The following is a 57,671-nucleotide window of genomic DNA, read 5'->3' on the forward strand; positions in this document are numbered from 1 at the left end:
CATATGTCCTATTTTATGACACTTTGTGTACTCTGCTTACTTTTTTCTTCTGCTACCCCTACTTATTGAGCCGATACGTAAAGAGGTTATTTATGTTTTTTCTGAATCGTCAAATATTGGGATTTCCCAAACTTTATATGTATGGTTAGTGTTCACAACTCAATTAGGAACGCTATATGATATCGTTGAGATTCAGTCGTTGAAAGATGAGTTTGCCTTGGGGAGAGTGGGAGGCGGAAGACCCAGAAATTTTGGCGGTGGCAGAAAAATTTATCTTCGCTAATTGTTACAACCCACAAGTTGCTGGTAGCATTTTAGCCCAGTCCGGTCAGTGCCAGGTATCGGAAACGTAGAACTGGCGTGGTTTCGTGGTTTTTGCCTTTGTAATAAATCTTTATGAAAACCTGAAACGCTTAGATGTTAAACTCTACAAGTCTCGACGCGAGAGAAGAGACACCCCCCCCCTCCCTATCCCCCCCCCCATCCCCATCCACCTGTTGATCGTTGTTGGGAGGTGTCCTTGAGCTCCAAACCAACTGTTGATCGTTGTTGGGAGGTGTCCTTGAGCTGCTTTGTTGGTGTTGAATTTTAGCTCATTATAGTACAACCACACGCCACCTAATCTGTTCACACGCCAACCTACCAGATCGCCAAAAGCTTCCCAAATTTTCCGATCATATTCTCTGCTTCCTCCCAGACTTTCATAGATGCGTTTCTGCACCGAAAAGCCGAAACGTCCGTTACTGTATTTTACCCAAAGTTGGTCAATAGTTCGTAAGTCTTCACAGGGGAATCGATCGAGATCTTCACCCCTCAGCCAGCCATCCTTTGTTCTCTCCGCTACTTCCAGCATTTTTATTGCCGTTTCCCGATCCGCCTCTTGCCATTTTCGAGTTGCCAGTAAATCGCGCAACTTAGTGTAGTCTACTCCCCTCTCAGATTTGAGGGGAACATCCGGCTCAATAGGAGCAGAATTAGCAGGTGCAGGTTGAGGAGATTTTTCGGTTTGAGGACGAGCTTGAGAACTTGGTCGATCTGATAAAGCTTCCGATCGTACCTGTGCGACAGCAATTCGCTTAAATGCTTTAACAGCATCAATATCGCCGGGAGATGCTGCTGACACTCGAATCCACAACTGTTCTGCAAAATCAAAATCTTGGTTGAGTTCCGCTTGTGAAGCATCATATTTCAGCGCTTTAACATCAGCTAAAGTTGCATATTTCGGGCAAAGAATGAGATGAGACTTTTCGATCGGTTCGGCAACAGTCAGAGGTGTTTGCTTGGGTTTTCCAAATTCGCGATTGAGTTCTGGTACTCGATGGATTAAATATTGATTCAATCGTTCAACAGTCGCACATTTACCTTGAGTACCCAATCCTTCTAGTAACGCACAAGTAAAAACACCTTGCTGTAAATCTTCAATTTCATAAGATATCTGATTTGGACTACAGGAAGCAATGCTGATGACTCCCATTTGCCGCGCTTGTTCGGCGGTTTGACGGCCAATCCCCTCAACAGACTTTCCCTCATCGCGGCAAGCATCCAAAATCATAATAATATTATCAGCCCCGCAGCGCCGCAACCTTTGGATAATGTAATTAACAGAAATATTGCTGTTTGCAATATCTTCAGTAAAACCGTCAGCAGGCATCAAATAATCGCACCCATTTTGACGAACTCCGTGACCGCTGAAGAAAAACCAAAAGTTATCTCCCGCACTCATAAAAGGCTGTTCAAACATAAGGTGTAACAACCGCATCACGTTAGATCTAGTAGGCCGCAACTGTTTGTCCGATGAGTCTTCCGAGAAATGGTAAACTTTCTCAAATCCCGCCTCCTTGCAGAGAAAATCCCGCATTAATTCTGCATCCCGCTTAGCATATTTCAGCGGACGTGGCAGGTGTTCGTATTCATTAATACCTATGACAACAGCCCAATTTTTAGCCATTTCACTTTGATTGTTCCCGTTTAAACTTGAGCTTTATCGCTCCTTTTCCTCCCGCTGCGACCCCGTTACCGAGGATGCTAATTTGTCCCTGACCGTTAATTTCCACCGAGAGCTCAATTTCCTCTAACTCCATCTTAGACTTGCGATCGCGCTTCTCTTCACTGCGGATTAGGAGTCGATCGACAACTGCCAGCAAATGAGCCATTTCTTGCTCTAATGTCTCTACACTGACATTATGAATTCTAAATTCACCCGCGGCATCGGTAACTTTTGGCGGTTTAGAAGACTTTGGCGGTGGTTCCATATCCAAGAAAGGTGCTCCCCCCATTCCCAGACTTTTGGCACCATCAGCAGTAACAACTTGAGGCGACTCGTCCGGAATATCGCTGGTCACAATCCTAATCGTTTCATCTGGCATAACTGCTGAAAACTCCAAAGTATTTATATAATTTTGTCAAATTCTAACTTAGATTCTAACCAGAAATTGCAGCCAAAATCTTCATTAACCTATCTTCGCGTTCCCGGTGATGCCTGCGTAACACGACGAACCCAACCGACATCATGTGAGTGGGAGGTAGGCGAGCATTTTTATCCCAAATCCTAAATCGCAAAACCTCATTGTCCAAACAGACCCTTTCTATGGCAACCTGAAAAATAGGAAACAGAATTTTATAGAGCTTGGTAACAGAACACTAGCAATCACTTATGCAAACTCTACCAAATCCAACTACAAGCGCATCTAGCCAACCAATCTTCGACACCACCATCAAACGCCGCAAAACCCGTCCCGTCAAAGTCGGTAGCGTCACCATCGGCGGCGGCAACCCCGTCGTCGTACAGTCGATGATTAACGAAGACACCCTCGACATCGACGGTTCAGTCGCAGGAATTCGGCGCTTGCACGAGATAGGCTGCGAAATCGTCCGCGTCACCGTGCCCAGCATGGCCCACGCCAAAGCTTTAGCCGAAATCAAGCAAAAACTGCACGCCGCCTACCAACCAGTTCCTCTCGTGGCCGATGTCCACCACAACGGCATGAAAATTGCCCTGGAAGTCGCCAAACACGTAGACAAAGTGAGAATCAATCCCGGACTTTACGTGTTCGAGAAGCCGAAAGCCGACAGAAGCGAATACACCGACAGCGAATTCGCGGAAATTGGCGCAAAAATCCGCGAAACCCTAGAACCTCTGGTGATTTCCTTGCGCGACCAAGGCAAAGCTTTGCGAATCGGCGTTAATCACGGTTCCCTCGCCGAACGGATGCTTTTTACCTACGGCGACACGCCCGAAGGCATGGTAGAATCCGCCCTGGAATTCATCAAAATTTGCGAATCCCTCGACTTCCGCAACATCGTGATTTCCCTCAAAGCCTCCCGCGCGCCGGTGATGGTTGCTGCTTACCGCTTGATGGTGCACCGGATGGACGAACTCGGCATGGATTACCCGCTGCATCTCGGCGTCACGGAAGCAGGAGATGGCGAATACGGCCGCATCAAATCCACCGCAGGCCTCGCACCTTTGTTAGCTGACGGTATCGGTGACACCATCCGCGTCTCGCTGACAGAGGCCCCAGAAAAGGAGATTCCCGTTTGCTACAGCATTCTGCAAGCCTTGGGACTGCGGAAAACGATGGTTGAGTATGTCGCTTGTCCTTCCTGCGGTCGCACTTTGTTTAATTTAGAGGAAGTGTTACACAAAGTGAGAGAGGCTACGAAGCATCTCACGGGTTTGGATATAGCAGTAATGGGCTGTATTGTCAATGGCCCGGGAGAAATGGCTGATGCTGATTACGGCTACGTCGGGAAGCAACCGGGTTATATTTCGCTGTACCGGGGCCGGGAAGAAATTAAGAAAGTGCCGGAAGACCGAGGTGTACAAGAATTGATTGATTTGATTAAATCGGACGATCGCTGGGTCGATCCTTAGCCCCGTCAGGAACAGGCAAGATGCCTGTTCCACAAAACATCAAGTTTCTTGTGGGCCGTTGCTCGTAGCCCGTCAGGAACAGGCAAGATGCCTGTTCCACAAAACATCAAGTTTCTTGTGGGCCGTTGCTCCTAGCCCGCCCTGAATAGAAGTCGGCAAAGTGGAATAATATATGTACGCCAAACGCGAGCCGGCCTTGCCTGTGTTAGATTGAGCGTAATTATTCTGAACTCTTTTCCTCCCGCGCGTCAGACAAATGGTTATAACAAAACGAGGGCTTGTTCTAAGTGCAGCAGCGGTGGTACTCACTGCTGTAACTCTTGCGAACACTGGTTGCAGTTCTAAATCTCTGGCTTCTTTTCGGGGAAGCCCTAAAGAGTTGGTTGATGAAGTTTGGCAAATTATTGACAAAAGTTATGTAGATGGCACTTTTAACCAGGTTGACTGGAAAGCGGTGCGGAATGAATATTTGAACCGGACTTATACCAGCGACGAGGAAGCTTACAAAGCAATTCGGGAAATGCTGAAGAAGCTGGACGATCCTTATACGCGGTTTATGGACCCTCAAGAGTTCAGAAATATGCAGGTTGACACTTCTGGGGAACTGACAGGAGTTGGGATTCAGTTGACTCAAGATGAGGAAACCAAAAAGTTGGTGGTGATTTCCCCGATCGAAGATACCCCTGCTTTTACTGCTGGTATTCTGGCAAAAGATATCATTACTAAGATTGACGGCAAGAGCACAGAAGGCATGGATACGAATCAAGCGGTAAGTTTGATTCGCGGCCAGGTGGATACTGAGGTGACGCTGACTATTTTGCGGGGAAGCAAGGAATTAGAATTTAAGCTGAAACGCGCTAAAATTGAAATTCATCCAGTGCGGAAGTCGGTGCAGAAAACTCCGATCGGAGAAGTCGGCTATATTCGCTTAAATCAGTTCAGTGCCAATGCTGCATCGGAAATGCGATCGGCAATTAAGGATTTGGAACAGAAAAAGGTAACGGGCTATATTTTAGACTTGCGTTCCAATCCCGGCGGGTTGCTGTACGGAAGTATTGAAATTGCTCGGATGTGGCTCAAAGAAGGTACGATCGTCTCGACGGTCGATCGAGTGGGTGAGGCCGATAAACAAACTGCAAATAAGGCAGAGCTCACAGACAAACCGTTAGTTGTACTGGTAGACGGCGGTTCAGCAAGTGCTAGCGAGATTCTATCCGGTGCTTTGCAAGACAACAAGCGCGCGGTTTTGGTGGGAACAAAGACGTTTGGTAAAGGTTTAGTTCAGTCAGTACGCGGCGTGGGAAATGGTGCCGGTTTGGCGGTGACAATTGCCAAGTATTTTACTCCCAAGGGCACTGATATCAACAAGGCCGGGATTGAACCGGATTTTAAGGTAGAACTCACCGAGGCTCAAAAACAGGAATTGAGGCGCGATCGCGATAAAATCGCTACGACGGCAGATCCGCAGTACGCAAAAGCTATGGAAGTTTTGACACAGCAAGTTACTGGTAAACCAGGGAACAATAAGGCGGAGTCGAAACCGAATGCAGCGCCACCTAAACCGAATGCGGCGCAAGCAAAACCGAGTGCGGCACCTTCTAAATCTAAGTAGAAAACCTGTGTAGGGTTTCAGTTAAAAAAAAGCATTCGGGGGAAGATTTACGGCTAAAAGCCAAGATTTTAAACTCGAATGCTTCGCTATTTTTTGCAATGCGTCCGGTGCAACCAAAATTTATATAATTCATCGGCGTTAATCTGTGTTTATCTGCCTGTATCTGCGGTAAAAAAAAGAGAATTTATTCACCGCAGATGACAAGGAATTGATGCTGATTCACGCAGATGTCGAGAAGAAATATCGGAAGAATTCCGCTGCTAACAGATTTGAGATCGCGTTAGCTTTCGCGATGCGGAGGAAAGTAATAGTAATTCGTCATTGCGGCTGGCATTTGCCGGCGCGAATTAATCCGATGCGGCGGGCGATGGCATCTTCGGGCGAATCGTAAGGACCCCACTTTTCAATAATACTGGGGTTTTGTTCTTCAAGTTGCGCGATCCTCTGCGAGGGCTCCGCCAACGGCAAAATCTCGCAATTCCCCGCAGGACGTTTGACAATATAAAATTTTGGTGTTTCTGTCATAGCTAAATTCGTCACAAAAAAGCTGGATACTAACTAGGCAATTGGCTCATTATATCAAATAGGGAAACGGCAATGCCCTGTCCCAAATGTGTCTTAGCATTAAACTCGCAGTCCTACAGTAGTTGAAACCCCTCCCGGGCTGCGGATTTAACCGCCTGCAACTAATAAGAATTAAAAAAAACTAACACTTTTGGAAGATGCCACAATATTTATCTATGATCAAAATATAGACATTTGTCTAAACAGTGCATTCAACCATTTCAGAAGTGGCGAAATATTCTAATCAATACCAAAAAAAAACATGCAATTTCTACCCAAAACAATCCCCGAAATTCAACCAGAAATTATATCAGTTAAAGAATTACCGCCAGAACTTGTTACTTTCGATGTCGGCGGGATGAAATGTGCCGGCTGCGCGAAAGCTGTGGAACGCCAACTCATGCAATATTCCGGCGTAATTTCAGCTTGCGTTAACTTAGCCGTAGAAGTCGCAACGGTTGAGTGTCAACCGGGGACTGTCGATGCAGAAGCTTTAGCGAAAAAGTTGACTGATAATGGATTTCCCTCTCAGTCTCGTTCAGGTGAAAATCAGTGGGAAGCAGAAGCGACAACAATTGAACGGCGGCGACAAGAAATTCGACAGCAAATCAAGCAATTGACGATCGCCCTTATCCTAATTATTTTATCGGGTTTAGGTCACGTACTCGGCACAAAAGCCCCAATTCTCAGCAATATTTGGTTTCACTGGGGACTCGCCACCCTAGCTTTGCTGCTACCGGGCCGCCCGATTATCGTTGACGGGTGCCGCAGTTTGTGGCGAAATGCACCCAACATGAATACTTTGGTAGCTTTAGGCGCTGTCACAGCTTACACGGCTAGCAATGCGGCGCTGCTGTTTCCACGGATGGGATGGGAGTGCTTTTTTGACGAACCGGTGATGCTGCTGGGCTTTATTTTGTTGGGCAAAACTCTCGAACAGCAAGCCAGACGGCGCGCTGCATCAGCTTTGCAAGCTTTAATCGCATTGCAACCAGCCAAAGCCCGGTTAGTAGATTTTAAACTCCCGAGTTTAGATTTGCGATCGGAAGAATTGCCTTTAAACTCGACATCAGAGGTCTACGATCCACAATACATTGAAATTCCTGCCGATCGCGTCCGAGTCGGAGAATGGCTGCAAGTTTTGCCAGGGGATAAAATACCCGTAGACGGTGAAATTTGCGAAGGCAAAACAACGATAGATGAGTCGATGCTGACTGGCGAATCGATGCCGGTTTTGAAGCAACCAGGAGATACAGTTGCGGCCGGAACTATCAATAAATCCGGGGCAGTTGTGATGCGGGCAACTCGCACCGGTAAGGAAACCACTGTAGCTCAAATGGTGGCCTTGGTGCAGGCAGCTCAAACTCGCAAAGCGCCGATTCAAAATTTAGCTGATACTGTCGCGGGATATTTTGTGTATGGGGTAATGGCGATATCGGTTTTAACTTTCCTATTTTGGTATTTTGCCGGGACTCATATTTGGCCTTCTGTGCTTTTAGGACACGATATGGGGCATGGGGCATCGGGCATGGGGCATGGGGTATTGGGCATCGGAAATCAATTATCAATTACCGATTACCAATTACCAATTACTCATTACCAATCCCCTTTGCTGTTAAGTTTGAAATTGGCGATCGCAGTTTTAGTCATTGCTTGTCCTTGCGCTTTGGGACTGGCTACCCCAACTGCAATTTTAGTCGGTTCTGGCATCGGGGCGGAGCGCGGGCTTTTAATTCGCGGTGGTGATGTTTTAGAACGGGTGCATCAATTAGATACGGTGGTTTTTGACAAGACGGGCACTCTGACAACCGGAAATCTCACACTCACAGATTATTTGCCGATTTTCCAGAATTCCGAGTGGGATTTCAATTCAGATATTAATGTTGGCAACAAACAAGATGTTGGTTCCACAATTGATGGAGTTTCTGGCAACAGGCAAGATGCCTGTTCCACAAGTGATGGGGTTTCTGGCAACAGGCAAGATGCCTGTTCCACAATTGATGGTGTTTCTGACAACAGGCAAGATGCCTGTTCCACAATTGACTCAAAACTGCTGCAAATTACAGCGGCGGTGGAAAGGGGCGCTTCTCATCCCATCGCGGCAGCGATTTTGCTGGAAGCTCAACAACAAGGTTTGCCGCTGCTAGCTGCTGAGGATTTCTGCACGGAACCGGGCTTCGGGGTTTCTGCTTTGGTGGAGGGCCGGCGGGTGTTCGCGGGGAATGCTGAGTGGATGAAGCAGCAGGGAGTCGCTGTGGCGACGGAATTGTCGGGGTCTTTGCAAGGCAAAACGGCGGTTTACGTGGCTTCTGGGGGCGTTTTGCTGGGGGTAATCGGGCTAAAAGATACTCTGAGGCCGGATGCTAAGGCAGCGGTGGAACGTTTGCGGGGCATGGGATTGCGGGTGATGATGCTCACGGGGGATACGGCGTCTGCGGCGGCGGCGACGGCGCAGCAGCTAGATTTGACGGCGGCTGATGTTTTGGCCGAGGTGCGGCCGGAGGGGAAGGCGATGGCGATCGCGGCTTTGCAAGCCCAAGGCTGTAAAGTGGCTGTGGTGGGAGATGGCATCAATGACGCCCCGGCTTTGGCTCAAGCTGATGTCGGTATCGGTTTGCACTGCGGCACTGATGTCGCAGTTGAGACAGCTCAAATTGTGCTGATGCGAAATGCTTTGATGGATGTTGTTGAGTCGATCGAGCTGGGGCGCGCTACTTTCAACAAGATTCGCCAAAATTTATTTTGGGCTTTTGGTTACAATACTCTGGGAATTCCCGTGGCAGCGGGTATCTTGCTGCCTGCAACCGGAATTCTACTCAGTCCTGCGGCGGCCGGAGCATTTATGGCGTTTAGTTCTGTTAGCGTGGTTACAAATTCTTTGTTTTTGCGCCGGGGATTTCGAGCTTAAATTGAGGGCTTGTAGATCAAAGTCGGAGGTCATATCGTTTCCGGTTGCACTCGTGACCATATAAAGGACACGGCAGTGCCGTTTCCCTACCTGGATTAATTGTAGGGAAACGGCACTGCCGTGTCACAAGCTGTGAGTAATATTAATTTCGATGCTACCGGATTTGATCTCACCGGTCATTAGCTGGAAACTAATGACTAATGACCTCATCTCAAGACGGATATAAGCCCCTGACACTAAAAGTGGAGAGCAAAGAAGTTTCGAGATTAGTTCGAGGCCCCAGATTCATCTGTGGAGTCAACCTAAAATCTAAAATGTAAAATCGACTGACTGATGGCTACAGTGCCATACTTTCCAAAAGTCGCCAGTTATTGTTGTTCATAATTGAACGACTCACTAGCTCGAACATTTGACGGCAGTGGTTGTTGGTTTGCAGGGGCAGTTCTTCGTTTTTAATCACGAAGTTCATGCGAACCTCTGAGTCGCTGGCCGTGTTTTTCTCAATTAGGACTTCTGCGGTGACAAGTTTGGCAATCGAAACTTGACCTGGGAGCTCGCGAGCCATGACCGAATCTCCTGTATTGTAGATAATATCAAGATTGCATGACTCTAAAATTTCAATCAGGGACTGACGGAGACGGTCGATCGGAACGGCAACGATAAAAAAACCAGTATAGCGAGCCATAGACAACTCCAGCCGTGAGGCATTTAGACTTTATTATCATACCGAACCTAGAACAGATGCACAGAACAATATGGATTTATTTTATTCAGGTGGAAAGTTAGGGCAATGAAAGGCAAACTGATCGTGTTTGAGGGGGTTGAAGGTGCCGGTAAAACTACGCAAATGCAGCGCTTGATACAGTTCCTGCAAGCAAGTTGCTTTCTGAAAGTCCGCTTGGTGGCTACTCGCGAACCGGGGGGTACTGAGCTGGGAAGGGGACTGCGACATTTGCTGCTGAAACAAGATGGGGGCGAATCTGTATCCGATCGAGCAGAATTACTCATGTACGCTGCCGATCGCGCTCAACACGTCGAAACTTTTCTCAAACCCGAGTTATCGAAGGGAACGATTGTTTTATGCGATCGCTTTACTGACTCTACGATTGCTTATCAGGGCTACGGCCGCGGTCTTAAGCTAAATTTAATTAAGCAGTTGAATGAAATTGCCACCGGAGGCTTGGAAAGCGATCTGACTTTTTGGCTGGATATTAATGTGGAGGCGGGTTTGGCGAGGGTAAGGGCCCGGGGAGGGTGCGATCGGATCGAGCAAGCAGATTTGAAGTTTCACCGCCTTGTACAGCAAGGTTTTGCGGAGTTAGCCCAGGAAAATAAATCTCGAATTGTCCGGATAAATGCCGATCGCCCTGAATATGAAGTCGCTCAGGAAATTCAAACTATTGTAACTAGCAGGTTAGAAGCTTGGGGATATTTAAATAATACCTCTTCTGAAAAATAGCGCTAGATAATGTGTAGAGACACGGCAATGCCCTGTCCGGCTCCAAAAACTTACAATTTAACATTCTTAACTCAAAACAATTATTTAGCAGTCCCTTAAACCACAATAACCTTTTGGTATTATAGTAGCCACGCCGACGGTTAGGATGTACTTAATTGCTAAAACCCTAGATTTTCATCCTTCATCCTTCATCCGTTACATCCCGTACATTGCTCGTTGCCGAACTTCCTTCTTCCGCAAACATGAATTATTTCACCTCATTAATCGGACAAGAGCAAGCAGTAGAATTGCTAACACAAGCAGTCGAGCGCAACCGAATTGCTCCTGGTTATTTATTTGTCGGATCTAACGGCATCGGCAAAAGTTTAGCTGCTCAGTCTTTCATCGAGCTTTTATTCTCAGCCAATCTTCCTGAAACCCGATTAATAGCCTCCGTGCAAAATCGCGTGCGGCAGCGGAATCATCCAGACTTACTTTGGGTAGAACCAACTTACATGAGCCAAGGCAAACGGCTTACACCAAAGGAAGCAGAGGAAGCCGGTTTAAAGCGGAAAGCACCGCCACAAATTCGCTTAGAACAAGTTCGAGAAATCGGTGAATTTCTCAGCCGACCGCCGCTAGAAGCTGGGCGTTCAGTCGTAGTTTTGGAACAAGCAGAAACAATGGGTGAGGGAGCCGCTAACGGCTTGTTGAAAACATTGGAAGAACCGGGAAAAGCAGCGCTCGTTTTAATTGCTCCGACTGTGGAAGCTTTGCTGCCGACTTTAATTTCCCGCTGTCAAAAAATCCAATTTTCTCGGCTGAATCCCCAAGCAATGGCACAAGTTTTGCAGCAAGCGGGATTCGCGGAGATTTTAGATCATCCCGAGGTAATGGGGATGGCTCAGGGAAGTCCTGGGGAGGCAATTTCTATTTGGCAGCAACTGCAATCAATACCAGATGATTTGCTGCAAAAGGTGAAGCAGTTGCCTCAAAACCTACGGTCTGCTTTGGAATTGGCCAAGGAAATTGATAAAACTTTAGATACTGAATCTCAGTTGTGGTTAATCGATTATTTACAGCACTGTTACTGGCAGCAATTTTTGGCAGGAGGAATTAGTCGATCGCCCTTAGAGCCCTTGGAAAAAGCACGACAATATTTGCTAAACTACGTACAACCGCGATTGGTTTGGGAATGCACACTAATGGGAATATGTCAAGCATAATTTAGTGCCAAGTTTTATCCCAATACGATGAGTAACACGATGGAAAAAGCCACATTTGCAGCAGGTTGTTTTTGGGGAGTTGAACACAAGTTTCGCGCCGTTGCGGGTGTCGTCTCGACTGCTGCGGGCTACACAGGAGGTCACTGGCCGAACCCGTGCTACCTGGATGTTTGCGCCAGAGTCACCGGTCACGCTGAAGCCGTGCTGGTAGAGTACGATCGATCGCAGGTGAGTTACGAAGCACTGCTAGATGTATTCTGGAACTGTCACGATCCTACCCAAATCAATCGCCAAGGCCCCGACAGAGGCGAACAGTACAGGTCTGTGATTTTTTATCATAATTCCGAACAAGAAAAAGCCGCTCGCCTCTCCAAACAAAAATTGCAAATTTCCGGTAAATACGACAAAGATATTGCCACCGAAATCAAACCTGCTGGTGAATTTTATATGGCAGAGGATTACCACCAGCAATATATTGAGAAGAAGCGGATTTCGTCAAAAGTCATTAGTTAAAAATTAGGCAGACCCCACAAAGAATAAAATATCGTAGGGGCGGTAAGGCAATGATCTATACTAGCGACCAGTTTATTATTAATGCAAAACTCTGCCTCCCCCACGCCATGTTTATTTTCACCTACTTAGTAATAAATCATTAGTCATGAGATAGTGTTTGGTAGGATCAATCCCCCCGTGGTAGCCCGATTCTATGGGGAGGCGGCACAAGTCTCAGCTTTGAAAATTGCCAAAAGAAATATAGATGCGGGGCGGGGAATGCCACTGTGAAGAAGAGCAAGCGCGTTTTAAACAGCTTGTTACGCAAGTCATAATATTATAAAAATGCTGTAGTAGTTGGGCGCGTAAAACCCCAAGAATTTTGAAATAAAGCCTAAATGAAGATTGAGAATTTCTGTTTCAATTTTCTTGATTAATCCCGGTTTTTGCGTCCCGGACTGTAGTCATTAGTTAGCAATTAGTAGTCATTAGTCAGATGACAGAAAGAAAAGGGAAGAATATCTAGTTTTGCCGTATTGCTTGTTTATTTGCTAAGCTAAAGGTTGCGCTCTGTCATCAATAAACTTTAGATTTATGCACAGGTTATTAACTGGGAAACTGCGAATAGAGTATTTAACAATACCAATCGCTAATCTTCCAGCAAATCTATCCGGTATTAAAATTGTACAGCTTACTGACTTTCACTATGACGGGGTGCGGCTGTCGGAATGGTTGCTAGAAGAGGCGATTGCGGCAGCAAATGAAGCTGAACCCGACCTGATTTTTTTAACTGGTGACTTTATTACCTACGACCCCGCACCTATTTACACCTTAGTGCAGCGATTGAAAAATTTACAAAGTCGGGTGGGAATTTACGCGGTTTTGGGCAATCACGACCACTATTGGCCGAGGGCAAAAACAGAGGTTACTAATGCTTTAAATAGCGTAGGGATTCGGGTTTTGTACAACGAAGCAATCTATCCTTTGGGCTCAGAATTGGCTTTAGTTGGGTTGGCAGATTTTTGGTCGGGCGATTTTGCGCCTAAACCTGTAATGGCATCAATAAATCCCGCGATTCCTCGGATTGTCTTGTCTCACAATCCTGATACTGCTGAAAAGCTGCAAAATTGGCGGATTGATTTGCAGTTGTCTGGGCACACTCACGGCGGTCAAATCGTTATTCCCGGTATCGGCCCTTTGTACGCTTGGGTCAGAAAAATAGGCTTTTTGATTCCTAAACGAATCCGAAAGTTCATTCCTTTGCTGTCGGCTTCCGATCGAGTAGTTACTCACTGGGAATGGGCTAGCGGTTTGCATCAGGTGGGGAGTAATTTGCTGTACGTGAATCGGGGCTTGGGAACTTATTCGCCGGGAAGGCTATTTTGTCCCCCGGAGGTGACAGTAATTACTTTGGTTTGTCAACATCGGTAAGGGCGGGTTTAGGGTGCACACTTTCCCGATAATAGATAGGAAGAGGGAAGTTCGGCAACGGATTCGCTCGACGGATGTAACGGATGTCAGGAAGAGGGAAGAGGGAAGTTCGGCAACAGATTCGCTCGACGGATGTAACGGATGTAATGGATGTCAGGAAGAGGGAAGAGGGATTTTTGTACAATTGCTATTATTTTTAATTTGCTTCTCCAAAGCGATAGCCTCTGCCGTAGACTGTGTGAATTAGCATCGATTCGCCCGGGGCTTCTATTTTGCGGCGCAGCAGGCGAATTTGAGCGGCTAATACATTGCTGCTGGGTTTTTCTGCTTCACTCCACAAATACTGGTGGATTTCTTCGTGTGTTAGCAATTGACCGGTATGGCGCATTAAGTATTCTAATAACTGACATTCTTTTTCTGATAAATCAATTGTGCGATCGCCCCGATAAGCTAATTGATTGTCGTAGTCTAGCTGTAAATCTGCAACTTGCAGCCGCCCGACAGCAACCTCGGCGTCAATAGTAGGAGGCCGCCGCAGTAAAGCGCGGACTCTGGCTAGCAGTTCTCGCAGTTCAAAAGGTTTGACCAAATAGTCGTCTGCACCGGCGTCGAGTCCTTGTACGCGATCGTCTACGGTATCTTTGGCGGTGAGAAATAGCACTGGCGTACTCCGTCCTTGCGATCGCAACTTCTGGCAAATTGCCAGTCCGGTTTGTCTCGGCAGCATCCAATCTAAAATTAGTAAATCGTAATTGCCCTGCATTGCTAAATTGCTGCCGCTTGCTCCGTCAAATGCCACATCAACTGTATAACCTTCGCGGGTTAAGACTCGACTCAAAGGGTCAGTTAACTCAACTTCATCATCAACTAAAAGAATCCGCATCCTGATTTCAAATTTGAGATTTGAGATTTTAGGTTAAGTAAACTAATTTTCCCTAGATTTTAATGTGTGGAATACTTTCCGTTTCGCTGCAAGCTGCTGCTACCCATTCCTGGATGGCAGGCAAGGCTAAAATAGCCTCCGCATAAGCTTTGGCTGATGAATCTAATTTGACTCCGTAGGTAATAAAACGCATAACAACGGGGGCAAACATAGCGTCAACAACTGTGAATTTTCCGAATAGCATATTGCCGCCTGTTCCGAATTTTTGGCGGCATTCGCGCCAAATGGCAAAGATGCGATCGATCTCTGCTTCTACACCGGCAGTCATCCCTTCTCCCGGATAGCGGTTGCGGCAGTCCATCGGCATATTGTCGCGCAAATTTTGGAACCCCGCGTGCATTTCGGCGGCAATGGAACGGGCGATCGCCCGTTCCGCTATATCCGCCGGCCACAAATCATTGGCAAAGCGATCGGCAACGTATTCGCAAATTGCTAATGATTCCCACACTTTCAGATCGCCGTCGATTAAAACTGGCACTTTTCCCGAGGGAGAATAGCGCCGAATTTCTTCATGCGTTGTAGGCCAGTCTAAGGGGATTCTCACCTCGGCAAATTCCAGTCCAGCTTGTTTCATCGCCAGCCAAGCACGCAGCGACCAAGACGAATAATTTTTATTACCAATAACAAGTGTCAGTTCGGTCATAGTTTAGCTTTCAGCTATTTGCAATCGCCAGTTAAATTTTAAGTTTTAGAGTTGAATACACAAAAGGGTGAGACTGAATGACGATCCTCTTCGAGGGCTTCGCTAACGCGCGATCGGCCCGTTTTCTGCACTAGCCTCTGCAAGTATTTTAGATTAACAGCCTCCCAGCGTTCCGCGTTTTTCTGCAAACTTCGATCGGGGGGCGGTATCGAACACACTTGATTTGGCATCGAATGATCTGTCTCTGTGGATTTTGGCATCGTTAGCCGTAGGTACGGTTACTGTATAGTGCATTTCCTCGGCCTCTACACCACCGCCTGAGAGGATTTCATCTACTGTAATTTTTTTTAGGGAAGCTGGGTCTACATTGTGAAATTTTCTGTCAAATTGTTGACTCTCAAACTCTTGATTGTTTTCCATACTGACCGCCCTTGAAAAACGTGACGACATAAAAACTTACTAAATATAATATATACCCAAACAAAGGATCGAGCAATAGCCAAAAAAAATTTTTCGCTATGAACTCTATGTGTTATTCTGAGTTTGGTAAAAGCTGTTTCTGCTTAGACCGCGATCGCCCCCTTCCTAAATTGAGCAATTTACACTCTAGAAATTGACATGATTACTGTTGCACTTCCCAAAGGCGGATTGTTAGGAGATAGCATTCGCCTGTTTAAATCGGTTGGATTAGACTTCAGTGCTTTTCTCGATTCCTCTAACCGACAACTTCAAATATATGACCCTACCGGTACGGCCAAAGCTTTGCTAGTAAGGACGCACGACGTGCCGGTTTATGTGGAATACGGTCAAGCGGATTTGGGGATTTCTGGCTATGATGTTTTGCGGGAAAAAAAGCCGAAAGTTGCCAATTTAATTGATTTAAAATTTGGCAAATGTCGGCTGTCGGTGGCGGTGAAGGAATCTAGTTCTTACCGACGAACTGTAGATTTGCCTCCTCACGGTAGAGTTGCTTCTAAGTTCGTACACTGTGCAAGGGAATATTTTCACAATTTGAATTTGCCTGTGGAAATTGTGCCGCTTTACGGTTCTGTGGAGTTGGGGCCGATTACGGGTATGTCGGAGGCAATTGTGGATTTGGTTTCGACTGGCAAAACGTTGCGGGAAAATGGTTTGGTGGAAATTGATGTTTTATTTGAAAGTTCGGCTTATTTAATCGGTCATCCTTTGAGTTACCGTTTGAATACCGGAGGCGTGAATGAGTTGATCGGGAAGTTGAGAGAGCAAGTTTTGACGACTGTTTGATGCTAACTCCAATTAGAGGAGACTTATTGGATAAATCTTTCATTGATAGGGAAACCACAGACGCAACGCGGGATAGTTGGGGACTTTTGCACTAAGTCTAAACTATTGTAGGGTGGGCTTGTAGCTCGCCCTAAAAGTTAAATCTTTATGAAGTGCTATTTCCCGGTAGAAAACCTAGTTTTTCCTGGCAGCGATTTATATAAAAACGGACAACTGTATCCGCTGGGTTTTGTTCTATTAGCTGCTGAAAATATCTCAAGGCGGCGACAAACCTTTCAGATTGCCATCCTTGAATTCCTTTGTCAAATAAACCCTGGGTAAGCTGCTTTGCCTCAGAGTCGGGACAGGAGGCTGCCCAGATTTCGTAGATTTCAATAGCTTGCTGCTTGCCGCGCGGGGTTACTCGATCTATCCAGCGATAGTAATAATTGTTCCTTGGCAAATCGCTGCCTGTAGCAGCCGCCTCAGAATTAGAAGTAATAGTCTCCTGTGTTTCCACTTCCAAGTCGCACTTTAATAATAGACTTTCTTTTGATTTTGAGTGGGAACTTATGCCATGTAGAAATTCTCTTGCATGAACGATCGCATTTTCGCTAACAATAATTTGGCAACCGTATATTTTAGTTAAATTTTCTAACCTAGAAGCTGTATTTACCACATCGCCGATGACTGTCGAGTCCATGCGGCGATCGGAACCTAAAGTGCCGATCATGCCGATACCTGTGTTAATTCCCGTACCAATATTGACGGGAAATTCTAAATTGTATTGGTGGCGACTGGCATTAAATTCTTGCAAAGTTTCTTGCATTGCTACTGCGGCTTCGATCGCATCCATAGCGTGAGAATTCGGCTTGTCAAATACTGCCATGATTGCATCGCCTAGGTATTTGTCAATAAACCCGCCGTGAGACGTTATGCAATCGTTCATTTGAGTAAAAAAAGCGTTCAACCATTCAAAAGTCTCGCGAGCTTGTTGAGATTCCGCGATCGCAGTAAACCCGCGAATGTCGCAAAATAAAACAGTCAGCTCTTCTTCTGTGACATTGCCCAACTGAATAGATTCTATTCCTTGCGGCGCAATTCGCCCGAGAAGTTGCTCTGGCACAAATAGCTGAAATTTTTCTGAAAGATATTCGTTGGCTTCCCAAGCTGCGGCGATTTGGCGTTTGCTTTGCTCTTTGACTTGCTGGTTGAGTTGGGAAGATACAGCTTGCGCTCGCAGTTGACTCAACTGCAAAATATTTTCCACTTTCGCCAGCAACAAACGACTGTTAAAAGGCTTTGTCAAATAATCATCGGCCATCATTTCTAACCCTTTGATGCGAGACATATCGTCATCGAGGGCAGTTAAAAAAATTACCGGTACAGTTTGCAATGCGGTATCCTTCCGCAGGCGATCGCACACATCAAAACCGTTCATCTCCGGCATCATAATATCTAGTAAAATTAAATCGGGTCGAGAGGCGCTGGCAAGCGAGAGCGCTTCATGGCCAGATAGGGCTGATACTGTAGCGTATCCTTTCAGGTGCAATAACTCTTCCAGTAAAGTCAGATTAGCTGGCTCGTCATCAACCAACATGATGCAGGGCGACTTGTTTGACATCGAATATGATATAGTATATTGAATTTAGCTCGGGAGTTGCGCGTGGGGAAGCTCGAAAACTGGTTGATTCGTATATTTCTCGTTACTAAACTCGATATTTTTCGTAGGAACCAGCTTTCGGAAGCAAGTGCGGGCAAGTCATATACATATTTATCTACTCTTGAGTTTAACCTTTGTTGTTATCAATTATCATAAATGGCAGTGCTGGAACTGCAAATAATTATCGTTAGCCCAGAAAAGAACGGACAGTAGCGATCATCAAATTCAAATCCAGTGGCTTGCTCAAATAAGCAGAAGCGCCAGCTTCCAAACATCGATCGCTGTCACCGGGCATCGCCATCGCCGTCACCGCAATCATCGGTACCGAGTCCCAGACAGGATCTGCTTTAACTCGGCGCATCAACTCAAAGCCGTCAACATCCGGCAACTGAATGTCCATCAAAATCAAATCCGGCAGCAAGTGCGGCGCAGTAGAGGCGGCGAGAATACGATCTGCCATCACCTTCCCATCCGCGAGTATCTCTACCCCGTACCCCTCTAATTCCATCACCTCAGAAATTAACATTTGGTTAAAAGGCTGGTCTTCGACAACCAAAATCCGCTTCCTGCCAATGGGTAAAGCAATCGCACAACCTGGCACTAACTTGCTATCCAAAGCACAAGAAGCAAAGCTTCCCAACTGTTGACGCATCTCCGTCAAAGGCAGCCAAACGCGGAAAAGACTTCCCCGATCGCAAACAGATTGAAAAGAAACAGTTCCCCCGTGCAATTCTGCCAGACGCTTAGTCAAAGCCAAACCCAAACCTGTACCTTCGTGCCGCCGAGTCAGGGAAGAATCCACCTGTTGAAAAGGTCGAAATAGCAAGTGCCAGCGGTCTTGAGGAATGCCGATGCCGGAGTCTTGCACCTCAAAACAAAAATAAGGAGTGCTGGCATTTACAGGAGAACAATCAGGTCGGTAGTCGCCCTCTATTTCACTGCCGTAGACCAGACGCCCGCTGAGTTTAACTTGTCCCTGTTCGGGGGTAAATTTGATAGCATTGGAAAGTAAATTAATCACAATTTGTCGCACTCGCCGTTCGTCGAGCCAAACTTTAGTAATACGGTAGTCGAGTTCTAAGGACAAACCGATTCGCTTTTTGTCTGCCCGTGGCTGCATCATTTTCAGACAGTCTGTTGCGAGTTCTTGAACGCGAACAGGCTGTAAGTTTAGTTCTACTTTCCCGGCTTCTATTTTAGAAAGATCGAGAATATCGTTGATTAGCTGCAACAAGTGCTGGCCGCTTTTTTCGATCAGTTCTACATAGTTGATTTGTCGATCGCTCAACTGTCCGGCTGTTTGTCGCAGCAGCAAGTCAGAAAAGCCGAGAATGCTGTTGAGTGGCGTCCGCAATTCGTGGGACATTGAGGCTAAAAACTCGGATTTCAACTGAGAAGAATACTCTAATTCTTCGTTAACTTGGCGCAGGTTCTCTTGTGTCTGAGCCCGCTCGATCGCCGCCCCCAGAGTCCGGCAAGCAGCCTCCAGCACTTCTTGGTGGACGGCGGTTTGCAGTTTTTTGATGTTGCGGGACTCCAGCGTGAGCACTCCGATAATTGTACCGTCGGTAGCTGCGATCGGAAAAATGCCCAGTTGTCCAATTCCCGGATGCCGAAATTCCGGCACGGCATTGGGATGTTGGGCATAATCCTCTACGAACACAGGTTTACCAGTTTTCACCACTTCCCACAGCAAACCCATGCCGTAGGGAATGCCTTGGTCGAGCAATTCTTGCATTCCTGCGACTACCGGTTCCCCGTAAGTAGCCAGAAATTGACCAGAAACGTGGTTGGAAACCGCCGCCGCTTGCCGATCGTTTCCCTTGCCGCTAATCACCTTGACATCTCCGAAAGCAGCATTCATTGCCTCTACTAGATAGGTGAGGGCAAACTTACCTATTTCTTGCAAACTGTCAGACTTTTGCAGGCGTTCGGTTAAACCTAAAAGAAAGCTCAGCCGCCTGACTTCTGCGTTCAAGCTAGCTTGGGAGTTTTGGTATACCGTAACGTCTCGAAAGGTTAACAGCCGTCCGCCGCTGTTGGTAATCGTGGCGCACACCTCCAAACAAACCGCATTGGATTGCTCGAAATAAAATGATAAACTTTCATGCTCAGATGTTTCGAGTGCTTGCTGAAACTCTTGCCACTGTTGAACAGACAAGTAACCCCGATCGACAATTTCCGCAAACAGCAAGTGGCACTTCGGCTTTGTTTCCAGCCATTCTGGGGACAGTTCCCACATTCCGGCCAATTTTTTGTTAAACAAAACTAAGCAGTCAGACGAGTCGAACAGAGCGATCGCATTGTCTACTTGGTTGAGAATCAGTTCTTGGTCTGCCCTCAACTGGTGCAAGTCTCTCTCCATTTTCTCTGTGGGTGTAGCTCTTAGTTTCGTTGTCATAACTTTCTAGGGATATGGCAAGAATTATTTTATAATCCCTTACTTAATGTGACATAATTTTAGGTTTTTGGGCAGTGAGGGGGATCGATCGGCCTTGTGATCTGAGACACTTGCTGGTTTCCGAGGGCGATCGGAACCCGCTTTGAACTGCGCCGGCTATTGTTTAATCATCAGGCAATAAGGAGGGAAATCCTTATGAAAGAAGCCGAATTTTTTAATAACAATGTTGTCGAAGTTGATGGCATCTGACTTGAAACTATTGTGTCCAACCCTGTGCTAAATTGACCCATAATAAAAACTAATTCCGGCGATAAGGCATCAGCATATAGCAATCCTCGCATCATTTGTGAATGTCTTACTCCCTCTAAGCAGGTTCGGGGAGGGTTGGGGTGGGATAAAAAATTTACGACTTTTGCAAGGATTGCTATAGGTCAAATGCAATCATGACCTTACCCTTAAATTTTATTAGCAATAACTTGGTTATTTGGATTAACTGCTCAAGCGTGGGATTCAAAAACATAGGCATAAGGCACGCCATAAGCACCCGGAGACAGTGTTCGGAGTTTCAAAAAAGCAACTGTAGGCTCGTGAACCCAACCCATACACAATCAGTTATTCCCATAATTTAATCTAAAATTGTGCGACTGAGCGCTCGCGCCGAACTCTAAAATCTACAATGATATGAGTTATTACGATCGCACTTATGAGTAAGGTGTGCAGTGCACACCCTACAAATGTGAGTTAAGCTAATCCGCGTTTAAATTGCAGAGTAAAATAAATCTTTACTCTTGTGGGGCGGGCAGGAGATCCCGCACTTAACATACAATTTAAATGCAGTACAGGTTAGAGCGTAAGTATTGTTAATGTTTCTTAGGATTTTTCGGAAAAGGAATGCCCAAACTTTCGTGAAAAACAACCTGAGTTTTATAAGTCAAGCGCCGGTTAACTTGTTTGATGATTTTTTCCAAAAGCGCATCGCCGGTTTTTTCTATTAAAGGTTGAGACATCGATCGAATAAACTTGGGAAAGCAAACTCCCACAGCCAAATCCAGCTTCCAGCTAGTAATGGTAATCGCAGGCGGCAGCTTAGCACGTTCCGAGCTCGGCCAATCGGCGGCAAACTCCTGAGAGGGTATCTCCACTAGCTTCATTGCCGATCGAAAATCCACTTCATACCCAGGCGAGGTATAATCCGGAACCGGAATAGTCTTAATCAAATAGCAGCCTTCAGCGTCAGGCGGCAGCAACTCTAAACCAATTCTCGCTTCAACGCGGTAGCCGAAAGCCCCAAAACGCCCGATTAATAAATCATAGCCGTTTTCTCCGAGCGGCTCGGCCTTCATCGGCGAAGCGCACTGGCAAAACCAAGTCTTGTGGTTGTTCAAATGCTTTGCCACCGTCTCCGCATCGGCATACATCTCCATGCTGTCTTCAAAATGTGTGTGAAACCAAATCGGCTCAACTTCCTCTCCTGCATCCGCGCTTCCACTTTCGGGCTGTCGGAAACTCGCATCTGGGTAGCAATTTTCGTCAGAAGCTTCAACAGTGTGATATTCAGCGGAATCCTGCCTCATCGTATGCTCTCCTGTTATACACGCCAATCGATCGGGTTGGGGATGTGTTAAGGGAGTTTCCTCCCTACAATTGAGAAATTGATAGTAACAAAACTTACCCTAATCCAGCATAACTCGACTTATGAAAGCATTTGTAGCAGGAGCCACAGGTCAGACTGGCCGCCGCATCGTCGCAGAATTGGTCAAGCGAGGTATTCCCGTGCGCGCCTTAGTCCGAAATCTAGACACAGCTAGACAAATTTTACCACCGGAGGCTGAGTTAGTGACTGGGGATGTATTAAATGCGACTTCCCTGGGCGATGCCATCGGCGATAGTACGGTATTGCTGTGTGCGACAGGAGCCGCCCCTGGTTTTGACCCGACAGCGCCTTACAAGGTGGATTTTGAAGGTACTAAAAATTTGGTGGATGCAGCTAAGGCTAAGGGCATTGAGCATTTTGTGCTTGTGACTTCTCTGTGCGTCTCTCAGTTTTTTCACCCGCTGAATTTGTTCTGGCTGATTCTGGTTTGGAAGAAGCAAGCCGAGGAGTATTTGCAAAAAAGCGGCTTAACTTATACGATCGTCCGTCCGGGCGGTCTCAAAAATGAGGATAATTCAGATGCGATCGTCATGACTGGTGCCGACAAAATGTTTGAGAGCAGCATTCCCCGCACTAAGGTAGCCCAAGTGTGCGTGGAGGCGCTGTTTCAGCCGACTTCTCGCAACAAGGTTGTGGAAATTGTGGCGAAGTCGGAGGCTCCGCAAAAGAGTTTTGAGGAGTTGTTTGCCAGTGTGATTTGATTGAATTAGCCTCGCTTGGGTTCGGTGCGTCAGACCAAAAACACTTTGATTTGGATCTGAGATGTTGCACCATTGTCAAGAACAGGCTTTCCGGCCTGTTCCACAAAAAGTGCATTTTCTTGTGGGGTGGGCATCCTGCCCGCCCAAAAAAGGCTTATCGAGAATGGTGCAAGATGTGATTTGGGTCAAAGATTTGGGCTGACGCACCCTACAACAATTTTCCGAGCGCCAAATCTGGCAAAATCTTAATAGTTTTACGATTCGCCGTTGAAATTTCCCTCTCCCAGCATGAAAACTCTCAAGTGGCCAGCTTGGTTCCCCTATCCGATTTCGTGGTTAAGGGCATTTGCTCTCGCTCAGAGTTTTAGTTTTGTCCTTCGCCGGGGCATTCCTTTTGTCAGCGACGATATCGGCTTTCTGAGTCTACTGCTGGCGGCTTGGCTGATTCAGTTGCCTGTGTTTTTTGTGTTTCACTTGTTCGCCGTCAAAATCTTAAATCCCTTACTAATTATGCTGCCGGGGCGCTTTCGCGTTGCGCGCAAGTTCAAGCGCAGGCACACTGGTATTCGATCGCACTTGCGAGAAGGCTTGAATGCTGTTGTAGTGATTTTTTTTGCATTTAATCTGTCGCTGTTGGTGCAACTTGCGATTTTTTATTGGCCAGCGCGATCGATCGATCCGGCTCAGTTACTAACAGGAATATCTACCCTGACAAATGTTGCGGTAGCAGGTGAATTAGATTTCTGGCTGCTCAAATTGGCGGGGGTTTTATCGAGTTTAACGCTGTTAGCGGCCCCCCTATATCAATACGATTTTCGGGTGCGCCGGATGCGGGTGGCTCGAAAATGGGTTGAAATTTCGGAAATGGAAATGACTTTGCTGGAAGCTGAGAAATTTGGCCGTCGAAAAAGAGGTTTGCTGAGGCGATCGGAGATTCAAATCCTCGGATTTATACTTTTAATCGGCGCTGTGATTGGCGGCGGTGTTTTTTTGGTTGACAGTTTGCGGGGAAATCAGCAGTTGTCGCAGTCGGCAAGCGGGGTGGGAAAATTTCCGCCGCTGGCTATGAAAACGGGCGATCCTTACATTCGGGCGCTGATGCGTACTATTTCTGCTAGCGAGTCGAATGTTTCTCGCCCTTATCACGTTGTTTACGGTGGCAAATATATATTAGATTTGAGCCGCCATCCTGACTGGTGCGTGAAGATTGTTAAGGGCCCGAATCGAGGCAAGTGTACTACCGCTGCGGGCAGGTATCAATTTCTGACTACGACTTGGAAGGAGAAGGCGAAGCGCTATCAAGCGCGTCGTGCTAATTTTTTATTCTGGGAAGATTACAGTTTTGAACCAGAAGATCAGGATGCTGTGGTTTATGCTTGGTTGAGCGATCGCAACTTTTGGAAAGCTGATATTCCTGAGATGTTGCGGCAGGAAAGATTAACTGAGGTATTACGGATGCTTTCAGGAACTTGGACGAGTTTGGGATATGGAATTGAGAACAATTCTATGAGTTCTCGTTTGCCGAAAGTCTACCGGGAAATGCTGCGGGAAGAATTGGAAAATGCTGGTTCTTAGGGAGTTAAATGTTGACGGTTAACTGTTAACTGTTAAGCTGAGGTGCATCTAAATTTTTCAGTCAACTTTGAGTAAATTTTTGTGGGGTGGGCGTCTCGCCCGCCCGAAAAATACAACTTAAAGGCACAACAGTTTAACGAATCTTATTAGTTATTAACACGCCAAAACGATTAAGAAATAACTACTAATAAGTAACAAATAACTAATCCTTCAATTTTGGTAAAAATGCTGTCAGACATTTGTACAATTCTAATCCCGGCCCAGCTTGCAGCGGATAAAACTTGTCGAAATTAATGGGGTTTCCCGGTGCTAATTTCCACTCGGCTTTCTGTGCTGTTTTTGGGGAAATTTCGATCGCTACCGTGATGTTAATAATGTTGTTGTGCTGGGGGGTTCCCCGGAAGCAGTAACTTTTGCCAGTGCGTTTGTCTGAATCGCTGCCGGTGATGTATCTGTCTTGTTTGCGAAATTGGATTTCTCTGAAAGGTCGATCGATCGCAAAGGAGTCTCGGTAGCGGTAGTCTCCGTCGCGCAAGATTTCGACAGTCGGCTTGATTTGGCTTATAACTGTTGCTGGACTAAGAGTTAGCATCATTGATCCGCGTTCCTCTTGTGAAATCGGTGATTTTGCTGCTTGGTGGCTGAGTCGCTGTGGGCGATCGGCTTAAACAAACGCGCCGTGTAACAAATTAATAAAAGTTGTTATACAGTTTAAGTTGATTCTTACCTATCGTGAATAATTATTTCATGGTTTCATCTCTGTTACCTATCTGAGTAATAATAAAAATATCCAGCCAGCCCTGAAAAATTTTACGGGCGCATATTAGGGATTAATTGACGATACTGCGAGGATACTGCTATGTTGTGCGTGACGCAAGAAACAAAAAATTTAGGGCGGGTTGAAACCGGAAATTCCCAACGCCGAGACTCTTTCACCTCTGCCTCTAAAACTACCAGTATGCTCCGCTCGCGAGTTTACAAAGATGAGGCTTTGGTGTCTGCTACCTTGACCGGACTGCCAGCTCTTTTGGCATCCCTCGAAAGCTTTCGCGATCAGTAGAAGTTGGCATTTTCTATTGCTGCTATATATGGCGCATGGAGATTTGTGATAGCGCCTACAAACCGAGCAGGGGCTGTTTTGATTGCACCTAAAATTATCCTCGATTTGATTTGAGTTTTGCGGTACTGAACTCTTCCGGGACGCAGAAACCAGGTTGTTTACACAAAAACCTTTTTACAGCCCTTTATTATGGTAGGAAAAATGGTATAAAAACCCGGTTTCTTGATGGGTGTGCGTAAGTCTTGTGTTAACAAAATTTATTTGTGAGTGTCATCGGGTGCGATCGATGCCTCTACCTCTTGGGAGGAACGGCTTAACATAGAGTCGTGCAGGTGTTCGTTGTGCTGCCTTTCTTGAGCCATTAATTCTCTGGCTTTTTCTTCAGCAATTCCTTCGCTAGGTGTTTCTAGCTCGTGGGAGGAACGGTTGAGCATAGAGTCTTGCAAGTGTTCGCTATGCTGCCTTTCTCGTGCAATTAGTTGTCTAGCTTTTTCTTCTGCGTTCATGAGTAGTTTCTCCAATTGCTTGTTAGAATCGATTCTTATATTAAGATGCCACACTTCGAGGGTAAAGGTAGCAAAATTAACAGAAAATTTTACAAAAAATGGATAAATAGTTGAGTATGCTGGCGGTGGGTATCGGGAGCGGTGGTTGCCGAGCTAATTATTGCCAGACGCCGGAAAAGATATTCTTGACTGCGATCGCAATTCGATTTAAGTCTTCCTTCAGCAGCGGTGGCCAAGAAACTCCTCTGCCGAGTCCAGCTTCAAATTGCTGCAAACCTTCTACTGACAGTAAATGCAGTGCCAAGATCAATTGTCGATCGAGCATTGGAGATTCTTGCAGCCCTTCAAACAATATTTTTAAAGCTAATAAAATCGATGTCACCTGTCCGGGCACGGGGGGCTGACCTTGTTTGAGACGCATCAGGAAGGCGTCGGGATTTTTCTTGGTTTCCAGGGCCGTTCCTTGGTCGATCAGAAAACTGCGGGCTGTTTTGTAATCCATTTGACGTGCGATCGATCTCCTGCAATTAATTAGCTGGCATTATATCACTTTTTGTCGCGCTCAATTTGGTAATATATTTCCATACAGCCTACACTACAGCTACTCGTGAGGTGCGCCCACAAGCACGGTACAGCTACTGATTAGAGGCGTAGCATTCATCCCACAGTCGCCTTGAGCGAAGTGAAACGGACAGGGAAAAATAAAACAATGGCAAAACACCAAAGAAATAGCAGAAAATCCAAGATTTATCGCTACTTGTGGCTGCTTTTTTTGTGTCTGAGCTTTCTGTTAGTTCCGCTCATCAAAAAAATAGCGGCCGATACGCCATTCCCCCCACCCGCTCCTATTGAAAATAATGCTACTTTTGGAGCGAGGATTCAAAGGACGATGGGGCTACTTGCAGCTAGCACTCCAACAGACCGCCGCCAAGTGCGTATCCTCTTCTACGGTCAATCCATCACTCAGCAAGATTGGTGGCAAGATGTAGTGAAGGAGTTGAGACAGCGATTTCCCAATGCAGATTTGATTGTGGAAAATCGGGCAATCGGAGGATTTGGCGCCCAGATTTTAATCCGTCCCAGCGAACACGATTTGTATCCTTTTTATCCAGACTTGCTAATTTTTCACGTTTACGGAGGCGGTGAAGATTACGAAGCCATAATTGCCAATGTCCGCAGCCGCACTGCTAGCGAAATACTCTTGCATTCAGACCACATCGACTGGATGCCAACAGGCAACAGCGACGATCCAAATTCAGTCAGCAGATACGAATGGCACAACACTCATTCTACTAAATGGCTGCCTGAGTTGGCCGATAAATACGGCTGCGAAATCGCGGAAATTCGCGAACCTTGGATGCGGTATTTGAAAGATAATCGCTTGCAGGCAAAACAGCTATTGAGCGATGAAATTCACCTCAATGATTGGGGAAATTTTCTCCTAGCTGCTCTCATAAAACCGCACCTGCGATACAAGCCAAATTCTTTTCAACCGCCGCAGGATTTAGTGAAAACCTATACAGTTGGCAGGGATGTTAAGTGGCAAGATGGCAAGTTGGTTTTAGAATTTGAAGGAAATAGAATAGATGCGATCGCCGATAAAACCTTCAACGGCAAGGCAATGTCTGCTAGAATTGCGATCGACGGCAAAAAACCCTCAGAATTTCCTGAACTTTACAGCATCACCAGACCTAGCGCTAGCCTTGGCGTTCCTTGGCCCGCTATTCTCCAAGTATCCAGCCAAAAACCGCTAATCGTCGAAGATTGGAAAGCCGTAATTACTGAGATTAACAGCGACGCCAGCAAGTTTAAATTTGACGTTGTAGGTTCTAAAACAGGTTACGACGGCAGCGGTACAAACGACGAAATGTTTGTCTCAAACTCTGGCCGCGTCGTGATTGAACCGAGAAACTGGTGGCTGAAAAATTCTTATGAATACTCTAAAAAACCGACGCCTAAAGGCTTTGAGATTTCCTGGCAGGTGCGACCAATGTTTGTGGATTCATACGTTCCTCCACAAATTGCAGATTCAAGCCGCGAGTATTCTACAACATTGGCTCAGAATTTGAGCAACTCCAAACACACCCTCGAAATCGTCCCCGAAACAGATGGGGAAGTGCCTATTCAGGCAATTCGAGTGTATCGCCCTCCTTTCTCCAATCTACCATCTAAAGTTGAGAGTCTTAAACCGCAGAGCTCAGCGGATGAAAGCAAATAAACGCTGATGCAATTTGATCGGCGTTTATTTGCCTTCATCTGCAGCTCAAAAAATCTTCATGTTGATTTTATAGCAATCGCCTTGGCGGCGTAGGGCGTTGATGATTGTTCAAACCCTTAATATTTAAGCACCTTGGCTCCTGACTCCTGCTATAATCGCCAAGATTATCAACTTCTAGGAATTCCCAACTCGTGAAACATCAACAGCGATAAACATAAATCCCCCACAAAAATCAACACCCAAGAAGTTACCACCGCCGCCGTGGCAGCTTGGCATACTCCTTTGCCTCCGCCCAGCGTCGTCGCAAAATGCCACCGCAAAAGCACCTCCCATCGCCCCAACCGCCCCAAAGTGCACCAATTCTCTGGCTGATTGAAATGTAAAAATCATGGCGCCAAACAAGGCTATTAGCAGCACGGATCGGAAAGAATCCAGGCCTACTGTTACTAAATGTTCCATGATTTTGCGAGAGTCAATTTTGCCTTGGAGTATGCGTAGCAGCACTTGGCCGCCCAGGAACAACGTCAAAAAAAACCTTTGAAACCACCTGTTATTGAAGGTTTCATCTAAATGTCGATCGGGCTTTTCTTGGTATTTCTTAACCACTGACGGAGGCTTCGCGATTAATTGCAAACAGGGCGAAGCACTGCCACATAGAGATTTTCGGCAATCCTACAGCAATTATTGCACGATTTGTCAACATATATTTTCAGTCTGCCTGCCCTACGGTTGGTGCGGTATACCATTTTAGATTTTAGATTTTAGATTGGGACTGATTGATTATGTGGTAATCATTAGTCATTTCCAATTCTTCCATTCTAAAATCTAAAATCTAAAGCCCTATGACTATTCGGCAAGTAACAAGTCGATAAACTTATCCAACTCTTCCTTATACTTTTCGGCTTGATCCTTGCCAATTCTCAGCAGTGCCGATATCTTCTCTTCCGAGGCATCATCAATCGGCAGCGGTTGTTCGTGGCTCAAATCGGGAGTAATTCTCAAATATTGATTCGGTCTTTCAACCGCATCATAAATTTGAATTAGTTGATAATTTACAGTTTCAGCAACTCCCGTCATCATGATATTAATCAAAGGCTGAACCCACTCAACTTGACCCCAATTTTTCGCTTCTTCGTAGGGGAATTTATTCTGAGCTTCTCCCGTCCCCAGCGATAAAATTACCATATCTTTTGCTGTCGGGCCTTTATCGGGGCGCTCGTCGGGAATTCTGAATTTATTTCTAACTTCTGCATAGGCACAAAGTGCGGGATTGTTTGCGAAAACTCCCCCGTCAATTAAAGCGTAGGATTCATTGGTCAAAGATCGGATTTTGGGAAGTTCAAAGTAAGAGGGAGCTGCAGAGGTGGCTCGGGCGATATCTCTAATAAAATAGTCTTCTGCTGGATATTGTTTAGCATCTATTTGATCGAAAAAGTGAGCTTTTCTCCTTTCGATGTCGTAACTGGAAATTAAACAAGGTTTCAGCAGTTCGCTGAGTTTGGAATCTCTAAAGTTTTCCAAAAAGAATTGTTCTAAGCGATCGCCGGGATATTTTTCATCTATCAAACCGTCTATAGATCTGAGTTTTTTCCAAAATGAACTCTTAAAAACGTCGCGGCCGCTCTGAATCGAAAAATTAACAGCGTCTTGGGCTGACCACCGAGGCCGGCTGGGATTTTGGGCATCTGGAGACAAATAGATGCAAGTTAAAATGCCTCCCGCACTTGTGCCCGCGATTAAATCAAAATAGTCAGCTATTCTCGCATCTGGGTTGCCACTTTTCTGTTGCAGCTTTGACTCAACGCTAACTAAAACTTGCGCGGGAATAATTCCTCTAATTCCCCCTCCATCTATGGATAAAATTCTGGTATATTTAGCCATAACTGTTGCCTCTTCTGAATGTTTGCTCGTTTCCTACAGTCCGGGATACAAAAAGTGGTTTGAGAGGCTAATCATAGCGGTAATAGCCGTAAGCTGCTTAGGGCGCACCTACATAATTCCGAATTCATGCACCGCTCAATCTCAAATCCCAAATCTTCAATCTAAATTTAATTGGCGGGCGGCGATCGTATAGCGAAAAATGTATTCTACAATTTCTACGTAATTGTAAGCGGCCGCGGGCGAGTCTGCCCAGACTGTGATGCCGTGATCGCGAATTAATAAAGCGGGTACAGACGCCGCTGAAACGGCAAAGAATTCGCAAATTTCCTTGGCTATCTTAGGGACTTCTAAATAATTTGTAAAGAGGGGTATCGACACTTGCGGGTTTTCCTCCCAGACCCCCAAACCTTTGACCATTTCGATCGCGGGCAAAGGCACTGCATCTCCTACTGTTAGCCGAGAAACTAAATTTGCCTCAATCGAGTGGACGTGATAGCAAGCTTTAGCGTTTGGAAAACAATTGTAAACGGCTAAATGAATGCTGGTTTCGGCTGAAGGGCGGCTGTCGGGAACAGGTTGCTCGACAATTGCGCCGTCTGAGTTCATTCTGATAAAATCTTGTTCAGTTAACTGCCCTTTGGCGCGGCCGCTAGCAGTAATCCAAAAACTGCCATCTGGCAAGCGGGCTGAAAGATTGCCAGCAGTCCCAACCATCCAACCGCGATCGTAAAAATGTTTGGCTGCTGCAATTAAATCCGATCTCAAATCGCCACTCATTTTTTATAATTCCTCAGTTTTTTATTTACTTTTTACGTTAATAGGAATTGCGCTGGTCTATCTAAACGTAGGGTAATCCGTGCAAAGCTTACCAATACATATCGCTCTCAACGTAGGGTGAGCCATCAGCATTTTACTAAATACACATACCGCATAGTGCGATTTTTTTGTCGCAATTCCTACTAGAGTTTCAATTCCATTTCTGGGACAAACTTTCCAAGATATCAAAAAAATTATCCCATTTAGTATAAGGCTTTTGCTGTTCGTCTAGATACTGGGCAAGCCGATCGCGCGCAAACACCGACGAAGCCTGCAAAGCCATATTAAAATCCGTCAGCGAATCTCCGATCGCCACCTGTTCTTCGGCCGGGTGCTGCGCCATCACCCGCACCTTAGACACCAATTCCTCATCTCCTTCCAACTCAGAATTGACTTGCAACCGAGGGCCGCTAGCGTCCACATCCACAGCGTAAATAACGCTCGCCCGGTTTACCAAATCGCCCATTACCGTCTCTACCATAATCCGAAGACCGCCGGACACGATCGCAAAATCTACCTTTTTCTCGTCCAAAAAATCCAGCAATTCCAACAATCCCGGCCGCATCAGCCTTCCCCTAGAAAATTCCACAATTTCCCCGTAACATTCCGAGGGAATAGACTCTAATAACTGCCGCACTCCCGATCGCAAACTCAGCCTTCTAGCGTATATTTCAGGCATTAGTTGAGACGACAATTCCGGTGCGAAATGCTTGAGCATTGCCACAAAAGTTTCTTCAACGGTTATCGTGCCGTCAAAGTCGCAGAATACCACCCGTTGCTGATTGTTCGGGATTGAAGATTTTTGCTTGTCATCGGTCATTGTCAGTCGCACCTTTCGAGAACGGGAAAAGTTTACACAATTCATCGTACACTGTCGAGCGATCGAGCGCGACTGCCCAAAACTAATAGTGACGCGCTGTTTGTTAGCAATTTCCCGCAGGATTTTATGCAGATTCTTCGAGAGAATCTTCATCTTCCAGGGAATCTTCATCTTCCAGGGAATCTTCCAGGGAATCTTCCAAGGAATCTTCCAAGGAATCTTCTACGTCCTGCTGTTGGTTTTTTGTCTTTTGGGGGTTAGACTTAGCCGGCAAACAGATTAAATTATCATCCTCAGTATTAATCAAACCTTTCGATCGCAACTTACCCATCAGTCGCGTCACCGTCACCCGCGTTGAGCCGATCGCGCTGCCAATTTGAGCGTGAGTCAAGGCCCAAGGCAGCCGATAGCCCCGAACCACATCCGGTTCGCCCTCACCTACGTAAGGTTCGCCAAACTCCTCGATCAACAAAGTGAGAAATCCCAACAGTCGGTCGATCGTCCGGCGCTGTCCCAAAGTGCTCAGCCAGAGAAGTTTCCGCTGGTGCTGGTAGCGAAACGCATCCAAAATTTCCCTACGAAAGTGAGGCCAATTATCCAAGTCGTGCCAGTACATCCACACTACGTGAGTTTGATCGGCATGAGCGTAAGCTTGGAGAGTAAACGGAGACTGAGCAACCAGTTCAAAGGGCTGACCGGCGCCAACGAAGCCCAAAAAAGCTTCTTCTGTAGTTTTATCAGCCGATTTTGACTTCGCCGCAGCAGCGCTAACTTGAGCGCTGCCTACGAGCCGCACAGAACCTTTCTGGACTAAATACAGCAGTCCGGGTCTTGCCGGAATCCGCTCATCTTTGCTAAAAGTGCGGCAGCGGTAGTGTTCCTGGGCCCAGTCGATAATTCGCTGCCAAGTGATAAAAGGTCGATCGATAGTCTCTAGAGGTGTGGAAGTTGATTGCATAAGTGAGGCTCTGGGATATATTTAATAGTGAGAAAAACAGCTTCTGCCAGCAGTGCGATACAAAGTGAGACAACCAACCCCCGATCGAGCTTGCACGCTTCTTAACTATGCTGACTTTTCTGTGTTTTACCGAAAGATTCAATGTAGCAAAAAATACATCAAAATGGTAGAGTGCAGCAAAAAATTTGTCGTAAATTATTGTATAGTTAGCAAACAAATCGCTAGAAAGCACATTAATTCGATGTAGCCCCGCCCGGGGGAGCCGATCGACTATCTCTGACATCAGCAGTTTAACGTACAAGCACAGTGCAAGCGGTAACAGTTGATCGTCGCTGTTACCGTATGATCAGCCGATATGGATACAGCAAATATCTCGCAGTGCCCGGAAGTTACAGTGAAGTGTTTCTTGCTTTCCAAGTTCCAAAGCGCGATCGCCCAGCAAGAGACACTAGGGGAAATTCCATTAAATCTCATAGGTTGCACCATTCTCAACAATAGGCAAGATGCCTGTTCCACAAAAAGTGAATTTGATTGTGGGGTAGGCATCCCGCCCGCCCATAAAAAACTTATGGAGAATGGTGCAATATTTCCCTTAAATCGGAGTAAAGATAGCGCGCGGGTGCTGTACGTGTCTGCGATCGCCCTGAAATTGGCTAAAACTTGGCAGCAGACACCGCAGACAATCGCGGCCGAGTTGGCCGAAACACTCGAACCGCTGTGCTACCCAGATTTCGCCGTTAAAGTAGCGCCGGCGGGAATTATCGAGATGGAGTTGACTGATGCAGGTTTAGCCGTTTGGTTGCAGCGTTTAGCCCAAACGAACCTCCCACTTCGAGAATCTCGAATATTATCTCCTGTTGTATGTGCCGATCGACTGTTTCCCATTCAGTACAGCCACGCGCGCTGCTGTTCCCTGCTGCGAATGGCCCACCGCGATCGCATAATTTCGATCGCCCAGCCCGATGTGGCTACAGCGCCGCAAATTTGGTCCCTAGCGAGTCCAAATCCTATCCCTTGGATTGACGAGGGCGATCGACTGCGGTTAGTGCATCCAGCAGAACGCAGTTTAATATCGCAACTGTTAACAGTGCTAGACAATTTATATCCTACTTTTGATGTCAAGAACCGCGAAAAACCTGTCAATTATTTCAAATTAGCCAATAGTTTGAGCGAAGCATTTCAGATTTTTTACAGCCAGTGCCGAATTTGGGGTAAAGTTAAAATAGAACAGCCCCAACTAGCCCAATCCCGCTTGGGCTTAATATTAGCAACTCAATCTTTGCTGCGATTTATCCTAGAAGAGTTATTGAACGCTCTTGCTCCTTTAGAACTTTGATTTTGTTCCCATTTTTAGCAACCTTTATTCATACCCATAGGTGGGTTTCCGAAAGTTGCCTTGACTTCTTTCATCTGAAAAGCTCTCTATTTTATCGGGTTCACCCTGAAAAATCCAGTAAGCTACTGTCGCATATAAAATTTATAAAAACTTAGCTATTTATTGATTAACTCTTAATAATGCCATTAAAAATTATTCTCTAATTTGGGCATTCTTATTTTCCCTAATTTATTTAAGTAATCTTTCTTTTGGCTTTTTAGAGAGGTGATTTTTAGCTGGCATCTCTGGCTGTCTTACTTAAAATATTTAATCTTATATTATACAATTAAGCTGCGTAGCAGCTCATCTATTGCCTATCCAGTATGCTCGAAACACAAGAAGAAGATTACAGAACGAGTCCTCTCCCTCTTCAGGAAATCCAAGAGGATATAGCCTTACCAGAGACGGTACTTCTGACCACTCCGCCTCTAAAACTTTCCAAACCGGAAACTCGGTCAAGCCTCAGAGCACTAACTTTGGAGAGTGTTTTCGCTACGCTTTTTTACAGCATCATCGGCGGCGCGTTGCTCAGTAATTTCTTGCTGGATTTAGGGGCTGGCCCAGTCGAAATTGGTATGCTCGCCTCCATTCCTCAACTGGTAAATCTGCTCCAACCGTTCGGAGCTTATATAGGAGACCGACTGCAGAGCCGCCACTGGTATTCCCTCTGGATTTTCGGACTGTCGCGAGTGCTGTGGCTGATTCTCGTGCCAGCAATGTGGTTGGGAGGCTCATTTCAGCTCGCTGGACATCAGGTAGTGCAGTTGACATTGGCAATCATCTGGGTAACTCAAGTCTTAGAATCTTTAGGTCGTGCTTCCTTCTTGAGCTGGTTGGCGGTTTTAGTACCTCAGCGGTTGCGCGGGCGGTATTTTGGCTTTCGCAATAGTGCTGTCAGCTTGACGAATCTCATTGGTGTGCCGTTGCTGGCTCTAGTGGTATCTAACTGGCCCGGTGGAAGACTCCAAGGTTACAGTGCCATCTTGGTTTTAGGAATTGTGCTTGGCATCATCAGTCTAGGTTGTCAGTTCTTTATGACCGATGTGAACCCAAAGCTTGTACACGTCACGCATTCAGATATAGGCGAAAAATCATCCATAGGGGCAATTTTTAGCTTTCTCAAGGAAGCCAATTTTTTAAAGTTTTTGCTTTACTCTGGCCTATGGAGCTTTGCTGTTAACGTCAGCGCTCCCTTCTTTAACCTTTACTTGCTGGATGACATAAATATAGATGTCAGCGTGGTAACGCTCTACAACAGCTTAGGAGCGGGTGCTAACTTACTGATGCTGGTTTTTTGGGGGAAGCTGGCTGACCGGGTTGGGAACCGCCCGATCATGATAGTAGTGGGAATCTTGGTGGCTCTGACCCCTGTGCTCTGGCTAGAAGCTGGAACGGCTCCAATTTTTATATGGGTCTGGTTCCCGCTGTTGCACATCATCGGCGGTGCAACGTGGGCGGCGATCGACCTGTGCAGTGGTAATCTGATGATGTCGGTGACCCCACTACGCAATCAGTCCCTTTACTTTGCGATCGCGGCGGCGGTTCCTGGTGTCACTGGGGCAATGGGAATCACCCTGGGTGGCTTTATCGCCACTTTGACCAATCTCGGTGGCTTGCCAGGGGTGTTTGCCCTCTCAGCCGTCTTACGACTTGCGGCTCTCCTGCCCTTGGTTTTAGTTCGCGAGCAGCGTTCTGTGTCTTTGGGTAAGTTTTGGCTGCTTTTGTTGCCCGCTTGGTGGAGAAGAGTGGCGATTGAACCTGGAGACATCAGGTTTCAACCATTAATAGTTGAACAGTTGGGCTCTGCGCCTGAAAGCTCAGGCGATCGGTCTTCAACAGTTGATTGATTGTACGGCACAAAAGGCGCGCCTTAGCTCAGACAACTGCATAGTCTGTAAATTTTCGCATAATCCCTGCATCTAGTTTAAGGCGTTGCAGGCGAGATTTGCTTTTTTCCAGGTTTTGCGATCGGCAGCGTTACGGTAAATGTACTGCCGACGCCTTCTTCACTGATCAAAGTAATTTCGCCACCGTGCAAGTCCACGCATTTTTTAACAATGCTCAGCCCCAGTCCTGTACCGGGAATTCGACCGACATTTTTAGCCCGGTAAAAGGACTCAAACAGCCGTCCTTGGTCGGCGACAGGTATGCCAATTCCTGCATCCTGTACTGAAAAAATAGCCTCGGTTTCAGTAACTTTTAATTCAAAGATTACTTCGGTATGTGGGGGAGAATACTTAATAGCATTTGACAGCAAATTGCCCAGAATGCGCCGGAGCAAGCTTACCTCCAAAGACACCATCGCCGATTGAGTGTGATTCACAAAAATCAGCGTCACCGGATCGCTTGGAGGTTTCAACTTCAGGCTGCTCTGAAATTCCTCTACCAACTCATTACAAAACTTTGCTAAGTCTAGCGGTACCAAGCAAAATCCGGCTTGTCCTGACTCAACACGGCCCAGCAGCAGAACATCGTCTAATAACTGATCGATGCCTTTTGCGGCGGCTTGAGTTTTGTCTAGCAGTTCTTGTGTTTTCTCATCTGTTAATGTCAACTTGTACTTGGTAAGAAGTTGTGTAGTGCCGATGATGAAATTCAAAGGATTGCGAACGTCGTGGGCAATCATGTACAACAAAGATGTTTTCATCTCGTTGAGTTCCTGGGCTGTTTGCAGAGTGCGATCGAGTTGGTCGTGAGACAATTTGAGAGTTAAAGACAACTGGCGCGATCGCAGCAAAATCTCCACCCGCGCTTGCAATTCTATCTTCTCGATCGGAGCGATAATCAAATCGTCAATACTTTGCCAAATAAATTGCGTTGCCATCCCTACATCCGAGCGGGATGTAATCAAAAGAAAAGGCAAGCATACCGGGTGTTCTGCCTGTTTTTGGGCGGCCACCCATTGCCAATGGCGTTTCAGGGCAAGACCGTCAATTATCGCCAGGTCAAAAGATTGATTAAATGGTAAAAAATCCTCACTATTATCTGTTGAGTTTGGCAGCAATACCTCATAATAAACTGCTAGCCATTCTAATAACAAGCGACGATTTTCTTTCTGTTCTACAAGCAATAAAATTTGACTCACGCAGGTTCTCCTAGCAAGCTGTGAACAATTCCCAGCAAATCTCTAACGATCAAAGGTTTTACCAACATATTCCGAGCACCGTGGCAGAGGCTTTCGTGCTGAATAGCAGCGCTTTGTTTGGGCGAGAGTATCAGAAAAGGGATGTGGTGATTTCGCAGTTGTTCGCAGCACTCCCAAATCCGGCGGTCGAAACCAGAAATATCTACTAAAGCCATCCCGATCCTAGCAGGCTGACTGATAGCTTGTGCAACATCTTCAAAGTTATAAGCCGCGATCATCTGGTATCCTTCTTTATTGAGAAATTGTGCTAATAGTTCCAAGTTTCGCTGATTGCGGTCTACGGCTAAAATTATTGAAGTGCCAGTCATTGATCAGCTTCCTGTGAATACGGGTTATAACCATTTTAGATGTTAGATTTTAGATTTTAGAATGGGGAGTGACTGATTATATATGGGTTGGGAGGTTGTCTAAATAAAGTTGGATGCTTTTTTTATCTGGTATTAGCTTACTTTTCGGCGAAGGATTACATGGGTTTTCAGTTGAGTGAAGTACAGATGATCTGACACGGAACACGGCCCCGCGCCCTGTCCGCATACTGTATTTCATAGAAGTGAAAACTGCTATAAAAGTCGAAAAATACACAAATTTACCAATATATTTAAGTTTTCCATAACTTAGGCTAGTGGTGAGGTGCGCGGTGCGCGCACTAAAGCTAGTGGTGAGGTGCGCCCCTACTAATTAGTAGATTTACGACTTCAAAATTAGCTGCAATTGCCCCAAAACAACAGGACAAATCCCGATTCAATCTTCATCTGCTCCCCCGTCAATCCACACCGGCGCCGAACTCAAAATGCCGCGCAGCCCCCCTATCGGTTTGCTGACTTTGATGCCGTAGCGAGTAATCTGGAGTTCTCGCAGAGTTCTCTCAAAATTGCTGACTCGTTTTTTAATTACTCCGATCGCCTTGCGGATTTCTGTCCTATTATCCAGTTGGCGTTCCATATAGCGTATAAACAGAAGATTATCCGCCAAATAGCTAATCCCGATCTCCGTCAGCCGAAAATCTCCGCTAATGGCTTCTATCTCATTAATCAAGATAACGGTCACTCCCATATTCTTCAGATACTTGCACAAAGCGTGCAAATTGTTCACCAAATCTTGCCCCTGCATCGAAAGCTGATAGCCAGAAATACTGTCAAGCATCACAATCCGCGTCTTTTCCTGCTCCACCTCCTGGCGTACCATACAGGCAAACTGATCCGGCGAGTACAGCAAAGGTTCCACAGGTATCACGGAAAGACTTCCTTGCCCCACCATCGCCCCAACCGGGATGTTAACTGATTCGCAGCGGCGCAGCAGAGTAGAACTTGACTCCTCAAAAATGTAAACTACCGATCGCTCCCCCCTTCCTGCGGCTTCCTTCATAAACTGAATCCCCACCGTCGTTTTACCAACGCCGCTAGGCCCGCTAATCACCGTGACAGTCCCCCGTTCCAGTCCCCCGTGCAGTAGTTCGTCCATTTCTGGAACCCCAGAAGAAATCGCTTCCGCAACAAAATCCTGTTGATAGTTGTCCGGAAGCAGTCGCGGAAATACCTCCATACCAGCCTGAGTCAGGCGCAGCGAATGGCGGCCGCTGCGGAAGTTGGAGCCTCGCAGCTTGGTGACAGACATGGTGCGTCCTTCAGGGCGCAGTTCCAAGTAAATTACTCCGTCGCTGATGAATTGCAAATCGTCATCGGGAGCACTGGAAGTGCCTTCTGAGGTAAACACCACCGTCGCCCCCCCTTCCACCAAAAACCGCAGAAAAGACAGAACTTGCTTGCGAAACTGAAACTCATCCGCAGCTAAGTAGCGAAATTGAGTGATTGCGTCCAAAAACACCCGTTGTGGCTTGACAGCTTGGACTCGCTCAATAATCTTTTGTGTAGTCGGTTCTCGCTCAACCTCCGAGGGCGAGAAAATGTCATAAGTCTGAACTTCTGTAAAGAATTCTGACGATGGGCTCAAATCCAGGAACGCCATCGCTTCAATATCAAAACCGAGACTTGCCGCATTGGCCCGCAATTGCGCTTCGGGTTCTCCTAAAGTAATAAACAGGGGCGTTTCTCCCACAGCCACACCTGCTGCCAAAAAGTGAAAGCCCAGTGTCGTCTTGCCGGTACCCGGGCCGCCGCGCACCAGATAAGAGCGTTGAGAAATTAGGCCGCCGCCAATCACTTCGTTGAGACCGGTAATTCCCAGAGAAATTCGGTTTTGAGACATTTGTTTGTTCATGTTTTGAATATCGGGCCCGTATTAATATTTAATGGTTTTAGGCACTGTTTTGATAATTTTTTTTACCGGGCGTCTGATAACCTTCATGAAATCTTTTTCTACCGAAAATTACGTAAGCACACAAGAATTAGAAAGTATTGTTGGGACTGCTGGCATCTGTCGCTGGCAAGATACAAACCCATTTTGGCAAGAACGGGTAGAAAAAGCAGTTGCCCCCGACACGAAAATAGATTGTACCGTTTACCCGAATACTCAGGAAGAACTGGCGGCTGTCATGGCTTGGGCACAGCAAAATCGCTGTGCAGTCTTGCCTTGTGGTAGCGGCAGCAAACTTGATTGGGGCGGTTTAGTAAAATTAGACTCCGATCCCCCCCAGCCCCCCTTAACAAGGGGGGAGCAAGATGTTGTCAAAGTGGGTCTTTTTAAGGGGGATTTAGGGGTATCTCCTGATGCAGCGGGGCTTGTGGCTGTCAGCACTTCGCGCCTCAATCGACTTGTACAGCACGCTGTGGGCGATTTAACCGTGACTGCAGAAGCGGGGATGAAGTTTGCGGATTTGCAGCAAATTTTAGCAGCAGCAGGTCAATTTTTGCCGATCGACCCAGCATATCCGCAAGAGGCAACTTTGGGTGGCATTGTCGCTACTGCTGATGCGGGTTCCTTGCGGCATCGCTATCGGGGGATTCGCGATTTGCTGTTGGGAATTACCTTTGTGCGATCGGACGGTAAAATTGCGGTAGCCGGAGGTCGAGTTGTTAAAAATGTCGCCGGCTACGACTTGATGAAACTGTTTACTGGTGCTTACGGCACTTTAGGCGTTATCAGTCAAGTAACTTTCCGAGTTTATCCGCTGCCTGAGTCCTCGGGAACGGTAGTGCTGACAGGGGAAACTAATGCTTTGTCCCAAACGGCTCAAATCTTATTGTCTTCTGCTTTGACTCCGACGGCCGTTGATTTGGTGTCACCTGATTTAGTAGCACAATTAGGTTTAGGAAAGCGCCAAGGATTGATAGTAAGATTTCAAAGTATCGCAGAGAGCGTTAAAGAACAATCAGCCCGCTTGCTGGAAGTTGGCGAAAAGTTGGGTTTGCAAGCAAATATCTGTGGCGACAATGATGAGCATCAGTTATGGCAAAGATTGCCAGAAACAGTCTGGAATTCTGGCACAAAGTCCGCAATTATTTGCAAAATAGGAATCAGACCCTCTGAAGCTGTAGCGGCAATTAACGAGCTGCCGGTACAGGACGCTTTGATTCATGCAGGCAGCGGTTTAGGGGTTTTGCGGTTTGAGGCTGCGACTGCGGCAACGCTGTTGCAGGTACGCAGGGGGTGCGAAGCGAAAGGCGGTTTTCTGACTGTTTTAGCAGCGCCGACTGACATCAAGCAAGAGTTAGATGTTTGGGGCTATACTGGAAGTGCGATCGATTTAATGCGCCGGATTAAACAGCAGTTTGACCCGGAAAATCTTTTGAGTCCCCATCGTTTTATAAGCGGTATTTAGTTTAAAGTTTGTAGTCAGGACTTCAGTTTTTTTTAATTCCTAGTCTGAATTATTGGTGAACCACATTTGTTTTTTAACGAACCGCGAAGGCGCGAAGACCGCGAAGGAAGAGAAATGAAGAGAAGTGTTTGTTTTTTTGACGGATTTAGGCTTGCTATGAATAGCAAGCGCGCCTGACTGTTAGGAAATTCTTTTCTTAATTGCTGAAATATAAGCGGTCGATTGCTTCTGACTTCTCTCATAGATAACTAAATCCTTTTTTCTTCTTCCTTCTTCCTTCTTCCCTCTTCCTTCTTCCCTCTTCCCTCTTCCTTCTTCCTTCTTCCTTCTTCCTTCTTCCCTCTTCCTTCTGCCATATATGCAAACTTCAGAAAAATCTCCAGTTCCCAGCGACGATTTAAGACCTGCCAAAGAAAGCAATTTTTTAGCACAAAATCCCCACTTAGAAACCCTCGAAATTCCAGGTTTCGATGCCAAGAACCCGCCAGACCCGAAATTAATCGATACTTGCGTACATTGCGGCTTTTGTTTGTCAACTTGTCCGAGTTATCGCGTACTTGGCAAAGAAATGGATTCGCCTAGAGGCCGCATTTATTTAATGGATGCAATTAACGAAGGCGAGGCACCTTTAAACGAAGCAACGTCACAGCATTTCGATACTTGTTTGGGCTGTTTGGCCTGCGTTACAACTTGCCCTTCTGGAGTTCAATACGACAAATTAATTTCCGCAACTCGCCACCAAGTTACTAGAAATCAGGAACGCACTTTTTCCGACAATGTAATTCGCACTCTGATTTTTAATCTCTTCCCTTATCCTCACAGATTGCGGCCTTTGCTTGTACCGCTGTTTATTTATCAAAAATTAGGACTGCCAAAACTTGTCCGCAAAACAGGTTTGCTGAAAAAAGTATTTCCCCGCTTGGCTGCGATGGAATCAATTTTGCCGAAAGTTACTGTCGATTCTTTCCGGGATAATTTACCAGAGGTAATTCCAGCACAAGGAGAGAAACGCTATCGAGTCGGGATGATTTTAGGCTGCGTGCAGCGGCTGTTATTTTCGCCAGTGAATGAAGCTACGGTGCGAGTTTTGACGGCTAACGGTTGCGAGGTGGTGGTTCCTAAAAGTCAGGGATGCTGTGCTGCTTTGCCGGAACACCAAGGCCAAGCAGAACAGGCGAAAGCTTTGGCGAGACAAATGATTGATAGCTTTGAAAATACTGGCGTTGATTGTGTGATTATCAACGCTGCTGGCTGCGGTCATACTTTGAAAGAATACGGTCATATTTTAGCAGATGACCCGCAATATCGGGAGAAAGCTGAGAAATTTGCTGCTAATGTTAAGGACGTGCAAGAGTTTTTGGCAAGTGCGGGAATTACGGCGAAACTCAATCCTTTGATTGAGGGAGATTTGACAATTGTTTATCAGGATGCGTGTCATTTGTTGCACGGGCAAAAGATTAGTTTGCAGCCGCGTCAGTTGTTGCAACAAATTCCGGGGGTGAAGTTAAAAGAGCCTGTGGATGCGGCTTTGTGCTGCGGGAGTGCGGGGGTTTACAATATGCTTCAGCCGGAGATTGCTGATGAATTAGGAGTGCAAAAAGTGGAGAATTTGCTGAATACTGGGGCGGAGTTGATTGCTTCTTCTAATCCGGGTTGTTCTTTGCAAATTAAGAAGCATTTGGAGTTGCAGGGAAAGGAAGTTACTTTAATGCACCCAATTGAGCTTTTGGATTATTCGATTCGCGGGGTGAAGTTGCTGAGGAAGTAGTTTTCTAGGGCGGGCGGTGTCCGCCCTATTTTCGATGCTGAGTGAGATTTTTTTTTAATGAACCGCAGAGGGCGCAGAGGAAGAGAAGAGAGAGAGACAAAAGAGAAAGATGAATAGGTTATTGTATTGAGAAAGGTTGATCGCACTTTTCACCTTTCCGAAACAGCTAAAATTAAATTAAACAGTCCCCAACCCCGGACAACAGTTATGGTAACTCAACTCAAGTCTCCTCAAAAACCTGATGTAATTTACCCCGACAGCGACGGCCAACCAATGTCTGACAATACTAAACAATTTCGCTGGATACTCATCATCCAACAAAATTTAGCGTGGCTATTTGCCGATGACCCGAATGTATTTGTCGCGGGGGATTTGCTGTGGTATCCCGTCGAAGGAGATAACAAGATTCGCGTCGGCCCGGATGTGATGGTAGTCTTGGGCAGACCGAAAGGAGATAGGGGTTCTTACAAGCAGTGGGAAGAAGAAAATATCGCGCCGCAAGTAGTGTTTGAAATTCTTTCTCCCGGTAACAGGCTAACAGAAATGAATAAAAAACAGGTATTTTACGATCGCCACGGGGTAGAGGAATATTACCTGTACGACCCGGAACGCAACGATTTTAGCGGTTGGATGCGTTCACAGGGGCGTTTCGACGTAATTGATGCGATCGAAAATTGGGTCAGTCCCCGACTGGGAATTCGCTTTGATTTGTCGGGTGAAGAGTTACAAATTTATCGCCCTGACGGCGAACCGTTTGCAAGTTATGAGGAGGTTTCTCGCAGCTTGGAACAAGCGCAACAGCGGGCAGAACAAGCCGAACAGCGTGCAGAACAAGAACGACTGCGGGCAGAACAAGCCGAACAGCGGGCTGCTGTGCTAGCAGAAAGACTGCGATCGATGGGGATTGACCCGGAACAATTGTAAACTAGATGGGGGAAAAGAGCGATCCTCTTCGAGGGCTTCGCTAACGGGCGATCGGGCTTTTGAGAAAGCAAAAATGCGATCGCCACAATGACTATTTCCCCTCTTCTAACCTCAAAAAATGCACCTGTCCCGAAGCTTCCGCCGCTACGATTGTCACTCCATCAGGTGCAATAGCGCAAGCTTTCAAAGCACTATCTCCCCTGAAACTAGCAATTACTTTTCGACTTAACAAATCCCAAACTTTGAGAGTATTATCGTCGGAAACAGAAATTGCCTTTGTTCCCATAGTCGCCACAGATGTTACCGCATCAGCATGACCTGCCAAAGTAAAAACTTCTTTTCTACTCGACAAATCCCAAACTTTCAAATTGTGTTCCCGCCCCCCCGAAATCGCCCATTTGCCATCCGCCGTAACTGCCACAGCATTCACAAAACTCTCATGACCTTTGAGAGTGAAAAGTAGATTTTTGACGGCTAAATTCCATAAATATGCCAAAATATTCTTTTCTTTTCCCAAACTCCAAATTTTCAGAGTTTTGTCGCCGGAAGCCGAAATAATCCGCTTGCTGTCGGGAGTAACTGCCACAGCTTTTATCCCGTCCTCATGACCTGAAAAAGTAAAAAGTTCCTCTCCTGTTTCTAGATTCCAAACTTTAATGGTTTTGTCTCCCGAACCGGAAATCGCCATCGTTCCGTCCGCAGTCACTGCCACAGAATTTACCCAGTCTGTATGACCCGTGAAAGTAAAGATTTCTTTTCCGGTTTTTAGATCCCAAACTTTCACAGTTTTGTCGCCGGAACCCGAAACTATTCGCTTGCTATCCGGTGTTATTGCGATCGCTTTTACCCAATCTTTATGACCGGGAATAGTACAAATTTCTTGTCCGTTTTCAAGATTCCAGACTTTAATCCGGTTGTCTCCTGAACCGGAAATCGCTTTCGTACCGTCCGCCGTCACTGCTACAGCATTTACCCAGTCATCGTGACCTGCCAATGATAAATTTTCTTTGCCTATTTCTAAGTGCCAAACTTTGAGAGTTTTGTCTGAGGAACCAGAAACTATCCGCTGGCCGTCGGGGGTAACAGCCACAGCATTCACGGGGGCGATGTGATTGGTAAAAGTGAAAAGTTCTTCTTTTGTTTCCAAATTCCAAACTTTCAGCGTTTTGTCGCCGGAAGCCGAAATTACTCGTTTCCCGTCGGGACTGACTGCCACAGCTTGAACGAAACTGCCGTGTTTTCCTAACCTAAAAAGTTGCTTTCTTTCTGACAAACTCCAGACTTGAACAGTTGCGTCGTAACTGCCTGAAATTATTAGTTCGCCGTCGGGAGTAACTGCTACACTTTTTACCCAGTCTGCATGACCCGTGAGAGTAAAAAGTTCTTTTCCGGTTTCTAGGTTCCAGACTTTCATGCTATTGTCTCCAGACCCGGAAATCAACTGTTTGCTATCAGGAGTTACTGCTACGGACTGCACAAAACTGCTGTGACCTTTGAAGTTATAAATTATTTCCCTGCTTGTCAAATCCCAAACTTTAATACTGCCATCCCAAGAACCCGAAATTACTCGCTTGCCGTCGGGAGTTACTGCTACTGCTTCTACGGCAAAAGTATCGCCGGCAAAAGTAAATATTTCTTGTTCAGTTTCTAAATCCCAAATTTTAATCGTATTGTCCCAAGAACCGGAAATTACTTTAGTGCCGTCGGGGGTGACAGCTACAGCATTGACGTAGGTAAGATGACCTTTGAGGGTGGAAAGTTCTTCTCCTGTTTCTAAGTGCCAAATTTTGAGAGTGTGGTCGGAGGACGCAGAAATTGCCCGCTTGCCGTCGGGGGTGATTGCTACAGCTTGTACCCAGTCTGTATGTCCGGTGAGGGTACGCAATAATCTCCCGCCGGGAGGAGTAAAGCTGGGCGTTAGCGGTCGCAGCCAGGGGGTTGTTTGGTGTTTGGCCTGTGCTAGCAGTGCTTGAATTTCTGGACTTTCAAAGCGCATCAAGCGGGCCATTAGTTGGGTAGCTAGTTGGGTTTTATCTGTGGCTAGAATGTGGGCAGACAGCCGAATTGCTTCTTGGATTAATTTGAGTTGGTCGGCTTTTGGGTCTGAGATAATAATATTGGGACTTGTTGCTAAATCGTAATCTTCTATTAGCGCCTGTACTCCCGATGCTGACAGCTTGGCTTTAATAAAATTGTAATCTGTTAGTAAGCTGTATAATTTTTCGTAGTCTGAAGTCGCTGCTAGCTGACTTGGCAGGATTCCCAGGTAGTGCGTCTGTTCTGCGGGCTGCATTTTATCCAGCCCTTGTGTAAACTCGGTCATAAATTTACGGATGTGTTTTTTAAATGTATGCGATCGCTAGCTGCACCCTACCGAAAAGCCGATCGAGAATCTTTTCTCTTGACTTAGCATGACATATTTAAATGCTCTGTGCTATGGGCTTGCTGTCCTCGGTTTGGTGAGGGTTCGATGAATTGCTTGTTTTTTAGTCGGAGTCTGCTTTGAGAATTTTCAAGCAGTGCGATTACAATAAATCGCCGCCAATATAATTCAACTCAGCAACGCCCAATTTACCGATCGATCCACAAGAGCTCACATATACCGTCGTTTTTCTTAACATAGCTGGTTTTGGGCGATGATGGTCGATCGATCAACACTGTCAAAGCTAAAAAATTTCAGGTATCGCAATCCTATTTAAAGTGCGAAAAAGACTTTTTATAACGAAATATGATGGTGGATGCTCTAATTTTCTGTCAAGTCGGCCGCATCACCGAGGCAGATGTCCCCCTGGTTGGGTTTTGTACCTCAACGGCATCTGCAATCTGTTTCGCCCAAAGCTCTCAGAAAGCTTTGCAGGTGCGCCCCCTTCCTCTAAAATATAGAAAAGGACTTGCACTCTTAAACCGGATTTCTAAACAAAATCATTGGTTTGACCGCTAGGTACGTAGGAAGAAACCGGGTTTCTGACTCCATAGCGCGCAAGTCACGATCGCAAATAAAGCAGTATTGACTTTAGAGACAAATTTCATGGATGTTATCGAGTTTTTCGAGTTAAGTGCAGGCAAATGGTTTTCTCAGCGTACCGTACACAATCTCAATTCTGGGGAATTGCAGGCAGGTAAATCCGACCTCAAAATAGAAATACTGACAGCTAGCGATGCAGCAGTCGTCAAACTTTGCCAACAACACTCGATTAACCCGGCCTCAACTGGGCTAACCAGCGTTCGGATTAGTTGGGACGGTATTCCCGATCGCGACAAAGCTAAACAAATCGGTTCTACCATACTAGCGATCGTACCAAATCCCGACAATCCCAGCGAAGGCAAAGTGTTCCAAGACAAGGGTAACGGCCGCTACGTGATGGGCGACGACGTGCTGACATTGATTACAGAATCAGACACCCTCCATGCGGAAGAAAGGCTGTGGTATCTCATGCCCAACCTGCGGTTGCGGACTAGCGTTGTTAAGCAAGCTAACGGTACTGAACAAGCTTCTTTTTGTTCGGAAATTCGGATGGGAGGCAGTCCCAAAAGTGAAGAGTGACAAATAACTATGTAGTTCTCAAAGTTTATACCCTATTTCTGCTTTCTCCCTTCTTTCTTCTGCCTTCTCGGGCAATCGCTTTTAACTTAGTATGAAAATCAGTGTGTTTGACAACTGGGAATGATTTTGCCACAGGTTTGTCCGGTAATTTGTGCTCAGCTTCGGCTCGATCGGCGAGGGCGGTAACAGCCACATCTTCATATACTACAAATTCTGTATTTTCTTTTGTGCGATCGTCGGCTGCAGGTAATTTTCCTGTTTCCTCTGCCTCTGTGTTTGGGACTTTTTCATGAAGCGCCACATCAAGTTGCGCCTCTGAGGGCCCATGCCAATCTAAATCTGCGGCAGTTACTTCCGATTCCTGGTTCGATAAAAGTATATCTTCCGGTGACAGTTGAGCAGCACTTTCCCCGGTTAAATTTTGAGGAAAATTATTGCATACCAAGCGTTCAAACTCGCGATTGAAATGATAGAGAGGTTGACCTATCCGATGCCACATACTCAATAGCTGTTCCACAGAAACAGCCTTGTAGCGCCCTTGATAAAGCGCTTCAACCACTGCTAAACGCAGCCAATAGCCGGGATACTTGGTCAGCCATTCACCCGCCAATTTCTCGGCTTTTTTGCCACCTAGGTCAAAACCGTAGTGAACCAGCAGAGCCGCTGCTTGTGCAGATATTGCCGTCACTTCTGTCATGGGAACTTGGGAATTGGGATGTTGAAGGAAGAAGGAAGAAGGAAGAGGGAAGAGGGAAGAAGTTCGGCAACGAAGCAGGGTACGGGATTTAATGGATGTAACGGATAGAAGGAAGAATTACCAATTACCAACTACCGATTACCCATTATCCATTATCCAATTTCCAATTTCCAATTGAATTAATCGGATAAACGCACGCCTCCTTCTACAGTTCGCGCGTCCCCGGAAAAAGGTTGGGGAGTCCCATTCCAGTTGAAGTCGCTAATTCTAAAAGTCAGGCTGCCAACTTGACGCTCAGGATTAAAACGCAAAATGATTGCGTAGCTGCGGCGACTGTATTCTAAAGTGTAATTCGTACTGATGGTTTCCCCGCTTTCTAAATTAATACCACTTTGAAATCCAACTCGAAAGCCTCCGTAAACTTGCTGGACAAGCCCAAAAGACAGGACTCTCAAATCTACTAAGCGATCGAATAAAAACGGCGAGATACCGTCGCGCCCCACCTGGGTATAAGTCACGTTAAACCCAGTGTAATCGAGGAAAGGGCGGGAGAAATGACCGAACTGCCCTTGAATGCCGACGCTGCCGGCGAGCGAATTTTGTCGATCGCCGCTGCTGTAATAAGTGCCAACTCCCCGGAGTCCCAATGCCAGTTGCAAGAAAGGAACCACCGGCGTCCGCGTATACCTCAAACCCTGGGTGGGAGTGCGGGGCAGGGGTTCGCCCTCCCACAAGTTGAAGCCGCGGCTCAAGGCGAAGCTAAGTTGGGAACGCCCCAGATCGACGCGGTTGTTTTCCCGCACTGGTTCGAGCAAGTCTGGTCGATCGGTGTCAGCATTGATAAATTGATATCCAGCTTGGTAGCTGAGATTGATGCCAGTGCCTCCGAGTTCGATGACTGGGGAAGTGAGGACTGCCCCGAGGCTGCTCTGCACGGTTTGATAGCCCAGAGAACCGTTAAACAGCCGATCGCGATAACTGTATTCTGCTGCCAGAGAGTGAGTGCCGATCAACTGTCGCAGGCGCAAATTGCCCCGAAAGCTGTCTTCCGGCAAGTTCGGGAAATTTTCAAAACTCAGAAATATTGCCGATCCGTCGAGCCTGGTGCGCGGGCCCAGAGAGGCGCCCAACCTCGCTCTGAGCCCGTAGCTGTCGGGAAAAAACGGATTGCCACCGTGCTCTGCCACAATCCGCTGAAGGTAAATTTGCGGCGTCAGGGTCAGCCGCACCGGCCCGTTTTGCAACACCTCAAAACCGCACTCGGCATACAAACCGCCTCTTTCGCCCCCGTCGTAACCAAAAGTCAAACACGGGCCGCTCTGCTGCCGGCTGTCAAACACTTGCCTGCGGGGATACACGGGTATTTTCACCCGGTTGTCGAACACCAAGCGGGGTTTAGTTGTGACCAATTCCTCTGCCGTGGGCGAAATCCTTCTAATCGTCGCCGTGCGGGCCCTGTATTCAAATTCCGGCGGGGAAAACGGGTCGTTAGTAATCCGAATGTTGGTTGCTACCCTCGCGCCGTCTGGCAGCAGTTCGATGCGTTCTGCTTCAAAGCGGACGCGGTTGACGGCGCCGGTCACTTGGGGGGCTGCTAGCTGACCGCCACCGCCGATAGTCACTGTAGCAGCGCCGGGGGATTTGACGCCGCGCAGGGGCTGCTGGCTGGTAATTCGATCGCTCAGCGGCTGTTCGAGAATCGTCCCGGCACTGATATCTGTAGGCAGTGTGGGAGTCAATTCGCTACCTGCTGCGGGCAGGAAAATTTCGCCGCTGGCTTGTTCGACTGCGCCGGCGTTGAGGCCGAGATTGAACTCCATCCGCTGGCCGCGCACTACTTGTTGGCCGCGGGTATAGGCGACATTGCCGGATGCTACCACTTGGCGGGTGACTAAGTTGACGATCGCTCGATCGGCATCAATCACAGTTTGCCGGAACCGCACAACGACATTACCAACCGCCGTCACAATTTGCTGCTTGTCGTCGAATTCTTGGCTGTCGGCCTTAACTTCAATAGTATCGGCCGGAGTCACCGGAAAAGGCACCGTCCGCTGAGAAGGGGCGGTGCGGACTCCTGGCGGCGCGGCTGGTTTAGGCTTCGGTGTCGGCGCAGCGGGTGTTCGGGGTGCGGGGGCAGTTCCTGGTGTGGGAATGTCGAACTGCTGTTGCCCGCTGGGTGCTGGTTCTGGAACGGGAATCTCTGCAGGTTCGGGAGGGTTATCTTCTAACTGCCGGCCTTGGGCCTGATACCAACTTTCCTGCTTTCCGCCAAGATTCCTCTCCTGTTGTTTCTGCGCCTCTGCGGTTCGTTTTCGATTGCGAATGGCAAGGGCATTTTCTACCGAACCCAATTGGTAAGCAGTAAACGAGGAATCTTTCGGAGTTTCCGCACTTTCGGGTTCTCCCACAGGAGGCCGACGCTGAAATCCCACCACTGCCTCGCCGCTTTCCACTGCTGCTAGGGGGTCGGCGATTTCTGGAGGCTGGTCGGTGGCTGGGGTAGTGCCGAGGAGTGTGGCTGCTGGTTCTGCTGGGGCTGGTGTGGGTTCTGGCTCAACAATATCTGGGCTTGGTTCCGGTATTTCTGTGGGGTTGCTGCGGGTGTCTCCATCGGCGGCCGCGACAGTGAGGGCGACTTTTTTTGGCTTTGCGATGTAGATGATGCCAGGGGGTTCTGGCGGCGGTACCGGATAGGGCATAGTTACAACAGGTAAGTCATCCGATTTTAGATTTTAGATTTTAGATTTTATAGGGTGCAAATTATTAAAAATTTTTGCATCTAAAAGGCAACTGTTTAGACATTAATCTGACATCTAAAATTTGCAGTGGCTTTGGCGCGCCAGAATATGGCTGCTTTCAGAACTTGCTTCCGCCACAAGATAACCTCGCTGCTGGTGCGAGGTCAAGTTTTTTTCGACTAATTTTTGCGAGTTTGCGGGCTAGCTGGGCGGCTGCGGTGGCGTTCCCCCCAGCCACCGGGCGGGATAACTTGTTTATTCCATGTCTCTGCGGTTGGGGTTCCGGGCCGGGTCATTGGACAAAAATCCAAATACGAACAGGGAAACAAAAAATAAAACAACTACATTAACTACGATTTTGAGGGTTAGCACTGTGGGAGTCTCCAAAGATGGCATAATACTGAGCTGATTTGCTGCTGTTGCAGCAACTTTTTTATCATAAGCTAAAGATTAGTCAATTTTATCTTTGCTTTTGAGGATTTTGGGCAAGTTGATTTTTGCCCAATTCCAGAGTTGCTCGGCGATGTTTTCTAGCCGCAGCATAACTCGATCGAGCCATTCGAGCACTTGTTCTAGCGGGTGCTTAATGTATCCCATCGATTCTGCTTTTGTTTCTAAGTAGTCTCCATCGGATGGGACGCCTGCGCTGGGATTTTTTGGTTCGGCTGCGGCGGGGGTTGCGGCGGTGTATCTGCTAGTTTGCGCGGTGATTGCTGCTGGGGATTGGTTGTTTTGTGCGGTGTTCGGGTTTGTGTTTTTTGGCACTTGGGTTTCCGGCGCGCGCCCTGGGGTTGATTCTGCTGCGAGTGCAGAGCTATTTTTTTGAGTAACTGCTAAATCAGATAAATCAGATGCTGTTTGGGGTTGACTTTTTGAGCTTTTTGTCAGCAAGCTCTGTTTTAGCTGCCCCAGCAGGCTGTGAAGTGCTTCGGGGTAAGGGGATATTGAGACTGCGGTCGATCGACCTTCTGCCAATTCTCCTAATTCTGCTATTTTCTCCTTGACTTTGGCACTGCTTTGTGCTGCTGCATGGGGTTCGGAACTTGCGTCGGTTAAATGCTGCGGTGCTGCTTCCCCGAATAAGTCTTGCCAGTTCAGCCACGGTCGATCGACCTCTGGGCTATTTTGTGTGTTTTCTTGTTCTTGTCGCTGTTTCAAATAATACTGAATTGCAACTGATTTCTCCGTATTATCGCTGGCAGCCGTTTCTTTTCCCAAAAGGTGGTCTACTGACGACCAAATGACTTGTTCGATGTTTCGAGCGTATTTTTCCAGGATGTCGCGGGCGGAAAAATCTAAATTGGTTTCCGTGCTGGATGTGTCAATTTTTACTCCTGAGTTTTCTGTGGGTGCGGCGATTGTTTTTACCGATGGCGGTAGGGTAAATTCTTCCAGGTTGACGGCGGCGCGATCGAGTAATGTAACAAAGGAGAGAGGAGTAGGGGGTCTATCGAACTTGCTGTTAAAATTAGTTTCTAATTTTGGGGTATCGTGGTCGATCAAATTCGATGCCGCAATTGACTGCTGTGGGGTTTTTGCTTCGATCTGGGCGCGGGCTTTTTGAACTAAGATTGAATTGCGGTCGATCGATTTTTTAACTGCGAGGATTGATTCTCCAAACTGATTTCTTTTCAGAGCAACCGGACTCGTCTGAAGCCATGCCATCAATTCCCAAAAACGACGCACCGGTGGCAACTGCGCTTTTTTGGCAGCCGACTCCAAACCGAGATTAAATTTTAATTCTTTTTGGGTAATTTCCCGCCGTTCGGGCCCGCAGTTTGCTACTTCCCAAGTTATGCGACCTTCAAGCACTTCCTGCTGTTGGGGTGTCAAAATATCTAAAATCTGATTTTCTTTTCCGACCAATACTAAAGTGCGGGCTGGGATAAAACTGGCAATTCCCTCAACTTTCGGTTGCGGTTTTAATCCAGTTTTAGCAAGCGGGAGTTCTAAGAGGGAAGTGGTTTGATGCTTTGTGATTTGTCCGCTAAAATTGATTGCCGGATGTAAATTGTTAGCAGTATTTCCCTGATTAATTAACAGCGGGAACGTGGCTAAAGTTTTCGCGGTTTGCGACGAGTTTAGTAAATTTTCGGCGAGGTGCAAAATTTCGGCGATCGAACTTTCGTCGGAAGTTTCCCCCTGATACCAATTTTGTTGCCCATCGGGATTTTCGTCCCCGACAAATTCTTGCAGTTCCGGTAAATCTACTTTTTGACTTGATTCCCGCAACTGTCGGCCTAGTAGTCGGGAACTTTGCACCAGCAAATAAGCTGGATAAAGCAGGATTTGGGTGGCGGTGAGAGTTGCTTCTTTAATTTGACGCCAAGTTCGATCGCAATTGTCAGCGACTTGGCGGGACTGTTTCGATATAAAATTTAATAGTCGGCTTTGGTATGGGCCGTAGTAACCGTTGGACATAAGTTTAATTATTGAATTCAGATTTTTGATTCGCGCCGGAATTGCTGAATATTGCTGTAAAATCAAAGCGAGATCTTAATCGCAGCTTCAAACCCTCTGAAACCTTTATTTCTTCGCGTCCTTTGCGTCGGGGCGGTTCAATCCGATTTTTGATTAATACACAATTCCTATTTTAGCGAAATATGAGCGCTTCTGTGTCACCTGCTAGCAACAATATTTCTGCCACTGTCGAGAAGTTGCGCCGCCTCAGTCAAGTGGAGGTTCAGTCTGGTTGGAGGTACTGCGATTCTGACTCGGCTGTCTCTTCGGTAAATATTTGTAACAGCCCTGTTGCTGAACTTAACAGCAAAGGACATATTGCTTGGCCGTCTGGGAAGCAAGTTTTGTATTTGGGCCAGCAATTTGTAATTCCTGACACTTTGCACGGCTATCCTGTGGCTGGTTGGCGGTTGCTGCTGGGCTTGACTTGGTGGGCAGAAGATGCTCAAATTTTTGTCAACGGCGAGTTAGTCGGACAGGGAGATTTATTTGATTTTGCCGATCGAGTTTTGTTGAGTTCGTCGGCCAATCCCGGAGATGAATTTTTAGTTATTTTGCGGTTGGTAAGTCCGGGTCACGATAACGGTGCTTTAGTGCGATCGATTTGTTTGTACGAAGCTGCTGACTCTTCTTGTTTCGATCCGGGTTTTGTGGCTGCCGAATTAGAGATTTTGCAAAATTCGCTAACTCAAAATTTAGAAAATGTAAATTCCCAATACCTCTCCACTGAAACAATAGCAAATCGCCCCATGTTTGTCAAGGGGGAAACGCTGAAATCTGAGATTGATTTGGCGATGGATTTAATTGATTGGTCGGCGGTGGGCGATCGCGAAAAGTTCGATCGCTCGCTGTCTGTTTTGCGGCACAATTTACTGGGATATCTGCAGGCTTTTTCTGGGGATTTAGATGAGGTAACTGCAGATGGCGCAGAAACCGCAGAGGGAGGAAGAAAAGATGCGGTTTTTGAGGTTAGAGAGAATAGCAATTCTACATCTATATATATAGGAGAAAGCGGCGGGCTGACATCTATATATACAGGTAAAATCTATTTGGTCGGTCACGCTCATTTAGACTTAGCTTGGTTGTGGCCTGTCCCGGAAACTTGGGAAGCGGCACAGCGAACTTTTGAGTCGGTATTGAAATTACAATCAGAGTTTCCCGATTTGATTTTCTGCCATTCAACTCCGGCGCTTTATGCTTGGATGGAAGAACATCGCCCGGACTTATTTGCTGCGATTAAAAAACAGGTGGCGGCGGGTTGTTGGGAAGTTGTCGGCGGGATGTGGGTAGAACCGGATTTAAACTTGATTTCCGCTGAATCAATGGTGCGGCAAGTTTTTTACGGACAGCGTTATGCAAAAGAAAAATTTGGAGAATTGATGCGGGTGGCTTGGCTACCGGATACTTTCGGTTTTGGGTGGCAATTACCTCAGATTTTGCGGCAAGGTGGAGTTGATTATTTTGTGACGCAAAAGTTGCGGTGGAACGATACAACGGAATTTCCCCACGGTGCATTTTGGTGGGAAGGGTTGGACGGTACTAAAATATTTAGCATGATGTCTGCTCCAATTGGTGAAGGCATAGAATCTGTGAAAATGGCAAGTTATGCTTTTGACTGGCAAGTTAAAACTAATTTGCAAGATGCTCTTTGGTTGCCTGGGGTTGGCGACCACGGCGGTGGCCCGACTCGTGATATGTTGGAGGTGGCGAAACGCTGGAAAATGTCGCCCTTTTTCCCGAGGTTGGAGTTTGCGAAAGCGGTTGATTATTTGTCTTTGATTGAGAGTCAGTTTTTGCCGGAAGTTGCGGAAAGTTCGCAGGAAAGCGATGTTGCAAAACCGGACAATCAGGAGAATTTGGCGGCGCGAGAATTGTCAAACTTGTCGGCAATTTCCGCAACTAAGTCCGAAAGCGATGTTTCAGAATCGGACAATCAGGAAAATTTGCCAGTTGTCGAAAGCGTCGGGAATTTGGGGGCGCGAGAATTGTCAAACTTGTCGGTAATTTCGGATGCAAATCCTCCCATCTCACAACTCAAAACTATTCCCCCCACTCTCCCTGTTTGGAAAGACGAACTTTATTTAGAATTCCACCGAGGCTGCTACACGACTCGCGCCGACCAAAAACGCCAAAACCGCCGCTGCGAAGAATTGCTCTACCAAGCGGAGTTGTTGTCTTCGCTGGCAACGATTTGTACTGGTGCGGTTTATCCGAAATCCGAATTAGAATCTGCTTGGAAACAAATTTTGTTTAACCAGTTTCACGATATTTTGCCCGGTTCTGCGATCGCCCAAGTTTATGCGGATGCTAATATAGCCTTTGCCGAGGTCGATCGCACTTGTCGCGAAATCTTGGTAAAATCTTTGGATGCAATCTCGGCCCAAATTTCTCTCCCTTCCCCTCCCCAGCCCGACGCTCAACCGATTTTGATTTTCAATACTCTCAATTGGTCGCGCTCTGAGGTTGTTGCTGTACCGCTTCCGGATTCCGCTGACTCAGCTTGGCAAATTTACGACTTGTCCCGACGGCGATTGGCTTCACAGATTCTCAGGGGCGATCGACTCGAATCGCAATCTAAACTATTATTCTGGGCAAATAATCTCCCTGCAGTTGGCTACCAGGTGTTTTGGCTGTGTCGCGAAGACGCTCAAACTGTGGATAATGCGTCCGCGAGTCCAGAAACCGAAAAAAAGACAGAGTTATCAAAACTTACATACGGTATAGCACAAAAAAACACAGTTAGTCAAGAAACGCCTTTTGCAGCCGCACAAATGGTTTTAGAAAATGAATTTATTCGGGCAACAGTAGACGGACAAAACGGGGATTTATCCAGCATTTGGGATAAAGTAAATAACCGAGAAGTCCTGAATGCAGCAGGCGGCAATCAACTGCAAGCATTTCAAGACAGCGGGCAATATTGGGATGCTTGGAACATTGACCCAAATTATGAAAAACATCAACTACCAGCGCCGACACTCAAAGATATTTCCTGGATAGCACAGGGAGAAATACGGCAGATTTTGCGAGTAGTCCGACAAATTGGCAAATCGGAGTTTTGCCAAGATTATATAGTAGAAATAGGTTCGCCGCTGCTGAAAATCAAGACAGTTGCAGATTGGCAAGAAAAGCACGTTTTAGTAAAAGCAGCCTTTGGCTTAAATGTAGAAGCAGATTTTGCAACTTGCGAAATTCCCGGCGGTGCGATCGCACGCACAACTAAACCGCAAACACCAGCCGAAAAAGCCAAATGGGAAGTGCCGATTTTGCGCTGGACTGATATCAGCAATGACGGTTTTGGAGTCAGTTTGCTCAATGATTGCAAATACGGTTGCGACCTTCAACCGAATCAAATTCGGCTGACTTTGCTTCGGGGTTCGACTTGGCCGGATGAACAAGCAGATGTAGGAGTTTCCGAATTTACTTGTGCAGTGTATCCCCATGCTGGAAATTGGCAAGAGGCCGGCACAGTTCGGCGCGGCTATGAGTTGAATTTGCCGCTGCTAGTAAAGGTGTTGCCACAGTTGGGAGAAAATCGAAACAAGAGTTTACCCGCAGTTGGTAAATTCTTGGATTTGTCGGCGGACAATTTAGTTTTGATGGCGTTTAAACAGTCGGAAGACGATTCTAATGTGTGGATTTTGCGCTGTTGCGAATCCGAGGGTAAAGAGGCTGTGCTAGAATTGAATAGTGATTGGGGATTAGAAATTGTAGGGCCAGTAGATTTGTTAGAACGACCGGGCAATTTGTCGGAAAAGTTGTCGGAAGGAGGAGGATTTAAGATAGAGCCTTGGAAAATCGGGAGTTTTACAATTGTGTCCAAAACAGATACCTAAAGACTTTATACCGGAATAGGCGCTCGGCTATAAACCTACCTTTTTACCTCTCATTTATTCTCTTCTCATCTCCCCTCTGCGCCCTCTGCGGTTCATGAAAAACAAATCCAGTTCGCACAGGTAAAAGCCCGAGGCTAAAATTTAATTGTATGACCGTGATACTGCAATGATTATAGCCTTTTAGTACAGCCAAAAATAAGCGATTGCCAAAGTAACGAAAGTCAGCGGCAGCCCGAACCGCAAATGTTCTTTAAAAGTCAGCCGATCGCCTGATTTCCGTGCAGCAACTTCAGCTACAATCAAATTAGCCACAGAACCCAACAAAGTTAAATTCCCCGCCAGAGTAGAACCCGCCGCCAACAACAGCCAAGCTTGTGTATCTGTTTTGACAATCACCGATTGCAGAACTAACACCGCGGGTACGTTAGAAATTAAGTTAGAAAGAATTACCGTTACTCCCAACAAACTCAGCGGCGTATTAGTCAAAGTAGTTAAATTGTCCAACAAACCCAGTTGTTGAGTGGCTTTAGTCACCACAAACAATCCCGCAAACATTACTAGCAAATTCCAGTCAACGCCTTGCAAAATGCGATCGGACTTGACGCGCCTAGTAATTAACAATATACTGGCAGCTATCCAGGCAGATTCTGCTAAAGGTGCTCCCGCCAAAAAAGCTACTAAAAGTCCTGCTGTCACCCACAAACTTTTTGCTAGTAAAGGCTTGAACAATCGATACCTGACTTGAGTAACCTCCGGCAAAGATTTGCAAGAACGCACTTCTGGATAAAGCAAGTATAGCCAAGCTACTTGAACCAGCAAACAAATTAAAGCTACTGGTGCGAG

Annotated in this window: 47 protein-coding genes (1 of these 47 running past the window's edge); 20 read left to right on the plus strand and 27 right to left on the minus strand. The window is 46.6% G+C overall.

All coding sequences use genetic code 11. The annotated features are described in order from the left end of the window. The first annotated feature begins 206 nt into the window (after positions 1 to 206). Positions 207 to 353, plus strand: a complete 147-nt coding sequence (locus QUA62_RS21315) for a hypothetical protein (protein WP_333406492.1) — start codon at positions 207 to 209, stop codon at positions 351 to 353. A gap of 74 nt (positions 354 to 427) precedes the next feature. On the opposite strand, the gene QUA62_RS21320 is transcribed toward QUA62_RS21315, so the two are convergent. Both QUA62_RS21320 and QUA62_RS21325 read right to left on the minus strand, forming a co-directional pair. Beyond that, a complete protein-coding gene (locus tag QUA62_RS21320; RefSeq protein WP_333406494.1) occupies positions 428 to 1,948 on the minus strand; it encodes a GUN4 domain-containing protein in 1,521 nt (506 codons plus the stop codon). Position 1,949: 1 nt separating this feature from the next. Continuing rightward, entirely contained in the window at positions 1,950 to 2,366 is a 417-nt protein-coding gene (locus QUA62_RS21325) for a Pepco domain-containing protein (RefSeq protein WP_333406496.1), read from the minus strand. Between the two features lie 287 nt (positions 2,367 to 2,653). On the opposite strand from QUA62_RS21325, the gene ispG reads away from it, so the two are divergent. Together ispG and ctpC are read left to right on the plus strand one after the other, a co-directional pair. After that, positions 2,654 to 3,874 carry a (E)-4-hydroxy-3-methylbut-2-enyl-diphosphate synthase gene (gene ispG / locus QUA62_RS21330; RefSeq protein ID WP_333406498.1) on the plus strand — a complete coding sequence of 407 codons (1,221 nt, stop codon included), beginning with the start codon at positions 2,654 to 2,656 and terminating at the stop codon, positions 3,872 to 3,874. Between the two features lie 256 nt (positions 3,875 to 4,130). After that, positions 4,131 to 5,486 carry a carboxyl-terminal processing protease CtpC gene (ctpC, locus tag QUA62_RS21335; protein WP_333406500.1) on the plus strand — a complete coding sequence of 452 codons (1,356 nt, stop codon included), beginning with the start codon at positions 4,131 to 4,133 and terminating at the stop codon, positions 5,484 to 5,486. Positions 5,487 to 5,804: 318 nt separating this feature from the next. On the opposite strand, the gene QUA62_RS21340 is transcribed toward ctpC, so the two are convergent. Then, positions 5,805 to 6,011 (minus strand): DDE transposase family protein, encoded by a 207-nt coding sequence (locus QUA62_RS21340; RefSeq protein ID WP_190660003.1) that lies wholly within the window; start codon positions 6,009 to 6,011, stop codon positions 5,805 to 5,807. 301 nt (positions 6,012 to 6,312) lie between these two features. Between QUA62_RS21340 and QUA62_RS21345 the strand changes: the two genes are divergently transcribed. Next, the gene (locus QUA62_RS21345) at positions 6,313 to 8,958 is read left to right on the plus strand and encodes a heavy metal translocating P-type ATPase (protein WP_333406502.1); all 2,646 of its coding nucleotides are present in this window, start codon (positions 6,313 to 6,315) and stop codon (positions 8,956 to 8,958) included. Positions 8,959 to 9,295: 337 nt separating this feature from the next. On the opposite strand, the gene QUA62_RS21350 is transcribed toward QUA62_RS21345, so the two are convergent. Then, positions 9,296 to 9,643, minus strand: coding sequence for a hypothetical protein (locus tag QUA62_RS21350; protein ID WP_190659999.1), 348 nt, complete (start codon positions 9,641 to 9,643; stop codon positions 9,296 to 9,298). Between the two features lie 105 nt (positions 9,644 to 9,748). Between QUA62_RS21350 and tmk the strand changes: the two genes are divergently transcribed. The 4 genes from tmk (at position 9,749) to QUA62_RS21370 (ending at position 13,545) form a co-directional block, all read left to right on the plus strand. Continuing rightward, complete coding sequence (gene tmk / locus QUA62_RS21355) at positions 9,749 to 10,417, plus strand: dTMP kinase (RefSeq protein ID WP_333406504.1); 669 nt, start codon at positions 9,749 to 9,751, stop codon at positions 10,415 to 10,417. A 242-nt stretch (positions 10,418 to 10,659) separates the two neighbouring features. Then, positions 10,660 to 11,622 carry a DNA polymerase III subunit delta' gene (locus tag QUA62_RS21360; protein ID WP_333406506.1) on the plus strand — a complete coding sequence of 321 codons (963 nt, stop codon included), beginning with the start codon at positions 10,660 to 10,662 and terminating at the stop codon, positions 11,620 to 11,622. A 39-nt stretch (positions 11,623 to 11,661) separates the two neighbouring features. Beyond that, a complete protein-coding gene (gene msrA, locus QUA62_RS21365) occupies positions 11,662 to 12,135 on the plus strand; it encodes a peptide-methionine (S)-S-oxide reductase MsrA (RefSeq protein ID WP_333406508.1) in 474 nt (157 codons plus the stop codon). Positions 12,136 to 12,708: 573 nt separating this feature from the next. Beyond that, positions 12,709 to 13,545 carry a metallophosphoesterase gene (locus QUA62_RS21370; RefSeq protein WP_333406511.1) on the plus strand — a complete coding sequence of 279 codons (837 nt, stop codon included), beginning with the start codon at positions 12,709 to 12,711 and terminating at the stop codon, positions 13,543 to 13,545. A gap of 196 nt (positions 13,546 to 13,741) precedes the next feature. On the opposite strand, the gene rppA is transcribed toward QUA62_RS21370, so the two are convergent. The 3 genes from rppA to QUA62_RS21385 form a co-directional block, all read right to left on the minus strand. Continuing rightward, positions 13,742 to 14,428, minus strand: a complete 687-nt coding sequence (gene rppA, locus QUA62_RS21375; protein WP_333406512.1) for a two-component system response regulator RppA — start codon at positions 14,426 to 14,428, stop codon at positions 13,742 to 13,744. 52 nt (positions 14,429 to 14,480) lie between these two features. Beyond that, complete coding sequence (locus QUA62_RS21380; RefSeq protein ID WP_333406514.1) at positions 14,481 to 15,131, minus strand: glutathione S-transferase family protein; 651 nt, start codon at positions 15,129 to 15,131, stop codon at positions 14,481 to 14,483. Between the two features lie 153 nt (positions 15,132 to 15,284). After that, positions 15,285 to 15,551, minus strand: a complete 267-nt coding sequence (locus QUA62_RS21385) for a hypothetical protein (protein WP_333406516.1) — start codon at positions 15,549 to 15,551, stop codon at positions 15,285 to 15,287. A 198-nt stretch (positions 15,552 to 15,749) separates the two neighbouring features. Between QUA62_RS21385 and hisG the strand changes: the two genes are divergently transcribed. Further along, complete coding sequence (hisG, locus tag QUA62_RS21390) at positions 15,750 to 16,394, plus strand: ATP phosphoribosyltransferase (protein ID WP_333406518.1); 645 nt, start codon at positions 15,750 to 15,752, stop codon at positions 16,392 to 16,394. A 145-nt stretch (positions 16,395 to 16,539) separates the two neighbouring features. On the opposite strand, the gene QUA62_RS21395 is transcribed toward hisG, so the two are convergent. The 3 genes from QUA62_RS21395 to QUA62_RS21405 form a co-directional block, all read right to left on the minus strand. Further along, positions 16,540 to 17,997 carry a response regulator gene (locus tag QUA62_RS21395; RefSeq protein WP_333406520.1) on the minus strand — a complete coding sequence of 486 codons (1,458 nt, stop codon included), beginning with the start codon at positions 17,995 to 17,997 and terminating at the stop codon, positions 16,540 to 16,542. A gap of 226 nt (positions 17,998 to 18,223) precedes the next feature. After that, entirely contained in the window at positions 18,224 to 20,437 is a 2,214-nt protein-coding gene (locus QUA62_RS21400) for an ATP-binding protein (protein WP_333406522.1), read from the minus strand. An 860-nt stretch (positions 20,438 to 21,297) separates the two neighbouring features. Then, positions 21,298 to 22,011 carry a DUF1997 domain-containing protein gene (locus tag QUA62_RS21405; RefSeq protein ID WP_333406524.1) on the minus strand — a complete coding sequence of 238 codons (714 nt, stop codon included), beginning with the start codon at positions 22,009 to 22,011 and terminating at the stop codon, positions 21,298 to 21,300. 121 nt (positions 22,012 to 22,132) lie between these two features. On the opposite strand from QUA62_RS21405, the gene QUA62_RS21410 reads away from it, so the two are divergent. Together QUA62_RS21410 and QUA62_RS21415 are read left to right on the plus strand one after the other, a co-directional pair. Beyond that, positions 22,133 to 22,792 (plus strand): NAD(P)H-binding protein, encoded by a 660-nt coding sequence (locus tag QUA62_RS21410; RefSeq protein ID WP_333053110.1) that lies wholly within the window; start codon positions 22,133 to 22,135, stop codon positions 22,790 to 22,792. A gap of 288 nt (positions 22,793 to 23,080) precedes the next feature. Next, the gene (locus QUA62_RS21415; RefSeq protein ID WP_333406526.1) at positions 23,081 to 24,367 is read left to right on the plus strand and encodes a glycoside hydrolase family protein; all 1,287 of its coding nucleotides are present in this window, start codon (positions 23,081 to 23,083) and stop codon (positions 24,365 to 24,367) included. Between the two features lie 202 nt (positions 24,368 to 24,569). Here QUA62_RS21415 and QUA62_RS21420 read toward each other — a convergent pair whose 3' ends face one another. Next, positions 24,570 to 24,962 (minus strand): hypothetical protein, encoded by a 393-nt coding sequence (locus tag QUA62_RS21420; protein WP_333406528.1) that lies wholly within the window; start codon positions 24,960 to 24,962, stop codon positions 24,570 to 24,572. Positions 24,963 to 25,226: 264 nt separating this feature from the next. On the opposite strand from QUA62_RS21420, the gene QUA62_RS21425 reads away from it, so the two are divergent. Continuing rightward, entirely contained in the window at positions 25,227 to 25,427 is a 201-nt protein-coding gene (locus tag QUA62_RS21425) for a hypothetical protein (RefSeq protein WP_333406530.1), read from the plus strand. Between the two features lie 257 nt (positions 25,428 to 25,684). Here the strand turns inward: QUA62_RS21425 and QUA62_RS21430 are convergent, their stop codons facing one another. Both QUA62_RS21430 and QUA62_RS21435 read right to left on the minus strand, forming a co-directional pair. Beyond that, positions 25,685 to 25,933, minus strand: coding sequence for a hypothetical protein (locus QUA62_RS21430; protein ID WP_333217834.1), 249 nt, complete (start codon positions 25,931 to 25,933; stop codon positions 25,685 to 25,687). A gap of 157 nt (positions 25,934 to 26,090) precedes the next feature. Continuing rightward, positions 26,091 to 26,435, minus strand: coding sequence for a Dethiobiotin synthetase (locus tag QUA62_RS21435; protein WP_333406532.1), 345 nt, complete (start codon positions 26,433 to 26,435; stop codon positions 26,091 to 26,093). A 207-nt stretch (positions 26,436 to 26,642) separates the two neighbouring features. Here QUA62_RS21435 and QUA62_RS21440 point away from each other — a divergent pair, with 207 nt between their 5' ends. Continuing rightward, entirely contained in the window at positions 26,643 to 28,151 is a 1,509-nt protein-coding gene (locus tag QUA62_RS21440; protein WP_333406535.1) for an SGNH/GDSL hydrolase family protein, read from the plus strand. A gap of 174 nt (positions 28,152 to 28,325) precedes the next feature. Here QUA62_RS21440 and QUA62_RS21445 read toward each other — a convergent pair whose 3' ends face one another. The 5 genes from QUA62_RS21445 to QUA62_RS21465 form a co-directional block, all read right to left on the minus strand. After that, positions 28,326 to 28,757, minus strand: coding sequence for an ABC transporter permease (locus QUA62_RS21445; protein ID WP_333406537.1), 432 nt, complete (start codon positions 28,755 to 28,757; stop codon positions 28,326 to 28,328). Between the two features lie 240 nt (positions 28,758 to 28,997). After that, positions 28,998 to 30,032: a patatin-like phospholipase family protein gene (locus QUA62_RS21450; RefSeq protein ID WP_333406539.1), complete on the minus strand. Its 1,035-nt coding sequence runs from the start codon at positions 30,030 to 30,032 to the stop codon at positions 28,998 to 29,000. Between the two features lie 156 nt (positions 30,033 to 30,188). Beyond that, complete coding sequence (mtnB, locus tag QUA62_RS21455; protein ID WP_333406541.1) at positions 30,189 to 30,809, minus strand: methylthioribulose 1-phosphate dehydratase; 621 nt, start codon at positions 30,807 to 30,809, stop codon at positions 30,189 to 30,191. A 190-nt stretch (positions 30,810 to 30,999) separates the two neighbouring features. Continuing rightward, the gene (locus QUA62_RS21460; protein WP_333406542.1) at positions 31,000 to 31,839 is read right to left on the minus strand and encodes an HAD-IB family phosphatase; all 840 of its coding nucleotides are present in this window, start codon (positions 31,837 to 31,839) and stop codon (positions 31,000 to 31,002) included. After that, positions 31,793 to 32,626, minus strand: coding sequence for a Crp/Fnr family transcriptional regulator (locus tag QUA62_RS21465; RefSeq protein ID WP_445243782.1), 834 nt, complete (start codon positions 32,624 to 32,626; stop codon positions 31,793 to 31,795). The genes QUA62_RS21460 and QUA62_RS21465 overlap by 47 nt, the downstream gene beginning before the upstream one ends. Before the next feature lie 355 nt (positions 32,627 to 32,981). On the opposite strand from QUA62_RS21465, the gene QUA62_RS21470 reads away from it, so the two are divergent. Together QUA62_RS21470 and QUA62_RS21475 are read left to right on the plus strand one after the other, a co-directional pair. Beyond that, positions 32,982 to 33,962, plus strand: a complete 981-nt coding sequence (locus tag QUA62_RS21470) for a DALR anticodon-binding domain-containing protein (protein WP_333406545.1) — start codon at positions 32,982 to 32,984, stop codon at positions 33,960 to 33,962. Between the two features lie 362 nt (positions 33,963 to 34,324). After that, positions 34,325 to 35,848: an MFS transporter gene (locus tag QUA62_RS21475; RefSeq protein ID WP_333406547.1), complete on the plus strand. Its 1,524-nt coding sequence runs from the start codon at positions 34,325 to 34,327 to the stop codon at positions 35,846 to 35,848. Between the two features lie 77 nt (positions 35,849 to 35,925). Here QUA62_RS21475 and QUA62_RS21480 read toward each other — a convergent pair whose 3' ends face one another. The 3 genes from QUA62_RS21480 to QUA62_RS21490 all read right to left on the minus strand — a co-directional run bounded on the left by QUA62_RS21480 (position 35,926) and on the right by QUA62_RS21490 (position 39,351). Then, on the minus strand, positions 35,926 to 37,086 hold the full coding sequence (locus QUA62_RS21480; protein ID WP_333406549.1) for an ATP-binding protein: 1,161 nt from the start codon (positions 37,084 to 37,086) through the stop codon (positions 35,926 to 35,928). Beyond that, positions 37,083 to 37,454 (minus strand): response regulator, encoded by a 372-nt coding sequence (locus QUA62_RS21485; RefSeq protein ID WP_333406550.1) that lies wholly within the window; start codon positions 37,452 to 37,454, stop codon positions 37,083 to 37,085. Before QUA62_RS21485 ends, QUA62_RS21480 begins: the two co-directional genes overlap by 4 nt. A 433-nt stretch (positions 37,455 to 37,887) precedes the next feature. Next, complete coding sequence (locus tag QUA62_RS21490; protein ID WP_333406552.1) at positions 37,888 to 39,351, minus strand: ATPase domain-containing protein; 1,464 nt, start codon at positions 39,349 to 39,351, stop codon at positions 37,888 to 37,890. A gap of 97 nt (positions 39,352 to 39,448) precedes the next feature. On the opposite strand from QUA62_RS21490, the gene QUA62_RS21495 reads away from it, so the two are divergent. From QUA62_RS21495 to QUA62_RS21505, 3 genes are all read left to right on the plus strand, one after another. Beyond that, the gene (locus tag QUA62_RS21495; RefSeq protein ID WP_333406554.1) at positions 39,449 to 40,864 is read left to right on the plus strand and encodes an FAD-binding oxidoreductase; all 1,416 of its coding nucleotides are present in this window, start codon (positions 39,449 to 39,451) and stop codon (positions 40,862 to 40,864) included. Between the two features lie 358 nt (positions 40,865 to 41,222). Beyond that, on the plus strand, positions 41,223 to 42,632 hold the full coding sequence (locus QUA62_RS21500; protein ID WP_333406556.1) for a heterodisulfide reductase-related iron-sulfur binding cluster: 1,410 nt from the start codon (positions 41,223 to 41,225) through the stop codon (positions 42,630 to 42,632). Between the two features lie 207 nt (positions 42,633 to 42,839). Next, positions 42,840 to 43,556, plus strand: coding sequence for a Uma2 family endonuclease (locus QUA62_RS21505; RefSeq protein ID WP_333406558.1), 717 nt, complete (start codon positions 42,840 to 42,842; stop codon positions 43,554 to 43,556). A 91-nt stretch (positions 43,557 to 43,647) separates the two neighbouring features. Here QUA62_RS21505 and QUA62_RS21510 read toward each other — a convergent pair whose 3' ends face one another. Then, positions 43,648 to 45,891: a beta-propeller domain-containing protein gene (locus QUA62_RS21510; RefSeq protein ID WP_333406578.1), complete on the minus strand. Its 2,244-nt coding sequence runs from the start codon at positions 45,889 to 45,891 to the stop codon at positions 43,648 to 43,650. Between the two features lie 693 nt (positions 45,892 to 46,584). On the opposite strand from QUA62_RS21510, the gene QUA62_RS21515 reads away from it, so the two are divergent. After that, positions 46,585 to 47,100 carry a phycobiliprotein lyase gene (locus tag QUA62_RS21515; RefSeq protein WP_333406560.1) on the plus strand — a complete coding sequence of 172 codons (516 nt, stop codon included), beginning with the start codon at positions 46,585 to 46,587 and terminating at the stop codon, positions 47,098 to 47,100. A 25-nt stretch (positions 47,101 to 47,125) separates the two neighbouring features. On the opposite strand, the gene QUA62_RS21520 is transcribed toward QUA62_RS21515, so the two are convergent. The 4 genes from QUA62_RS21520 to QUA62_RS21535 all read right to left on the minus strand — a co-directional run bounded on the left by QUA62_RS21520 (position 47,126) and on the right by QUA62_RS21535 (position 52,956). Then, positions 47,126 to 47,797, minus strand: a complete 672-nt coding sequence (locus QUA62_RS21520) for a hypothetical protein (protein WP_333406562.1) — start codon at positions 47,795 to 47,797, stop codon at positions 47,126 to 47,128. A gap of 179 nt (positions 47,798 to 47,976) precedes the next feature. Then, a complete protein-coding gene (locus QUA62_RS21525; protein WP_333406564.1) occupies positions 47,977 to 50,496 on the minus strand; it encodes a DUF3769 domain-containing protein in 2,520 nt (839 codons plus the stop codon). 294 nt (positions 50,497 to 50,790) lie between these two features. Beyond that, complete coding sequence (locus QUA62_RS21530; RefSeq protein WP_106151135.1) at positions 50,791 to 50,907, minus strand: photosystem II reaction center protein I; 117 nt, start codon at positions 50,905 to 50,907, stop codon at positions 50,791 to 50,793. Between the two features lie 78 nt (positions 50,908 to 50,985). Beyond that, positions 50,986 to 52,956 carry a hypothetical protein gene (locus QUA62_RS21535; RefSeq protein WP_333406566.1) on the minus strand — a complete coding sequence of 657 codons (1,971 nt, stop codon included), beginning with the start codon at positions 52,954 to 52,956 and terminating at the stop codon, positions 50,986 to 50,988. 182 nt (positions 52,957 to 53,138) lie between these two features. On the opposite strand from QUA62_RS21535, the gene QUA62_RS21540 reads away from it, so the two are divergent. Then, complete coding sequence (locus tag QUA62_RS21540; protein WP_333406568.1) at positions 53,139 to 56,828, plus strand: alpha-mannosidase; 3,690 nt, start codon at positions 53,139 to 53,141, stop codon at positions 56,826 to 56,828. A 180-nt stretch (positions 56,829 to 57,008) separates the two neighbouring features. On the opposite strand, the gene QUA62_RS21545 is transcribed toward QUA62_RS21540, so the two are convergent. Then, positions 57,009 to 57,671 carry the 3' portion of an anion transporter gene (locus QUA62_RS21545; RefSeq protein ID WP_333406570.1) on the minus strand. It continues 528 nt past the right edge of the window, so only the last 663 of its 1,191 coding nucleotides appear in the window; the start codon falls outside the window, past its right edge; it ends in the stop codon at positions 57,009 to 57,011.

The organism is Microcoleus sp. MON1_C1, from assembly GCF_036701945.1.
Lineage (GTDB): Bacteria > Cyanobacteriota > Cyanobacteriia > Cyanobacteriales > Microcoleaceae > Microcoleus.

Coding starts and splice junctions, on each gene's coding strand:
- QUA62_RS21440 (WP_333406535.1), top strand. CDS start 26,643: ATGGCAAAACACCAAAGAAATAGCAGAAAATCCAAGATTTATCGCTAC.
- QUA62_RS21500 (WP_333406556.1), top strand. CDS start 41,223: ATGCAAACTTCAGAAAAATCTCCAGTTCCCAGCGACGATTTAAGACCT.
- QUA62_RS21320 (WP_333406494.1), bottom strand. CDS start 1,948: ATGGCTAAAAATTGGGCTGTTGTCATAGGTATTAATGAATACGAACAC.
- tmk (WP_333406504.1), top strand. CDS start 9,749: ATGAAAGGCAAACTGATCGTGTTTGAGGGGGTTGAAGGTGCCGGTAAA.
- QUA62_RS21325 (WP_333406496.1), bottom strand. CDS start 2,366: ATGCCAGATGAAACGATTAGGATTGTGACCAGCGATATTCCGGACGAG.
- QUA62_RS21540 (WP_333406568.1), top strand. CDS start 53,139: ATGAGCGCTTCTGTGTCACCTGCTAGCAACAATATTTCTGCCACTGTC.
- rppA (WP_333406512.1), bottom strand. CDS start 14,428: ATGCGGATTCTTTTAGTTGATGATGAAGTTGAGTTAACTGACCCTTTG.
- mtnB (WP_333406541.1), bottom strand. CDS start 30,809: ATGAGTGGCGATTTGAGATCGGATTTAATTGCAGCAGCCAAACATTTT.
- QUA62_RS21490 (WP_333406552.1), bottom strand. CDS start 39,351: ATGTCTCAAAACCGAATTTCTCTGGGAATTACCGGTCTCAACGAAGTG.
- QUA62_RS21350 (WP_190659999.1), bottom strand. CDS start 9,643: ATGGCTCGCTATACTGGTTTTTTTATCGTTGCCGTTCCGATCGACCGT.
- QUA62_RS21465 (WP_445243782.1), bottom strand. CDS start 32,626: ATGCAATCAACTTCCACACCTCTAGAGACTATCGATCGACCTTTTATC.
- QUA62_RS21435 (WP_333406532.1), bottom strand. CDS start 26,435: ATGGATTACAAAACAGCCCGCAGTTTTCTGATCGACCAAGGAACGGCC.
- QUA62_RS21420 (WP_333406528.1), bottom strand. CDS start 24,962: ATGATGCTAACTCTTAGTCCAGCAACAGTTATAAGCCAAATCAAGCCG.
- QUA62_RS21410 (WP_333053110.1), top strand. CDS start 22,133: ATGAAAGCATTTGTAGCAGGAGCCACAGGTCAGACTGGCCGCCGCATC.
- QUA62_RS21470 (WP_333406545.1), top strand. CDS start 32,982: ATGGATACAGCAAATATCTCGCAGTGCCCGGAAGTTACAGTGAAGTGT.
- ctpC (WP_333406500.1), top strand. CDS start 4,131: ATGGTTATAACAAAACGAGGGCTTGTTCTAAGTGCAGCAGCGGTGGTA.
- QUA62_RS21400 (WP_333406522.1), bottom strand. CDS start 20,437: ATGACAACGAAACTAAGAGCTACACCCACAGAGAAAATGGAGAGAGAC.
- QUA62_RS21385 (WP_333406516.1), bottom strand. CDS start 15,551: ATGGAAAACAATCAAGAGTTTGAGAGTCAACAATTTGACAGAAAATTT.
- QUA62_RS21340 (WP_190660003.1), bottom strand. CDS start 6,011: ATGACAGAAACACCAAAATTTTATATTGTCAAACGTCCTGCGGGGAAT.
- QUA62_RS21485 (WP_333406550.1), bottom strand. CDS start 37,454: ATGACTGGCACTTCAATAATTTTAGCCGTAGACCGCAATCAGCGAAAC.
- QUA62_RS21525 (WP_333406564.1), bottom strand. CDS start 50,496: ATGCCCTATCCGGTACCGCCGCCAGAACCCCCTGGCATCATCTACATC.
- QUA62_RS21505 (WP_333406558.1), top strand. CDS start 42,840: ATGGTAACTCAACTCAAGTCTCCTCAAAAACCTGATGTAATTTACCCC.
- QUA62_RS21360 (WP_333406506.1), top strand. CDS start 10,660: ATGAATTATTTCACCTCATTAATCGGACAAGAGCAAGCAGTAGAATTG.
- QUA62_RS21315 (WP_333406492.1), top strand. CDS start 207: ATGAGTTTGCCTTGGGGAGAGTGGGAGGCGGAAGACCCAGAAATTTTG.
- QUA62_RS21405 (WP_333406524.1), bottom strand. CDS start 22,011: ATGAGGCAGGATTCCGCTGAATATCACACTGTTGAAGCTTCTGACGAA.
- QUA62_RS21395 (WP_333406520.1), bottom strand. CDS start 17,997: ATGTCAAACAAGTCGCCCTGCATCATGTTGGTTGATGACGAGCCAGCT.
- hisG (WP_333406518.1), top strand. CDS start 15,750: ATGATTACTGTTGCACTTCCCAAAGGCGGATTGTTAGGAGATAGCATT.
- QUA62_RS21380 (WP_333406514.1), bottom strand. CDS start 15,131: ATGACCGAACTGACACTTGTTATTGGTAATAAAAATTATTCGTCTTGG.
- ispG (WP_333406498.1), top strand. CDS start 2,654: ATGCAAACTCTACCAAATCCAACTACAAGCGCATCTAGCCAACCAATC.
- QUA62_RS21475 (WP_333406547.1), top strand. CDS start 34,325: ATGCTCGAAACACAAGAAGAAGATTACAGAACGAGTCCTCTCCCTCTT.
- QUA62_RS21450 (WP_333406539.1), bottom strand. CDS start 30,032: ATGGCTAAATATACCAGAATTTTATCCATAGATGGAGGGGGAATTAGA.
- msrA (WP_333406508.1), top strand. CDS start 11,662: ATGGAAAAAGCCACATTTGCAGCAGGTTGTTTTTGGGGAGTTGAACAC.
- QUA62_RS21460 (WP_333406542.1), bottom strand. CDS start 31,839: ATGAAGATTCCCTGGAAGATGAAGATTCTCTCGAAGAATCTGCATAAA.
- QUA62_RS21415 (WP_333406526.1), top strand. CDS start 23,081: ATGAAAACTCTCAAGTGGCCAGCTTGGTTCCCCTATCCGATTTCGTGG.
- QUA62_RS21520 (WP_333406562.1), bottom strand. CDS start 47,797: ATGACAGAAGTGACGGCAATATCTGCACAAGCAGCGGCTCTGCTGGTT.
- QUA62_RS21495 (WP_333406554.1), top strand. CDS start 39,449: ATGAAATCTTTTTCTACCGAAAATTACGTAAGCACACAAGAATTAGAA.
- QUA62_RS21535 (WP_333406566.1), bottom strand. CDS start 52,956: ATGTCCAACGGTTACTACGGCCCATACCAAAGCCGACTATTAAATTTT.
- QUA62_RS21345 (WP_333406502.1), top strand. CDS start 6,313: ATGCAATTTCTACCCAAAACAATCCCCGAAATTCAACCAGAAATTATA.
- QUA62_RS21370 (WP_333406511.1), top strand. CDS start 12,709: ATGCACAGGTTATTAACTGGGAAACTGCGAATAGAGTATTTAACAATA.
- QUA62_RS21425 (WP_333406530.1), top strand. CDS start 25,227: ATGTTGTGCGTGACGCAAGAAACAAAAAATTTAGGGCGGGTTGAAACC.
- QUA62_RS21515 (WP_333406560.1), top strand. CDS start 46,585: ATGGATGTTATCGAGTTTTTCGAGTTAAGTGCAGGCAAATGGTTTTCT.
- QUA62_RS21430 (WP_333217834.1), bottom strand. CDS start 25,933: ATGAACGCAGAAGAAAAAGCTAGACAACTAATTGCACGAGAAAGGCAG.